Raw genomic sequence first — 44,807 nt, 5'->3', positions numbered from 1 at the left:
GGGCCAGGCGTGGCGCGCGCTTTTCCATCTCGGAGACCCAAGCCTTCAACGGCTGTTCAGCCTGGGCACGGTTGGGGGCATTGAACATCTCTCGTATGCGTGCAGCCACTTCCGCCTGCATCGCTTTGCGGGGCACATAGGCCTGGGCGTTTTGCTGCCGGTGGCACTGGCATCGCTGCCACGGGACCCCGCCGAAAACCGCCTGTCGCGCAGCCCGCAGCCCGGCATGGTCATCGCCGACAATCCACTGCACGCCCCGCACCCCCCGCGCGCCACCAGGCACTGCAAGAACTGCCGCCAGTGGACTTCCTGCTCGCCCAAGGCTACCTCCACGCCCAACACCCGCCGGTGGCCATCCGCCCACACCTTTCCCTACCGCCACCAACACGGCCGCATCCCGGATCTGCCCATCCACGCGCACATGCTCATAGGGAGCCTCCAAACAGAGATAGCGACAAGGCTGTTCACCCAAGGGCCGTCCCCGCCAGGCCTGCAGAGTTTCGTCCAGGTCTTGGGCCGCCCGGCTCACCATGGTCGAGGAAACTTCGAACCCCAAGACCTCTTCGACCAAAGCCGCGACTTTGCGGGTGGACACCCCATGGACATCCATCTCGGCCAGGATAAGCCACGCCGCACGCTCGCTCGCCTCCCTTTGGTTCGCACGGAGGGGTAGAAAGCACCCTTGCGTACCTGGGGTACCCGCAAGGCCAGGGCCCCCCAACCGCGTCTTGAGGGTCTTGGGCTTGAAGCCATTGGCTTGATCGCGGTGCTCCGGTGTGCGTTGGTAAGGTTCGGCTTGAAGATAGGCCTGGCCCTCGGCCAGCATGAGCAGGTTGAGCAACCGCTCCATGAGCAGACGCAAACCATCTTAGGCTTCGGTAAACAGCAACGTCAATAACGGGTCGGGACTGAGAGACACCTTTCCCTTCCCCACCGGCGCCTTGACCAAGTCGTAAGCAAGGGGCAAAGTATAACACCAGGGGGACATACCCCCTCCCTTTGCTTGCTCAGTGGATAGAGCGTCGGCCTCCGGAGCCGAAGACCCGCGTTCGAGTCGCGGTGGGGGCATCCCCAACGCCCTGCCTTTCCCGGCCAGGGCGCGCTTTTTAACCGGCAAAGCGCCACAAGCCCTGCGCCTTCGCCCACGCCACGGCCTGGCGAAACTCTTCCGGGGTGATCCGGCGGTTGATTTCCGCGTAACGCCCGGCACTCACCTCCCCGGCAGGATAGTATTGCGCCATCAAGTTCACACAGGTATCCGGGGAGATCTCCGAGGCCAGGAACCGCATGATGGCGCGGGTCTCCTCCAAAAGTCCGGGCATCACCAGGTGACGCACCAACAAACCCCGTTTGGCCAGGCCATGCTCGTCCAGTTGCAAATCCCCTACCTGGCGGTGCATCTCCCGCAACGCCTGGCGCGCCACCTGAGGGTAATCGGGCGCCTTGAGGTAACGGCGGGCGGCCTGCGTACTCCACACCTTGAAATCCGGCATGTAGATATCGACCACCCCATCCAGCAGCCGCAAACTCTCCAGGCCATCATAAGCCGAGGTGTTGTACACGATGGGCAGCCGCAGGCCCTGCTCGACAGCCAGAACCAAGGCCTCCAAAATCTGGGGGACGACATGCTCCGGGGTCACCAGGTTGAGGTTGTGTACTCCCTCCTCCTGAAGGGCAAGCATCAGCGCGGCCAGTTCCTCGGCGGTCACCTCGCGGCCCTGCCCCCGATGGCTGATCTCCTCGTTTTGGCAAAAGACGCAGCGCAAATTGCACCAGGCAAAGAAAAGGGTGCCGCTGCCTCGCCAGCCGCGCAGGCAATCCTCCTCCCCAAAATGAGGGAAGGCACTGCTCACCACAGCGCGCCGCCCGGTGCGGCAAACGCCCCGTTCGTCGGCTAGGCGGTTCACGCCACAGGCGCGGGGGCACAAGCGGCAGGCGGCCAATGCTTCCTGCGCCCGGGCAGCCCGTCGCTGAAGTTCGCCGCTTCGATACAAGCGCAAGTAGGCCGGTTCAAACGCCTGCGATGGGAGAAGGAAAGGGGTGCGTTCCATGACCGCGGCGGTACGGTTCTAAACCCTCATTCAAGCAGGCCCTCCAAGAGGTGCACCGTCATCTCCCCGCGTTCCAGGTCGATGCGCAACACCACTTCGTCAATGGCCGGGAGCAGGATCTCCGCTCCGCCTTCTTCAGGCTCGACGATATACACATCGTTGGCCCCGGTTTCCAGAATCTCCACCAGGCGCCCCAGGGCCACGCCCTCATCGGTGACCACCCGCAGACCCAACAACTGGTGGAGATACACCTCCCCCTCATCCGCCGGAGGGGCCTCCTCGGCGGGCACGGCGACCAGCATGTTGCGCAACGCCTCCACCTGATTGCGGTCTTCATACCCCTCAAAGGCCACCAGGAGCAAATCCCGATGGGGGCGCACCGAGCGGATGGTCAGCGGCACCCGCCGGGGGCCGACATACACCACGGCGCCTGCCCGGAAACGCTCGGGGAAGTCCGTAAGCACTTCCATCACCATCTCCCCCCGGATGCCGTGGGGGCGACGCAGTTTTCCCACCGCCAAATACAAAGGCTCGCCCTGGGGCGAGCCTGCGTTAGACGGTAAACGATACGAACGAGCCACGCGTTGCGTTCTCCGAAGACTCATTGGGGCTCCACCACCTCTAAGCGAACCCGTTTGCCACTGCGCGCTGCGGCGATCTCCAGCAAAGTGCGCATGGCGTTGGCCACCCGACCTTTCTTCCCGATCACGCGGCCCATGTCCTCCTGCGCCACCTGCAACTCCAGGACCAGCAGGTTGCCGCGCTGGACCTTGCGCACCGAGACCTCGGTGGGGTCATCCACCAGCGAACGGGCGATGTATTCCACCAACTCTTTCACAGGATTCTCCTTGCTCGACGCCCCATCACCCCACCTGAGTGGTCTTGGGGTTGGCCTGGAACTTGGCCTGGGCCGCAGCGGCTTCCTCGAGCAACTTCTCTACCGGCTCGCCCCGCTTGAAACGCTCATAGCGCTCATGGAAGCCGATCATCCGGAAAATCTTTTCCACCGACTCCGAGGGCTGGGCGCCCTTGCTCAGCCAGTCGTACACCCGGTCTTCCTTCAGCACCACGGTCGGCGGATTGGTGCGAGGGTTGTAATGCCCCAAAATCTCCAGGAACTTCCCATCGCGCTTGGCGCCCTGCGGGGCTGCCACAATCCGATAACTCGGCTGATTTCGCGCACCTACGCGGCGTAAACGAATACGGACCATAAGGTTTTCCTCTCCTTCCAAGGGTTCAACCAATTCTCGCTGGCCTGCGGGGGAGAGGGAGACGGGGAAGGAACCGTCGGCCGCCCGCAGGTTGCGGTATTCACGGCGGTCTATTTTACCTTAAAGCCCCCTAACTTGCAAAGGGAAACCGCCGCCCTCGGTGTTAGAACAGGCCCGGAAAGCCTCGGAGCCCCGTCTTCTTGAGATGCTTCATCAAGCGACGCATCTCCCGATATTGCTTCATCAAACGGTTCACTTCCTCTACCGTGGTGCCGGAACCGCGAGCGATGCGGCGCCTCCGGCTGGCGTTGAGGATGTCGGGGTGTCGGCGCTCCTCAGGGGTCATGGAGTTCAGGATGGCTTCCACCCGCTTCAATTGGCGTTCGGCTTCCTGGGGCGAAATCTGGCGCGCGGCCTTTCCCCACTGGCCGGGGAGCATCTCCAGAATCTGCCCCAGGGAGCCCAGACGACGCAACTGACGCAACTGAACGGCAAAATCCTCCAGGGTGAACTCGCCCGAAAGCATCCGTTCGGCCTGGCGGGCCGCCTCTTCGGCGTCCAGGGCCTGCTCGGCGCGCTCGATCAGCCCCAGCACATCGCCCATCCCCAGGATGCGCGAGGCCAGACGCGCGGGATCGTACACCTCCAAATCCTCAACCCGCTCCCCGGTGCCCAACAGTTTGATGGGCACGCCGGTGACCGAACGGATGGAAATGGCTGCGCCGCCCCGGGCATCGCCATCCATCTTGGTGAGCACCAGCCCGGTGAGGGGCACGGCGTCGCGAAAACTTTCGGCCACCCGTACCGCCTCCTGGCCCACCATGGCGTCGACCACCAACAACACCTCGCTGGGCTGAACCCGCTCGGCCATGGCGCGGATTTCGTCCATCAGCGCCTCATCCAACTGGGAGCGGCCCGCCGTGTCCACGATGACGGTATCAAAGCCCCCCTGAGCGGCCTTTTCCCGGGCGCGGGCGGCCAACTCCGGCGGCGGCGTCCCCCCTTCATGGTACACAGGGACATCCAACTGTTGGCCCAGGGTCTGCAACTGCTGCACGGCCGCCGGGCGGTAGGGGTCGGCCGCCACCAGCAACACCCGCTGCCCCTGCTGCTTCAAGCGCAAAGCCAGTTTGGCCGCCGTGGTGGTCTTGCCTGAGCCCTGCAACCCTACCAGCATCACCACCCGGGGGCGAGGGCCTTTGAGGTTCAACGGGGCGGCATCTCCCAGCGTGGCGATGAGTTCTTCGTTGACGATTTTGACCACCTGCTGGGCGGGGTTCAACGCCCGGCTCACCTCACGCCCGATGGCCCGTTCGCGCACCCGAGCGAGGAAATCCTTGACCACCTTGTAATGCACATCGGCTTCCAGCAGCGCCAGGCGCACCTCGCGCAAAGCCGCATCCACATCCTGCTCGGAGAGTTTCCCCCGGCGGCGCAAATTCTGAAAAACCGTGTTCAACCGTTCGGTCAAAGTGTCAAACATGTCATCCCTCAACGCACAAAGTGGCCTGCTTCGACCCTTCGATTGTAGCCTGAGGCAAGGAAGGGGTCAAGGTTCCTCTGCCATCGACCTTACAACCTTTCCAACTTGACAGTTAACTGTGGTTGTGCTACATTTGAGCCAGCCCTGCTGCTGCACATGTTCCCACGCATGCTTCACCTAAGGAGGGAAGCCTTGGCCAAATCCCGCACTCAACAACTGGTTGACCGCCTGCGTGAATTACAGGCTTCTTCGCCCGACATTGAAGCCTCGGCCGTGGTGAGCGTTGACGGCCTCACCATTGCCTCGGCCCTGCCCCAGGGCATCGAAGAAGACCGCGTGTCCGCGATGTCGGCCGCCATGCTGAGCCTGGGCGAACGCATCGCCTCGGAACTCGGACGGGGCGCGCTGGAGCAGGTTTTCATCAAAGGCCAGAACGGCTATGTCGTGCTGATGGCCATCGGAGAAGAGGCCGTGCTCACCGCTTTGGCCCGCGACCAGGCCAAGTTGGGCCTGATTTTCCTCGACATGCGCCGAGCAGCCGAAGATATCGCCAAATTCATCTAAAAGGGCAGGGAACCATGGACCCCATCCCCAAAAGCGGTTTGTACTACCCCAACAAAATCGCCCGGATCACTCTGGAGGCTCTGGAAGAGGTGATGGGCCCTAACGGCCTCAAGGCCATCCTCAACCTGGCCCATCTTTCCCATCTCATCGATGATCTTCCACCGGACAACTTAGAGAAAGCCTTTGACTTCGCCGACTTCTCGGCCCTCAACCTGGCGCTGGAAGAGATGTACGGCCCGCGCGGAGGCCGGGCATTGGCCCTGCGAGCAGGGCGAGCGGCTTTCTCTGAAGGTCTGCGCAATTTCGGCGCGCTAGCTGGCGTGGGGGATCTAGCCTTCAAAGTACTACCTCTCCAAGCCAAATTGCGCATCGGCCTCTCGGCCATGGCCAAAATCTTCAGCCAGTTCAGCGACCAAATATCCACAGTGGAAGAGCAAGAACACGTGTACGTGTACACCATCCACCGCTGCCCGGTCTGCTGGGGACGCCATGGCACCTCCGATAAGCCGGTATGCTTCATGGCCGTGGGCCTGCTCCAGGAAGGTCTGAAATGGGTCTCCGGTGGAAGCGAATTCCGCGTGGATGAATCCAAGTGCATTGCCAAAGGCGATGATGTCTGCGAATTCATCATTCACAAAGAACCTCTCAGTTAACCCTTCCGAAGGCGTAGGCCCATGGACATCCCAGCAAAGACCCCAGCCAAACTGCTGATCATCGAAGACGACCTGGATGTGGCTGATATGCTGATGGCCTACTTCCAGGTGCAGGGCTACGAGGTGCAGACGGCGAACTGGGGTGAAGACGGCATCCGGCTGTGCCAGATAGCCCATCCAGACTTAGTCATCCTGGACATTCGCCTGCCGGACATTGACGGCTTCGAGGTCGCCAGGCGCCTGCGCCAAAACATCCACACAGCCCGCATCCCCATCATCTTTCTCACCGAGAAACGCGAACGCGCCGACCGCCTGCACGGGCTGGAACTGGGGGCCGACGACTACATCACCAAGCCCTTCGACCTGCAGGAACTCCGTTTGCGGGTGCGCAATGCGTTGCGCCGCGCCCGCATGGGCCCCCTGGCCAACCCGGTGACCAACCTCCCCGAGGGGCCGGTGGTGGATGAGCGCCTGCAGATGACCCTGGAAAGCGATCAGCCCTGGGCGCTCATCGGCGTCGCGCTGCGCCACCTGGATGTCTTCCGCGACCGCTATGGCTTCATCGCCGCCGACGATGTGCTCCGCGCCATCACCTTGATGCTCCAAAACGCGGTGCGGGATATGGGGAACAAAGACGACTTCCTCGGCCATCTCTCGGCCACCGATTTCATCATCATCTCCACCCCAGACCGTCTCCCTAATCTGGAAACGCGCATCCGTGAGCGGCTGACGCAATCCATTGACTACTTCTACCCCCTGCAAGACCGTGAGGCGGGCAACTTCGGCCCCCACAAACTCAGCGCCCGCATCACCACCCTGGACCCCACTCAAGGCCCCTTCTCCTCCCTCGAAGCCCTCAAGGCCGCCCTGGGCGGTACCCCCCAAAAAGGTTCAACAGCTTGAGTCTGGTCATCGTGCTTCCGACCTACAACGAAGCGGAGAACCTCCCCCGGTTGGTCTCCGCTTTGTTCGCTTTAGACCTGCCGCTGCGCGTGCTGGTGGTGGACGACAACAGCCCCGACGGCACCGGCGAGATCGCCGAAGCCCTCAAAGCCCGGCATCTGGGACGCCTCGAGGTTCTCCATCGCACCCGCAAAGGCGGGCTGGGGCCGGCCTATCTGGCCGGCTTTCGCCGCGCGCTGGACTGGGGCGCCGAAGCCGTGGGCGAAATGGACGCCGACTTTTCCCATCCTCCGGAGCGCCTGCCGGTGATGTGGCACACCCTGCAAGAGGGTTACGATTTGGTCATCGGTTCCCGGTATGTACCGGGAGGCGGTGTGGACGAACGCTGGCCCTTCTGGCGCAAAGCCCTTTCGGCCTTTGGCAATTTTTATGCCCGTACCATCCTTAACCTGCCCATCCGCGATGTCACCGGCGGATATCGCCTGTATCGCCGCCAGGCCCTGGAGCGTCTCCCCTTAGCGCGCGTCCGCTCGACAGGGTATGTGTTCCAGGTAGAACTGGCCTACCTGGCCCATCTGCTGGGCCTGCGGGTGGCCGAGGTGCCCATTTACTTTGCCGACCGCCGCTGGGGGGAATCCAAAATGACGCTGCGCATCCAAATCGAGGCCGCCTTCCGGGTGTGGCAACTGAGGCGAGCCTACCGCGATCTCCGTCGCCCTACCCCTTAGCCTTGCCCTCCCCCACCAGCCGTTGCACAAACAAAGCCGTCAGGCGCTGCCATTCCTCCATGTTCAGGCTCTCCGCCCGACGGGTAGGCTCGATGGCCGCCTGACGAAGCACTGCCTCGACCTCCTGCTTCGTCAGGCCCAGCCCCGCGCTGAGGGCATTGCGCAGGTTCTTCCGCCGTTGGGCGAACCCCGCCCGGGCCACGCGAAAGAACACGGGCAACTGCGCCTCGGGCACGCGCGGCTCGGGATACATCTCCACCCGCACCACCGCCGATTCCACCTCGGGCAAGGGGTAAAACGCTCCGCGAGGGACGCGCGCCACCACGCGCGGTTCTCCGAACACCTGGACACTCACGCTGAGCAGGCTCATCTGCCCGGGCGTGGCCGTGATCCGCGCCGCCACCTCACGCTGCACGGTGAGCACCATGCGCCGGGGCCGTCGGCGCGCGGTGAGCAGGTGGCGCACCACCGCCCCGGTGATGTAATAGGGCAGATTGGCTACCACCAGGTACGGCTCATCCCCCATCAGCGCCGCCGGGTCCTGGGCCAGGATGTCGCCGAAGATCACCTCCACATGGGGGTAGGGATGCAGCACCCGCTCCAACACCAGGCGGAAACGCGGGTCCACCTCCACCGCCACCAGCCGACGGCAATGCGGCGCCAAGGCCACGGTCAAACTGCCCACACCCGGCCCCACTTCCAGCACCTGAGCCCGGGGGGACAGGTCCGCCGCCTCCACAATGCGGCCCAACGCCACAGGGTCCACCAGAAAATGCTGCCCCAGGCGCTTGTCCGGCGTCAGGCCGTACTGACGCAACAACTGGGGGACATTCAAGGCAGAATCCATAGGATGTTCTCCGGTGGAGGGGGCGGGGCGAGAAAATACACCATAACCCACTGGTGCCAGGACACATAATTGTCGTCATCGTACCCCAGGTCGATCCAGGGGCGCCCCGGAATCCCGCCGCCGATGTCGCCAATGACGCCCACTCCGTAACCCGGAACATACACCTGCATACCGTTCATCGCATAGAACCAGGAACGCACCACAGCCACGATGCCCTTGTGCAGCACGCGGCCGCTGGCCGTGATGTCATTGCAATACCCGGTTCCCAGGCGGCAGGGGGAGTACGAAGTGGCATAGACCCGCACCGCCCGCCAGTAGCGGATGGGCCCGGCAGGGGTATCCAAAGTGCGAATGACGATTTTCGTGCCGTAGCCGATGATGCGGTCTTGCGGAGGCCGGGCCACCCAGGTCGCCTCGACCTGCCGGGCAACCTCTTTGCCGTTTTCGTAGCGCACCCGCACCCGCCGCACCTCGATCCCCAACGCCCCCTCCTGCACCACCTTCATGTGGTCAATTTCCAGGTCGGGCACCGCCTCGTAGCGCACCTCATAGGCCAGGGGGCGCTGTTCTAAGAGCACCTCCTCCCGAACCTGCACCACCTCCACATTCGGTTCCTCTTCGGCCAGCGGGGCGTCGGGCAGCGGGTTGCTCAAATCCAGCCCGGTCAACGCCATGCCGCCTTCGGCGAGGGCCTGGCCCACCGTGGCCGCGGCGCTCCACAGTTGCGCCTCGCCCTGGGGCGTGCGCACCGTCACCGCCCGCGAGGGCCGGTAACGCACCGCCGAGGCCCAGGCGTGAGGGGTGATCGTGGAGGGGAAGAACACGGCGTTCACCCGCCAGCGCCAGCCGGCCTCCCAGGCCGCCTGGCCCACCGTGGCGGCGGTGGTGAACACCTCCCGCGGGCCGTTGGGCGTGTAAAGGCGCATCGGCTCCGCCCGCACCACCTGCAGCACGGCGCAATCCTGGGGCGCAAAGGGGTCCACCAGGCGACCGTCGCAGCGCACCCGGTCGCCGGAGAACAGCGGCGCGCCGCCCGCCGCCACCACATCCGCCGGGAAGGGGGAGCGCTGCGGCGCCAGACGCGCCTGCCCATCGGCCCAGACCCGCACCCAGGCCGTGGGCTCCGCCTCGGCTGGGGGCGCCGGCGGCGGAAGCCAACTCCACAGCAGCAACAGCCCTCCTCCCACCAGGGCCCACAACAACCCGAGGTAGGGCAACCCTTTTCGCCAGCGTTCGCCCATATCCTCCACCCGGCAGAGCAGCCAGGGGGCACCTTAGCGCACCAGGGTCACCACAAAGGAGAGGATGATCAGCAAGCCGATCACCCCGAAGATGATCTGCTGCCGGCGCATGGCCCGCTCGCGGGCCGTCATGCGGGGCTTGGTCTGCTTTTGCGGGTTACGCTTCTTGGCTTTCTTCTTGGCCATGCCGTCCTCCTAACGAAAAAGTTGAGATAAGACATCTTGCAGTTCTTCCAGCGTCACCGGCTTCGTCAAATACCCATTGGCACCCAACTGCAACAGGCGCGCCTGTTCGGTTTCAGCGAATTCGGAAGTCAACATGACCACAGGGATGTTCTGCCAGCGCTGACGACTGCGGATGAATTCCAGCAGGTCATCGCCGCCCACCTCGGGCATGTTGAGATCGAGCAGGACCAGATCCGGGCGTTCCCCGGCCAACAAGGCTTTAGCTGCGCTGCGGGCATCGAAAAAGGCGCGAGGCGCGTAGCCCAACAAGCGCAGCATCAACCCCATAGCCTCGCACATCTCACGGTCGTCGTCGACCACCCAAGCCGTCGCCATGATGCTCACTCCAAAGCCTGCTTGATCTGGCGGGCCAACGCCTGGGAAATACCCCGCACCTGGGCCAACTCCTCAACGGAGGCTTGACGGATGGCTTCCAGGGAGCCGAAACGGGCCAGCAACGCCTGCCGCCGTTTAGGCCCCACGCCGGGTACCTCCTCCAACAACGAACGCAGGTTTTGCCGCTGCCGCCGGGCACGATGCCCGGCCACGGCGAAGCGATGGGCCTCATCCCGCACCCGCTGGAGCAGAAAGAGGCCCGCGTGATCGCGCGGCAACTTCAACGGCGCAGGACGAGCGGGGAGGAACACTTCCTCTTCGCGCTTGGCTAAGGATACCACAGCCACACGCTCCTGCAAACCAAAACGTTCCAGCACCTGCACCGCGCGCGCCAACTGGCCTTTGCCACCGTCGATGAGCAACAAATCGGGCAACCGGCCAAAAGCAGGGTCGGGGTTTGCCCCCGGCGCCCCTGCCCTGGCCTGGGCGCCCTGCCAGCGGCGGAAGCGCCGGGTGAGCACCTCTTCCATGCTGGCGAAATCGTCGGGGTGACCCACCACCGAGCGGATATTGAACCGCCGGTACAACCGCTTGTTGGGCACGCCCTGTTCAAACACCACCATGCTGCCCACGATGGCCGTGCCCTGCAGGTTGGAGATATCGTAGCCCTCGATGCGATTGGGCGGGCGCTCCAGGTCCAGAGCCTCCTGCAGGGCCGCCAGGGCCTCGGTCTGGCGGTGCTTTTCCGCCTCCCAGCGGGCCCGGAGCACGCGCAGAGTCTCGGCGGCGTTCTGAGCGGCCAACGCCACCAGGGCCTGCTGCTCCTCGTCCTGGGGGACCACGATTTCCACCCGCTCGCCGCGCCCCCGCTGCCGCAGCCATTGGGTGATCAGGCGCGCCTCCTCCACCTCGTGCGGCAACAGCACCTGGCGCGGCAGGGCAGCATGGGACTCGTAAAACTGTTTGAGGAAGTCGGCCAACACCTCTTCATCCGGAACCCCCTCCGTGTTCTCCAGCACGAAGTGTTCATGGCCGATCAACTTGCCGCCGCGGATGAAAAACACCTGCACCACCGCTTCGCCATCGTCCCGCGCCAGGGCCAGCACATCGGAGTCCAGCATCTTTTGCGAGACCACCCGCTGTTTCTGGACCACCTCCCGGATAGCGCGGATTTGATCCCGGAGCCGGGCCGCCCGCTCAAAACCCAGCACGGCTGCGGCCTCCCGCATCTCGGTTTCCAGACGCCGGATCACCGGCTCGGTGCGCCCTTCCAGAAACTGACACAAATGCTCGATCATCTGGCGGTAATCTTCCTGGGAGATGGCCCCGATACAGGGGGCAGCGCACAGCCCCAGGTCGTAATACAGACACGCCCGCTCATCTTGGCCGGTAATGGTGCGGTTGCAGGTGAGGTAGGGGAAAATGCGCCGCAGCACATCCAGAGTTTGATGCACCGCCCATACCGAGGTGTACGGGCCGTAATAACGGGAGCCATCTTTGACCGGCTGCCGGGTGACGCTCACCTTGGGGAAGGGGTCGGCCCAGTGCACCTTGATGTAGGGGTACCGCTTGTCGTCCTTGAGGCGCACATTGTAACGCGGCCGATGCCGCTTGATGAGTTGCATTTCCAGGATGAGGGCTTCCAACTCACTGCCGACCACAATCCACTCTAGGTCGGCGATGCGTTGCACCAGCCGCCGGGTTTTCGGGTGCTGTTGGGCCGAAGCATGGAAATAGGAACGCACCCGGTTGCGTAGGTTGACCGCCTTGCCCACGTAAATCACTTCCCCCTGCTCGTCTTTGAACAGATAGCAACCGGGTCGTTCAGGGAGCGCGTTCAGCAGTTGCTGAAGGTGCGTTGGCAGGGAATCCTTCGTGCGCGCCATAGCGGGGTAATTGTATCAAATCCTGCCTCCCCCGGAGCGGCCCTCATCTTCGCCCCAGCCACCGTCGGCCCACCAGCAACGCCAGCAACACCCCCAACAGCACGCCTTCCATCACGCGCCACGGCGAAACCGGCGCCGCCCTTGCAGGGGATCGCCCGCCGACCGGTTCGGGCGTGGGCGTGGGCATCGGTGTTGGCGTGTTGGGCCTTGTTTTGGCACCCTGCGGCGCCTCGGAGGCGGTGGCCTGGCCCTCGGCCGCAGCCATGCCCAGAGCCTGTTCCTCCCTGGGGGCCGGGGCCAGGGCTTCCACCGAAGGCGTCGGAGCGGGGGCCATTTCTGGCGGCGCGGCGGCCATCTTCAGCGTTCGCCCCAATCCCCAATCGGCTAGCACCACCAACGCCAGCAACAGCGCCGTCAGCGCCGTGGCCCAACGCCACCAGCCCGCCCACCACGGCGTGGGCGCCACCATCTCGGGACGCAGAGTGAAATTGCGCGGCACCCGCGGCGGCGGCAGATGACGCAGGGCAGCCCGCAAGGCCCGCAGTTCGGCCAGGGCCTGGCGCAACGCGGGGTCGTCCGCCAGGCGGGCCTCCAGCCGCGCCCGCTCACGGGGCAACAATTGCCCGTCCAGATAAGCCGACAAGGCTTCCCAATCTTTGGGGGAAGGTTCAGGCATGATGCTCATCGTCCTTTGGACGGTACAGGGCGGGCAAAAGTTCCGCAAAGGCGCCCAAACAGTCCCGCATCGCCCGACGCGCCCGGGCCAGACGGCTTTTCACCGTGCCTAACGGGACATCCAGACTGGCCGCGGCCTGGGCATAGTCCAGACCGTGCACATCCACCAGCAGCAACACAGTGCGCAACTTGGGCGGCAAACGACGAATGCAAGTCTCCAGCGCCTGTTGCACCTCACGGCGTTGGAGCATGGTTTCGGGCGAGGAGGCCGGGTTAGGGTCGGTCATCCAGGGCAAGGCGTCGGCTTCCGTTTCCTCGTCGGTGCCTTCCAGCGGCACTTGAGGCCGCCGCCCCCGCCGGCGTAACTCGTCATAGCAGGCGTTGGTGGCGATGCGCAGCAACCAGCCTCGAAATGACCCGCCGCGAAAGCCTTTCAGGTGTCGCCAGGCCGAGAGAAAGGCCTCCTGGGTCGCGTCGGCGGCCGCCTCCGGATCGCCCAACATCCGGTAGGCCAAAGCGTACACCTCCTCCTGGTATGCCAGCACCAGGCGGTTGAAGGCCTCCAGGTCACCCCGGCGGGCCGCCGTCAACAGGTCGGGTTCGTTGGGCAAGCGCATCTCCTCTATTATACGGCGAAAGCCCCGGCAAACGGGTATAATCAAAACCAGGAGGAACCATGGTGAGGATCAGGCGCGTCCGTGGGGTGGTGCTGTTCCTTTGGGTTCTGCTTGCGGCCATGGGGTGTATCCCGCAACCGACCCCCAAGGAATCTGCACTGCCCCCGGTGGTCATACTCCACCTGCAGGGAGCCGTGACCCCGGCTATGGCGCAATACCTGGACCGCGGGTTGCAGGAAGCCCAACGGCTGCAAGCCCAGGTCGTCATTCTGGAACTCGACACCCCCGGCGGCAGCGTGGAGACCATGCAGCACATAATCCAGGCCATCCGCAACAGCCCCATCCCCGTGGTGGTGTATGTGGCGCCACGCGGCGCTATGGCCGCCAGCGCCGGGACGCTGATCACCCTGGCCGGGCACCTGGCCGCCATGGCCCCCGAAACCACCATCGGCGCGGCCGCTCCTGTGGGGCTGCAGGGCGAAGATCTGGGCGACGCCCTGGCCCACAAGACGAAACAGGTTTTGCAGGCCCAGGCCCGCAGTCTGGCCCGGCGCCGCGGCGAGCGGGCCGTGCGCCTGGCCGAAGCAACCATCGCCCAGGCACGCGCCGTGTACGCCCGGGAAGCGCTGGACGCCGGGCTCATCGATGTCATCGCCCCCACCTTAGACGACCTGCTGCGCGAACTGGACGGGCGCACGGTGGAAACCACCGCCGGCACCGTGACCCTGCACACGGCCCAGGCCCCTTTGCGCCGCATCAATCCCACCCTGCTGGAAGACCTGCTGGCCTTGCTCACCAACCCCAACATCGTCTTTCTACTCCTGGCCATCGGTTTCCAAGCGCTCCTCATTGAACTCTCGCATCCCGGCGGTTGGGTGCCGGGGTTCGTGGGTGTCGTCAGCCTGACCCTGGCCGCCTACGGGCTGGGCGTGCTGGATGTGAACTGGTTTGGCCTGGTGCTCCTGCTGACCGCCTTTGTGCTCTTTGTGCTGGATGTGAAGGCGACCACCCATGGGGCCCTGACCGTGGCCGGCCTGCTCACTTTCGTCTTCGGCGCGCTGCTGCTGTTCCACGCGCCCATCCTCCCGGGCAGCCCTCCACCCACGCCGGGCATCCCTCCCCTCTCGCTGCCCCTGGTCATCGGTACTGCGCTTTTCTTCGCCGCGCTGAGCGTCGCAGTGGTCACCTTAGCGTTGCGGGCGCAAAAGCGGCCTGTGCGCACCGGTGAGGAGCAGGTAGAGAGGCTGATTGGCAAGGTGGGCTACACCCGCACCCCCATCCAGTCGGGCGGGCGCGGCACCGTGCAGGTGGGCGGCGAATTGTGGACGGCGGAACTGGTGCCCGACGCGCCGCCCTTGCCCTCCGGTGCGCCGGTTGAAGTGGTGCGCGTGGAAAAGATGCACCTTATCGTGCAGCCGGCAAGGCAAAGAGAATAAGCGTGTTCCATCCCAATATCCGCGTTTATCCGCTCCAACCATGTTCATCCGCGTCCTTATCGCCCCGGCGGTTGAAACCGCGGGCCACGGTTTGTGAAGTTCCGCCTGTGCGGACTTCCAAATCGCCATGGAGCGGCCTGACAGGCAAGGCTTGCAGGGAAAAGCAAGCGGAACAGCACACCCTGCCGCTCCGAACCACAGACGGGCATAAAACTGCCCGCATCCCTTTTTGCATTGGAGTCACCTGAATGCCCCTTTCCCCTTCCCCCCGCTGGCACATTGCCCCTCCGCCTCCTCCTGAAGCCGAGGAGGCGTTGCATCGCTTCCCGCCGGTGCTGCGTACGCTGCTTTACAACCGCGGCCACACCACCTACACCACCGCCCGCGCCTTCCTGGAGGCCGCCCCGCCCCCTGGCAGCGAAGACCCTTTCGCCATGCGGGGCATGGAAGCCGCCGTGGAGCGCCTGAGCCACGCCATCCGTCACAACGAGCCCATCGCGGTGTACGGCGATTACGATGTGGATGGGGTGACGGCCACCGCCCTGCTGGTGGAAGCGCTGCAGGCCCTGGGCGCTCAGGTGCAGCCCTACATCCCTAACCGTTTCGATGAGGGCTACGGCCTGAACAACGAGGCCCTGAGCGCCCTCCACGATGCCGGCGTCCGAGTGGTGGTGACAGTGGACTGCGGCATTCGTTCGCTGGACGAAGTGGCCCACGCCCGCGGCCTGGGGATGGACCTCATCGTGACCGACCACCATGTGCCGGGCGGCGAACTTCCCCTGGCCACGGCGGTGATCAACCCCAAGCAGCCGGGCGACGCGTACCCCGAAAAAGACCTGGCCGGGGTGGGGCTGGCCTACAAACTGGCCCAAGCCCTGGTCCGCCGCCTGCGCCCCCAGGCGGCGGAGGCCGTGCAGAAGCACCTGGACCTGGTGGCCTTAGGCACCGTGGCCGACCTGGCCCCCCTGGTGAGCGAAAACCGTCACCTGGTGCGTAGCGGGCTGCACCGCCTGCGGCAAGCGCAGCGACAGGGGATTTACTCGCTCATCCGCGTGGCCGGCCTGCAGCCCCAGCGGCTCACCGCCGCCCACATTGGCTTTATGTTGGGGCCACGGCTCAACGCCGCCGGGCGCTTAGAATCGGCCCTGGCGGCGTTGAACCTGCTACTGGCCCGCAGCCCGGCCGAGGCCGGTCCCCTGGCCCTGCAACTGGACCGCCAGAACCGTGAACGGCAACGGCTGACCAAAGAGGTGGAGCAGGCGGCGGAGCGGCTGGCCCTCGGCGAGGGCGACGAAGTCCCTTGGCTGCTCTTCGCCGCCCATCCCGGGTTCAACCCCGGCGTGGTGGGGCTGGCTGCTTCACGCCTGGTGGAGCGCTACTACCGGCCGGCCATCGTGGCGCAACAGGGCCCGGAGTTCACCCGAGGGTCGTGCCGCAGCATCCCCGAATTTCACATCACCCAGGCGCTGGAACAGTGCGCCGACCTGCTGACCCACTACGGCGGCCACGCTGCGGCGGCAGGATTCACCGTGCTCAACGAACACTTGCCCGAATTCGTCGCCCGGATGCAAGCCATCGCCGCCGAGCAACTGGGCGCGTTGGACCTGCGGCCCACGCTGAAGGCCGACGCCGAGGTGCGGCTGAGCGACCTGACGCCCGAATTGCTCAGCCATCTGCGCTGGCTGGAGCCCACAGGCTTCGGCAACCCGCGCCCCCGCTTTGTCGTCCGGGGAGCACGGGTGCTCAGCGCCCGCGCCGTGGGCAGCGACGGCAACCACCTCAAACTCATCCTCAGCGACGGCACCACCCGCCACGAGGCCATCGCCTTCCGTCAGGGGCACTGGTTGGACCATTTGCCCCCCGAGGTGGACATTCTTTTCACTTTTGAATGGAACGAATACAACGGCCGGCGAACCCCCCAGTTGAACATCAAGGACATTCGACCCAGCGAATAAACGAAGAGGCAGGCCATTGAGAGGCCTGCCTTTTTTTGTTTAATCCACGAAGCGGTACTTGAACAGCGTCCACAACGCAATAAAGCCATCTCTGGCCTTGATTTTCTTGCCCTCGGTGTAATCCCGTGGATTGAAGGCAATGGGCACCTCGAAGATGCGATACCCCCGTTTGAGCACCTTAGCCGTAAACTCCGGCTCGAACTCGAACCCGCGCGCGTGCAAGGGCATGTCTTCAATCACCTCGCGCTTGAACACCTTGTAACCGGTTTCCATATCAGAAAGGATGGTATTGAAGAGCAGGTTGGTGATCAGGGTGAGGATTTTGTTGGCCACCATGTTCCAGAATAGAATGGGACGCCGGGGTGCGCCCAGGAACCGGGAGCCGTACACCACATCGGCCTTGCCCTCAAAAATCGGCTGCAGCAGGAAGGGGTAATGGCGCGGGTCGTACTCCAAATCGGCGTCCTGGATAATGAAAATGTCGCCGGTGGCATGCTGGAAAGCGGTGCGCAGGGCCGCGCCCTTGCCCTGGTTGCGCTCGTGGTAAACGATTTGCAGCCCGGGGATGCTGCCCTCCAGTTGGGCCAGGATCTCGCGCGTGCGGTCGGTGGAGCCGTCGTCCACCACGACGATTTCGTCAGGAACCCCGGTGGCCGCCACTTCGCGCAGGATTTCGGCTACGGTCTCCTCTTCGTTGTAAACGGGGATCAACACCGATATGCGTCCGTTTTTCTCCATCAATGACCTCACACCTGAAAAATAACGGCGTCAGCGGGGCCACGCCGTGGAACGCAGGGATTATACCAAAGCCTCACCCGCCCAGGGGGCCAGTTGCCTGCCAAGCCGCGCCAGCGCCTCCTCACTCGCCGCAGCCAGCAGAGGAAAGGCCCGGCTGGCGTAATCCTCGCCGGGATGCAGGGGGAAGGGCTCCCCGGCCCGGGCTTCGCCCCAGGGCCGCCACAGGCCCCCTGCCTCGCGCACGATGAGCCACACGGCGGCCAGATCCCACACCTTGGGCGAAGCATGCAACGCGGCCACCGTTTGCCCGGCAGCCACGCTGAGAAAGTCGTAGGTGGCGCAACCGGAGATACGCGCCTTCCAGGGGGGCAGCACGCGCACACGCCGCGCCGTGCGCGAACACAGTGCCACCAAGGCCCCACCGCCGGGCTGGGTCGTCCGTTGCACCGTGATGCGGCGCTTCCCCATCCAGGCGCCGCCGCGGGTGGCCGTAACCGTCAGGCCCAGGGTGGGGTAGTGCAGCACCCCGGCCACGGGCCAGCCTTCCACCACATAGGCCACGCTCACCCCCCAAATCGGCCAGCCCACGGCAAAGTTCGTGGTGCCGTCCAGGGGATCCACCACCCAACCGGCGGGCGCAGCGGCGGGCCAGCGGGTGGCGCCCTCCTCGCTGAGCACGGGCAAACCGGGAAAAGCCGCCCGCAATCCCTCCACCAGCCGGCGATCGGCCTCGCGGTCCGCCTCGGTGACCAGGGTGGTGTCGGCCTTTTGGCGGGCGGTGCGCTCCCCGGCGACGAAGCGCGCCAGCAAGACACGCCCCACCTCCTCGGTCAGCGGGCGGGCCACAGCCAGGGCCTTTTCAGGCGTGGGATGGGGGAGCGTCATCCTTCCACATCCGGTAAGAAGGGAAGGGCGAGCAGGGCGAGCAGCGAGGCCCCGGCGCTCAGGACAAAGGCCCAGCGCAACCCCATCAGGTCGGCCAGCGCCCCGATGGTGGTCACGGAAAGGGGACGCATGAGAAAACTCAGCCCCAAATACGCGCCGTTGGCCGTGGCGCGGTGCCGGGGGGCGTGATCCTGCACCAGGGCCAGCATCACTGGCTGCACCGAAAGGGCCGCAAAACCCACCACCGGCAGCCAAGCCAGGCGCAGCATGCCTGGGGTGAACAGAAAGCCGAGCAAAGCCCCCGTGGCCACGCCCACGGCCCCCACGATGGCGAGAGGGCGACCCACCCGGTCACTCCACGGCCCCACGATCAAGGCTCCCGCCACGCCGGGCAATTCGTAAAGCAAGGCATAACCTACGCCGCCCATCACCTTGGAAAACCCCGTCTGGCTCAGATAGGTGGGCAGGAAGGTTTGCATGGAGCCCAGCAGCAGGCTGCGTCCAATCACCAGCACGATGAGCGGCAAAGCCAGGCGACGCAACACAGGCCACAACTCGCTCACCGGGCGGCTGGGCATGTTCACAGGCAAACGGCGCACCTGCCAAAAAAGGAGCAACGACGCCCCCCACCCCAGAACCAGCAAGCGCGGCAATCCTTCCAGCCCCCACAGCCCGACGGCCCACACGGCCAGCAAGGGGCCCACCACCCGGCCCATCTCGCCGCCCGCCATGAAGAAACTCATCCCCCGGCCAGCCTGCCTGGGCGCCAGGTGGGCCACCAACGCCGGCGCAGGCGCATGGAAGGCGGCCACGCTGAACCCCGTGACCAACAACAACGCCGCCAGGGCCACGTAGTTGGGCATCACCCCCAGCAACACCATGCCTGTGGCCGTCACAGCCGGGGCCAGGGAGACAAAATAACGCAGCGCCAGGCGATCGCTCAGGTAGCCGATGAAGGGGTTGAGCGCCGAAGGAGCCTGAATGAACGCCGTCAGGCTCCCCGCCTGGGCGTAACTCAGGTCAAACTTTTCAATGAGCCAGGGCAACAAAGGGCCCAGAAAGGCCGAAAAGGTGTCGTGGATGAAGTGACCAAAGGACACAACGAACACTTTGAAGAAAGGGAAAATCCCTACCCCAGAGGCCGTCTTGACGGCTGGCTTCATAGAGCACCTCGATGTGCGTGACTTCGTGTATTCGTACTTCGTGGGTCGTCTTCGAGGATACCCACCTCACCCCCCTGCGCCGCTCCCCCCTCTCCTCCCCTTAGGAAGGGAAGGAGAGGGGGGTACAGGGGGAGTGGTGGGGCTCGCTATCCCGGCCAGAACCCAGGGGACAGGCCATCCCAGGGGATCAGTCCGCGCCCACCAGGTCGGCGTAATCCTCCTCCAACGCCGCCTCGGCCTGGACGCCTAGGGTGGTCAACAATTCGGCCACCAGTTGCGCCTTCTTCTCGGCGTCGCGGCGGGCCCAGGTGCGGGCCTTGATCTCGATGAAATCACCCAGCGGAGGTTGAAGGAGGTGGTCCAGGTTGATGTAGAACTCCGTGTCGCGGAAGGCTACCTTCCAGCGCAGGCGGTCCTTCTCCACGGTAAACTCGCGCACCGGCTTGAAGTACTCCCGATAGAAGCGCAGACTGTGGGTGGCCTGGGCCAGGTAGCGGCTGCGATTGAGCACCACGGCGTGGGGGAAGGTGCGCTCGTGGGCCGGGCCGATGAGGGTGAGGCGATAACGCACCCGCTCCACCGAGCCATCGGGAGCGATGAACTCGTCCTCGCGGTAGCGCAACCGCCCTTCGGCCGGGTCGGCGAACTCGAAGTAGGTGTCGTACTGGCGGTAGTGGCGACTGTAGAGGATGCGTAGGTCGGGATGCTCCAAAATGGCGTGCCGCACGGCCTCCCGATCGGCCACGCGCACCTTGACCTGCACTTCGAAACTCTCCTCTTCGGTGGCGCTTTCGATGGCCACCAGTTTGGAAAGCACCGACTGCTCGCGGCGGATGAGGAAGGCGTCGATACGGCGGGCGTACTCGGCCGCCTGGGCCAACAGGTCCTCCTCATTCACGGTGAGCAGTTGGCGCTCGCGCATCAGCCAGCGCCCGTTGACCATCACATCGGTGACATCAGTGGATTTGGCGGCGTAGATGAGTTGGGCGTAAGGCGCGTTGGGGTCGTGGCGGAAGTGAGGGCTGTTGTGCACCGGAGAGATATCCACCAAAATCAGGTCGGCCCGCTTGCCCGGCTCCAAGGAGCCCACCAGGTGATCGATGTGCAGGGCTTCAGCGCCCATGCGGGTGGCCATGAGCAGGGCCGTGGAAGCCGGCAGGGCCGTGGGGTCCCCCGTGGCGCCTTTGGCCAGAAGGGCGGCCAGGCGCACTTCCTCGAACATGTCCAGGTCGTTGTTGCTGGCCGTGCCGTCGGTGCCGATGCCCACCTTGACGCCCACCTCGAGCATCTTGGCTACCGGCGCAATACCCGAGGCCAGTTTGAGATTGGAGGTAGGGTTGTGCGCCACCCCGGCCGCGTTGTGCTCCAGCGTGTGCATCTCGCCCTCGTCGATGTGCACACAGTGCGCCGCGATCACCTTGGCCTCAAAAAGGCCCTGCTTCTTCACATAGGGGATCACCGGCATGCCCGTGGCCTGGCGCATCTCCTCGACCTCCTGGGCGGTCTCGGAAAGGTGGATGTGCAGGGGTACATCATAGCGCACAGCCAGATCCGTGCAGGCTTTGAGGATTTCCGGCGTGGTGGTGTAAGGGGCGTGAGGCGCCACCGCGGGGACGATGAGCGGGTGGCCCTTCCACTGGCGGATGAAGGCCTCGGCCCGTTCGAGGCCCTCCTCATAAGAGGCCGCATCCGGGGTGGGGAATTTGAGCACCGTCTGAGCGGCCACGGCTCGCAACCCGGCTTCGGCCGTGGCGCGGGCCACTTCTTCTTCAAAGTAGTACATGTCGGCGAAAGCCGTCACGCCGGAGCGGATGAGTTCAGCAGCAGCCAGCAAAGTGCCCAGGCGCACGAACTCCGGTGAGACGAACTCCCGTTCCACCGGCATCATGTAGCCCAACAGCCAGACATCCAGGCGCAGGTCGTCGGCCAGCCCCCGCAGCAGGGTCATCGGCACATGGGTGTGGGCGTTCACCAGGCCGGGGAGCAAGGCTTTGCCCCCACAGTCCAGGGTGTGCCGGGCCTGATAGGCAGCCGTGATCTCCGCCTCCGGGCCCATGGCCACAATGGTCTCGCCCTGCACGGCGACCGCGCCGGGTTCGTAGATGCGCATCTCAGTGTCCATGGTGAGGACCAGCGCGTTGGTCAACAACCAGTCTACCGATGATTTCATCGACAACCTCCTTCTTCTCAGCATGCCCCCTGACAAGTCGAATGGTCTTCCAAAAAGGCGAAAAGTCGGCCTCGCGTTGCCACCCTGATGGCGTGGTCATCAGGGTACCGGTGCTCTGCTGGTTGGTTGATTATACTGCATTCGTTCCCACCAGGGGGAAAACGAGGGAGGTGAAAAATGCAACATGCGGTATCCTTTTTCTATACAGTTGCCAACTCCCGCGTTTCTGGTACAATTTTCTTTAGAATGAAGACAAAGAAAAAACTGTTCCACACCGAGAGCGAGGTTCCCATGCGAACAGCCGAAACCATCCAAGCCATCGAGAAGCGCCTTCTGGAAACCCTGCAAGCCAGTGGGCTGCGCCTTACCGCGCAGCGACGGGTCATTTGTCGCTATCTGGCCACCAAAGAGACCCATCCCACGGCGCAACAGATTTACGAGGACCTGAAACCCTCTTTCCCTTCGCTTTCCCTGGCCACAGTCTACAACACCCTGGAGGCGTTGGTCGAACTGGGCGCGGTCCACGCCTTAGGCGACGCAGGCGACAACACCATGCACTACGACGCCGACATCGATCCCCATCTCAACCTGGCCTGCGTGCGATGCCACCGCATCGTCGATCTGCCTTTGGCGCAACTTTCCGCTCTGGAGGAGGAAGCCCAGCGCCTGACGGGGTACCGCATGTTGGGGGCCCGCATCATGTATTACGGTCTGTGCCCCGACTGCCAGCGGGAAACGGACACTCCCCATCCTGAGCCCATGACCTCACAGGCTCAGGAAACCCAAAACTAACCCACGTCCTCCTTCCCTCATCGCGAAAATCGGCCAACCTCAAGGCTTCAGCGACCCTTGAGGGCTGTTTCGCACGCCTCGTGGAACCCACCCCATTTTTCTCGAAAACCCGGTTGACGAACCTGAGCACATCGGGAGTGAAAGATGACGACCAAAACCCTGGAGAAAACGCCCGTCGCCCCACCACATCTGCGGTGTACCGATGTCCTTAGCGATGCCCTGCGCGGGCACGCAGGCATCCAGGAAGCCAAGTTAGACCTCCAGCAAGGCCGGCTGAAGATCGTCTACGACCCGCGGGTGATGGATCGGGGTCAGGCTCTGAGCGTGGTGCGCCGCGCCGGGGAAAAAGCCTGGGCCCAGGTGCAACGCTGCGCCCTGGCCAACACGCCGGCCTGCGCCGACTGCGCGGCCGACCTGGGCAAGGAACTCACCGCCCATTTTCAGGCCCTGGCCCAAGGGGCCTTCCAACCTGCGGCCACCTATCAGGACGGACAAATTGAAGTCCACATCGGTCCGCAAACCGACAGCGCCCGTGCCACGGCCGAGGTCACGATTGCCCCCTCTGCAGGGACCGAGGAACGCCTCCCCATCTGGGAGCGCTGGGGGCTGACGGGCATCCGCGCCCAGGCCATGTTCACCACAATCACCCTGATCACCCTTCTGCTGGCCGCCTTCGGCGCGCGGATCGGCCTGCCTGCCCGGAGCATCACCGCCCTGTACGTCGTGGCCTATGGCGCAGGGGGGTTGTTAGGCACCATCGAGGGCGTGGGCGCCCTCCGTCGCGGCGAATTCAATGTGGACCTGCTGATGATCCTGGCCGCTTTGGGGGCCGCCTTCATCGGGCAGCCCACCGAAGGCGCCATCCTGCTCTTCCTGTTTTCCCTTTCCAACACCTTGCAGGAATACGCCCTGGGGCGCAACCGCCAGGCCATCGAAAAACTACTCGAACTCCGCCCGCCCATCGCGCTGGTCAAAGAGGGCGCGGATTGGGTCGAGCGCCCCGTGGAAGCCCTGCGCCTGGAAGACATCGTCCTGGTGCGTCCTGGGGAACGCTTCCCCATCGACGGCGAGGTGGTGAGCGGTGAGACCGAAGTCGATCAATCGCCCATCACTGGCGAATCCGTGCCTGTGCCCAAGCGCCCTGGCGACCCCGTGTTCGCCGGCACGGTGAACACCACCGGTGCCGTGGAGGTGCGTGTCACCCACCTGGCCCAGGACACCACTCTGGCCAAAATCGTGCAACTGGTCGAAAAGGCTCAGGAAGCCAAGGCGCGCACCCAGCGCATGCTGGACGACTTCGAGCAGGTCTATGCCAAACTGGTGCTCTTGGGGGCCGTGCTCCTGGTGGTCGTGCCGGTGTTGGGCTTCCACACTCCCTTCGACCGCACTTTCTACCGGGCGATGACCTGGCTGGTGGTGGCCTCCCCGTGCGCCCTGGTCATCTCCACCCCGGCCAGCATCCTTTCGGCCATTGCCAACGGCGCGCGCCACGGCGTGCTCTTCAAAGGTGGGGCCTACCTGGAGCAGACGGCCCTGATCAAAGTGGTGGCCTTTGACAAAACCGGCACCCTGACCGAGGGGGAGCCCAAGGTGACTGGCCTGTACCCCTACGATGACGTTCGTGAAGACGCCTTCCTCCGCCAGGTGGCCGCCGTGGAAGCCCGCTCCGAACACCCCATCGCCCGCGCCATCGTTCACGAGGCACAGCAGCGCGGTCTGGAAGTGCCCGCGGCCGAGGACTTCCGCGCCCTGGTGGGCCAGGGGGTCGAGGGGTGGGTCGATGGGCACCTCCTCTGGATCGGCAACGAACGCCTGTTCGCCGAGCGCGATGTGGTGCTGCCCACCGCCCTGCGCGAACGGCTGCATCAACTGGAAGAGCAGGGCCAGACCGCCATGTTGGCTTACGACGCCACTGCCCAGACCTGGCTGGGTGTGGTGGCCGTGGCCGACACCATCCGCGCCGACGCGCCCCAGGTGGTGGTCCGGCTCAAGAAACTGGGCATTGAGCGGGTGGTCATGCTCACCGGGGACAACGAGCGGGTGGCCCAGGCCATCGCCCGCCAGGTCGACGTGGACGAAGCCTACGCCCGTCTGTTGCCCAAAGACAAGGTCACGGTGTTGGAGAGCCTCCGCCGGCGCTACGGCCCCACGGCCATGGTGGGCGACGGCGTGAACGACGCCCCGGCCCTGGCCACGGCCGATGTGGGCATCGCCATGGGGGGTGCCGGCACCGATGTGGCCTTAGAGACCGCCGATGTGGTGCTCATGGCCGACAACCTGAGCCACCTGCCCTACGCCATCGGCCTGGCCCGCCGCGCCCGGCGTGTGGTGTGGCAGAACCTTACCTTCTCGCTGGCCGTCATCGTGCTCCTGGTGGCCCTGGCCTTTGGCGCCGACCTGCCCCTGCCCCTGGGGGTTGTCGGCCACGAAGGCAGCACCGTGCTCGTGGTGCTCAACGGCCTGCGTTTGCTGGCCTACCGCGGCTAAGCCATGGGGCGGCCCGGCAGGGTCGCCCCCCTATAACATCCCCCTCAATGCAGCGACGAACCGTTCTACTTCCTCCTCGGTGTTGTAGTAGTGCACCGAGGCCCGCACCACCTCCCTAAGCGCCAATTCCCGAAAGAGTACCAGGCTCCCTGAGCCTCGGGATACCGAGACATGAATCCCCTGCCTTCGGAGCCGATCCCGGACCTCGGCGGCCGAACGCGCCCCGGGGACAAAGGTCACGATCCCGCTTTTCTGCGCGCCCACATCGGTCACCCGGACCCCCGGTACCTGCCGGAGCCGCTGGCGCAACATCTCACCTAGAGTGAACACCCACTCCCGGATGGCTTCCAATCCCCAGCGCATGGCATACGCCATGGCGGCTTCCAGGGCGACCTTGCCCGCCAGGTTCTGCTCCCAGGCCTCGCACCGCCGGGCGTCCGGACGGACCTGATACGTGGAGGGGGAGGTCAGGGTGGCCGCGTGCAAGTCGAGCATTGGGGGCTCTATGTGCGCCAGCAAATCCCGGCGCACATAGAGCAGTCCCGTACCTCGCGGCCCGCGCCGATATTTACGCCCCGTGGTGACCAGCATATCGCAGCCAATGGCCTGCACATCCACGGGGAGTTGGCCCACACTCTGGGTGGCGTCGAGCAAGAAGGGGATCCCATGGGCACGGGCGATCCGTCCCACCTCGTGCACCGGATTGACCAGCCCGTTGCCTGTGGGGATATGGGCCACGGCGATGAGACGGGTGCGCTCGTCGAGCAAGTCGTCCAGGGCGGCCACATCCACCTGCCCTGAGCCGTCGTTAGGGGCGAACACCACCTCCACCCCGTAACGCCGCGCCTGCTGCAAATAGGCAATCACCTGGCTTCCGTACTCGGCCAGACAGGTGACGATGCGCTCGCCGGGACGAAAGGCGAAAGCGTAAAACACCATCTGGAAAGCCCGCGTGGCGCTCTCGGCGAAGGCGATTTCATCGGGCGAGGCGTTGAGCAGGCGGGCAGCGGTGGTATAGAACCGCTCCAGGTCCTCGGCCCGGGCATCGGCGGCCTCGTAGCCCCCCAGGCGAGCCTCCAAATCCAGATAATCGTGGAGCGCTTCCAACACCGGCTGCGGCATGAGCGCCGCGCCAGCGTTGTTGAAGTGCACCACATGGGCGCAGCCGGGTGTCTCGGCACGGGCCTGAGCAACATCTATGGCCATGGGGATCCTGAACGAATGAGGATTGGCCAGGGCGGCTCAGGCGACCTCGGCGAGCAGGCGGTCCAGAAAAGCGTGCTCCTCCTCGAGGTGTCGCACTTCGCCGTCCAGCCAAGCGGCCCGCAGGCGACGCAAAATGCGCTTGTACACCGGCCCCGGAGGCAGGCCCAGGCGGCGCAAATCGTCGCCGGTAACGGTGGGGCACACATGCCGCCATTCCGCGGCAAAACGGGCCAACTTCTCGTGAAGGGGGTCCTCCTCCGGACAGGCCAGATAGAGAGCGTAGGAGGAGGTCAGCGGGTAGGTCTCACAGGTCATGGTGACCTTGCTGGGCCGCCCTGCACGCAGGGCCTCCCGTTGCGCCCACAGGGTGGCGGCGCCCACGGCAATGTCCAGCAAGCGTTTGGGGGCCAGGAGCCGCCTGAGGATGGCTTCCACTTCTTTGGGAGGCAGCACCATCAGCCAGAGGGTATACCCCAGCACGATGGGCAGGGGCATCCTGCGTGGTCGGGGCAGATCCCCCCAACTGTCCTCCGGGGGTGTGTGACGGCGCGCGAAGCGTCGGGCGGCCCCAGCATCCCAAAACAGGCGGGGGTGGATGGCCGAGAGCAGGCCCAATTGCCGCAGACGGTCCAGCATGGCCTCGGCCCGCTCCTCGCGAAACATGGCCTCCAATTCGTGGCGCACTCGGTCGCCGGAGACCCGGTCGAGCAAATCGCGGGCTTCCTGCAACAACTGGAGCGTGCGCGGCTCGATGGTAAAGCCAAAACGTTGCTCAAACCGCACGGCGCGCAACATGCGCGTGGGGTCGTCCACAAACGAGAGGGAGTGAAGCACGCGGATGACGCCCTTCCGCAGGTCGTCCAGGCCGCCCCAGTAGTCGTGCACCTCGCCGTAGTGCCGCCCGTCTAGGCGAATGGCCAAGGTGTTGATGGTGAAGTCGCGGCGGTGCAAATCCAACTTGATGGAACCCTTGGCCACGGTGGGCAAGGCCGTGGGGTGGGCGTAGAACTCGGTCCGGGCGGTGACCAGATCCAGGGCCGCGGGCAGGTCAGCAGGGTCCAGAGAGGTGGGCCGAACTCCCGCGGGCAGGTATTCCTCCAGGGCCTGGGCCAAATCCTCCCGGATGTCCTCCAGATGCCACTTGGCCGTCCCAAAGCGACGATGGGTGGTCAACCGTCCCCCGAAGCGCTTCTGCAGGGCGCGGCCCAGCGCGATGGCGTTGCCCTCCACCACCAGGTCGAAATCAGGGCTGGGGCGCTCCAGGAGCAAATCGCGGACAAAGCCCCCCACGATGTAAAGGGCGAAATGCTGCGCTTCTGCCAGCGCGGCCACAGCGCGCAACAGGGCCAGGCGGGCAGGCGGCAGGCTGGCTTCCAGACGAGCGGCCAGGTTGAGGCGCCCCGGCAGACGGGGGCGCGGCGCCAGGGTCTTGATGAGGTCGGTACGGGTAACGATGCCGATGATGCGCCCCGTCTCGTCCACCACGGGCACCTGCCCCCAGCCGGTGTCGGTCATGATTTGCTGGAGGGTTTCGATGGAATCTTCGGGCCGCACGGTCACGCTGCCGGCCTCCATCAAGCGGCGGGCAGGGAGGTTGAGGCCATGGGCCAAAGCACGGTCCACGGCGCGGCGGGTGAGCAAACCGGTCACCTTGCCATCCTGCACCACGGGGTAGCCCTCGTAGCCAAAGGTCTGCATGAGGTGGGCGGCTTCTCTGGCCGGGGTATCGGGGGCGAGCACCTGAGGCCCCCGGGACATGATCTGCCCCACGGTGAGGCCCGGGCGTACATAGCGCGGGATGACCTCCCAAAGTTGCCGGCGCACAGCCTCCAGGTCACGGGACTTGACCAGGGCTGCCGCCGCGCGAGGGTGCCCGCCTCCGCCGAAATGACGCGCCACGCTGCCCACATCCACCCGTTCCGAAGTCGCCCGCCCCACCAACTGGATGCCCCCGGGCACCGTGACCAGGATGAACAACGCATCGGTTTCCAGGGTATCCCGCAGTTTGTGCGCCACAGAGGCCACTTCGTCGGTCAGGCCCTCCACCCGGGCGTGAGCCACAGCAACGGTGGCCCCTTGAAGGCGGCGTGCTTCGGTGTTGGCCAGCAGAATGTCGTAGAGCATACGCTGCTGCGGCGTCAGAGGCGGGAAAAGATAGTCGGCCAACAACTGCAAATCGGCGCCCCGTTCCAACAGGTAAGCCGCGGCGCGCACATCGCGCGGCGTGGTACTGGGATAGGTCAAAGACCCGGTGTCCTCGTAAATCCCCAACAACAACAGGGTGGCCTGCAGGGGCGTCAGGGCAACATCGCGCTCCTGGAGAGGGGCGAGGAGCAAAGTGACGGTCGCCCCGACCGGCTCCAGGTAGACCTGCCAGTGGGGTTTGAGGCGTGCTTTGGCCGCATGGTGGTCAATGACCCGCACCGGCACCTCGGGGGACATGTTGCGCAGGCTGGGCAGGGTCTGCGTATCCACCAGCAGCACCGCTTCGACCGGTTCGTCAGGCAGATCCTCGGCCGGATGTAGCGGCAATTCGGCCCCATAGAGGGTGAGAAAAGCCCGCACATTGCGGTTCACCCGTGGCGGAAGCACGGGAATGTACCGCTCATCCCCCAAGTGGGCGGCCAGCAAAGAGGCGATGGCGTCGAAATCGGCGTTGTCGTGGGTGAGGATCACGCGCATGAGACTCCAATCCGCTCAGGGTTGGGATTCGCGTAGCAGGGCCAGGGCGCCCAGGAGACCGGCGTCATCGCCCAGGCGGGCGGTGGTCATGGTGAGGCCATCCAGGTAAGCCGGCGTCATCACCGAGGCGTGAAGCGCCTCGCGTAGCGGGCGGAGGAACACCTCCCCGGCGCGAACGACGCCCCCGCCCAAAATGACGATGGTGGGGTTGAAAATGTGCAGATAGTCGGCGATGGCACGGCCCAGGAAATGCGCCGCGCGGGACAGCACGGCCTGGGCCAGGGCATCCCCCTGGTGAGCGGCCTCGGCCACCAGGGCAGCGGTGAGCGGGCGAGGCGCCCTGGCCAGCCGCGAAGGCACACCGCGGGCCAACTCCTCCTCGGCAGCACGGGCGATGGCCGTGCCGGAGGACACCGCCTCCAAATGCCCTCGTTGACCGCAGCCACAAAGCGGGCCATCGGGTAGCACCGTGATGTGGCCCAACTCGCCCGCCAATCCGGCAGCCCCCCGTAGCAGGCGATCCTCTACGATGACCCCGCCACCGATGCCCGTGCTGACGGTGAAGTAAAGCAGGTGGTGATGCCCCACGCCCGCTCCGTAGCGCCATTCGCCCAGGGCCGCCGCGTTGGCGTCGTTGTCCAGCACCACCGGCACGGCAAACCGCTCTTGCAGGAAACGCACCAGAGGGAAGTCGCGCCATTGCGGGATGTTGGGGGTGGCCAGGATCACCCCCCGGTAAGGGTCCAACGGCCCGGGCGAAGCCACGCCGATGCCCTGCACCGTGCCCTGGGAAGGCCACAGATCGCGCAGCAACGCCGCCAGGCGCTCATGGGGAGGCTGCTCCCCCTGCGTGGGGATATCGCCTCGCGCGACTTGTTGCCTGCGGCCGGCAGGGTACAAAGCCGCACGGATGTGCGTGCCGCCGATATCGACGGCCAGGTCATAGCACGCAAAAGAGCGGGTCATGGTCATAGGTATAGTATACCTGGTGTTCGAGACAAACGAACAGGGCTTCGTTGCCATTGACAAGACCAAGACCTCGCGGTATGCTTAGGGCGCTCCGGGTGGGTCCGGCGCGGCGAAGCCCTCCGAACCGGGTCAGGTCCGAGAGGAAGCAGCCCTAAGGAGGTGTCTTCGGGTGCCGCCGGGTTGCCTGCCCGGAGCGTTCTTTTTTCTCCGGTACGGTAGCACAAAAGAGCCCCCTTGTTGGGTTAAGGGGGCTCTTTTCTCCCAACTCAGCGTATCAGCAGGTTGCCTTGAGGCTCATTCTACCGGAGACATGTACGCTAAGGGGATTAATGTCCACTATCATGACGGTGACATCACTAGACAAGCCACTGCAAGACGCGCTTTAACCTGCAAAGGATACGATTCAACGCTGGGGGTAACGCCAGATCACAAAACGGTAAGGCTCTTCAGGATTGTACCGTATGATCGTGCGGTCGGGGAACGCCTGAGCCACGCGGAGGTCCGGCCCGGCCCCCCGGCTCCAGGCGAAGATCCAGGGCGTCGTCAGCCAGGGGTCCTCCAGCACCAACAAGTTGCCGTAAGGCATCCAATGCTCCGTGTCCACAATCACCAGGGCAGGGGTCAAACGCTGGGCCTCGGCGGAGAGAAAAGGCGCCAATCGCGACCGCCGAATGGTGTAGAGGCCACGCATCCCTCCCAGGCGCAGAGGCAGGTAAAAAGCCACGTTGAGCCCCACCAGCAAAGCCAGCAAAGCGGTCACGGCCAAAGGCCGCCAGCCCCGCCTTCGGGGCCAGGGGCGACGCTTTACCGGCCATCCCGCCGCGCTAAACACCCCCAAAGCGGTCAACAAAGTCAAACTGTACAACCCCTCAAAATAGTAACGCGGGCCGAACAGCCACGCCCCCACCCAATAAGCCAGATAAACCAGCACCAAACTGCCAAACACGGCCAGCACAGGCCAACTCTGGCGGTTCTTCCGTGCCATCCACAAACCAAGGGGGAGGAAAAGCCAGGAATACCATCCCCAACCGAACAGGTCTGCGCTTCCCGCCCGCAGGCTAAACCGGGTGTTCACCCAAGCCTGATGCAAGGTGTGCCCATGGCGCCCCACATCGGGCCCAAAGCCCACTTTGTCATATGGCCACCAGAGCGTGTAAGGGTTCGTCCAGGGGCTCCCCGTGAGCACTGTCTGCCACCACAAATGTCCCCCCACCCCTAACAGGGCCACCATCCCCACGGCCAGCACCCAGCGCCGGACCCTGCCCGGGCCACGCAGCATCCCTACGCTGCCCCACAACCCAAAAGGAAGCGCCACTCCCACGGCGGTCCAGGGGCGGGTGAGGATGAGAGCCGCCAGGGCTCCTCCCGCGGTGAGCGCCGTCAACCAAGATGGCGGCCCCTTCTCCCGGCGCGGCGCCATTCCATCCAGCCAGGCTAAGGCAAAGGCCGCACTGAGCACCAGGCCCAAAGGATGCGAGAGCAGGGAACCCACATTCAGCCAAAAGAAGGGGGAGGTCAGCGTCAGTGCAGCGGCCAACAACCCCACCTCAGGCGACCACAACCGCTCCCCCAGGCGAAAAGTCAACCAGACGGCCAGGCCCGCCAGCAACGCGTTCACCCAAGCCGGATGCCCCCAACGCACCCCGAAGGAAAGCATCACCGGCCAGCCCAAAGGGTACTTGCCAAAACGCCACCCCTGGTGGTCGATGACAAACGGCACCAGGAAACTTTTCGGTTCAGGGGGAGAGGGAATGCGCACCTGCCTTTGCGCCACCACCTGCGCTTCCCACAGGTAGGCGAACTCATCCTCCAGATGGGGAATGTCTTCAAAAATATGCGTCGCCACCCAGAGGCTGCCCACCACGGCCATCAACACCATCCCCAACGCCAGGGTGGACGCGCCTTGCCGGCACCACCACGCACCCATCCAGCGCCACGCCGCCTTCGCGCCAGCCCCCATGGCTCAAGCCCCGATGCGCCGCAAGGCCTCCAGCGCCGCCCGGTGTAACACCCCGTTGGTCGCCACAACGCCCCGATTGTCGGTCAGGCTGCGTCCGGTACGGAAGTTGAGGGGGCGACCATCCAAATCGGTCACCTGACCGCCGGCCTCCTGAATGATCAACGACCCCGCGGCCTGGTCCCAGATTTTCTCCTTGTAATCCGGCTTCTGGGGGGAAAGCAACCGCACATAAATTTCCCCTTCCCCGGCGGCCAGCAACACATACTTGGCCTGGCTATCCAGGCACACGGGCTCCACCGTGACGCCCAATGCCTCGGCCAGCGCCTGCACCTGATCGGCGTTGGTATGCCCCGATTCGAAGGAGCGCAAAATCCGCGCCTGCGAAGGGTCGCCCTGCCGCGAAACCTGCAAAGGCTCCCAAACCAGGGTACCCTTCATGTCGGACCACCAGGCGCCCAGTCCATACACGGCCAAAGCCAGGGTGCCCGGCCCGCTGGAATGCATCATGCGCGCCTCCTGCAAATGGGGGCAGGCCAGCACTCCGATTTCTACCCGCCCGCGATACACCAAGGCCAGGGCGACCGCATACTGATCGCCTCGGAGAAACCCCTTGGTGCCGTCGATAGGGTCCAGGGTCCAGAAGCGCTCCCCGGGGTCACCGCGGCCCCGGTCGATCCAGTCCAGCACCTGCGCCCCCGAGGCCAGCGGGAAGTGTTGCCGCACATAGCGGGTCACTAAGGTGCGCAACGGTTCGCCCTGCGGCGTCCGCAAGGTCGCCGCATCTTCTTCGGCCACCAGCACATCGTTGGGAAAGGCCCGTTCCAACAACGCCGCGACCACCGCCTGAGAGGCAAAATCGGCCACGGTCACCGGCGAACGATCGCCTTTGTCCAGCGCTCGCGCGGCCAGGTCCTTCTGTACCCGCTGCACCACGCTGGCTGCCAGTTGAGCCGCCTGAACGGCAAACCGGACCTCAGGGGCATCGAACGAAAGGATCATGCGCTTTTTCTCCTTGAAGCCTGGGAAGATGAGACGGCTACTCCAGTCAGGTCATACGCCATCGCACCGGTCACCCGCACGGGTAGCCGCTGGCCGGCGGGGTAACACCCCTCCACCAACACCAGACCGTCGATTTCCGGCGCATCCCGGTACGAACGCCCGATGGAGAGATTGGCTTCCTCGTCAAACCCCTCGATAAGCACATCCAACACGCGACCGACAAACGCCTGATTCTTCTCCAACGAGATGCCCTGCTGCAGAGCCATCAGGCGCTCCCAACGCGCCTGCTTGACCTCCGGCGGGATGGGGTCGCCCAAAGGCTCGCTGGCCGTGCCCGGCTCAAAAGAAAACTGGAAAGCGCCCACACGGTCAAAACGCATCTCCGCAATGAAATCCAGCAGCGTCTGAAACTCCTCTTCGGTCTCGCCGGGATAGCCCACGATAAAGGTGGTCCGCAAGGCCAGGTCGGGCATAGCTCGTCGCATCTTCTCCAGGGTACGGTACACCCATTCAATGTTGGCCGGGCGGCGCATACGGCGCAGCGTGGCCGGATGGGCGTGCTGCAAGGGCATGTCCAGATACGGCAAAATCTGGGGATACGTGGCCATCACCTCAATCAGGCGGTCGGTGACATAACCCGGATAGGCATACATCACCCGGATCCAGGGGATGTCGGGGACCTCCCGCAGTAGCGCCTCCAGCAGCACGGCCAGGCCGTCTTTCAGCCCCAAATCATGCCCGTAATCCGTGGTGTCCTGGGCGATAAGGATGAGTTCCTCCACGCCCTGGTCCTGCACATAACGCGCATCGTCCAGAATGGCCTCCAAAGGGCGACTGACCAGGGTGCCCTTGATCAGAGGAATGGCGCAAAAAGCGCAGGGGCGGCGGCAGCCGTCGGCGATTTTCAGATAGGCCGTCCCCCCCTGAATCGAGACCCGATGGGTGCCGTGGTCATCCTGGCTCACCGTGGGCACAGGAGGGAGATGGTAAAGCGGCTCAGGATGAGACCCCCGGCGCAACCGTCGGAGCACCTCCAGAATGTCCATCCAGCGGCGCGCCCCCAGGATGCCGTCCACACCAGGCACCTGACGGGCCACCTGCTCACCATAGCGTTGCGTGAGGCATCCGGCCGCGATGAGCACCTGCCCCGGTCGCTTCTGAGCGGCCATTTCGCGCAACACGGACAGCGACTCCTCCCTGGCCGGGGCGATGAAGCCGCAGGTGTTCACGATGATGACCTCGGCTTCTTCGGGATGCGCCACCGGCCGATAGCCTTCCGTTTGCAGCAACTGAGCCATGGATTCAGAATCCACCGTGTTTTTCGAACAACCCAGCGAAATCAGGTGAAAGGTTCTCGTTAACATGCCCATCCTTTGCGTGGTTTGTGGCCCAATCCCCCCATCAAGGGGCCTGGGGCGTGGGGGTCGGCGTCGGGGTGGGCGTGGGGGTAGGGGTCACCGGAGGGGTAGCCGTGGGGGTGGACGTTGGCGAAGGGGTTGGCGTCTGCACCCCGTTCAGGGTGTAGATGCGGGTCACGGCCTCGCCGAAACGGCCCAAAAGGCCCAGGTTTTGTTGATTGAAATAGACCTGCAGAGCGGCGCCGTTGCCGGTGGTCAATTCTACCCGCGCCTCCCCACCGAAGAAATAGGTACTCCCCGGCACGACGCGGCCTGCCAGGCGCTCCTCGCCGTCCACCACCACCCGCAGATAGGTCCGCTGGCGCACCACGAGATAGACCTGAATGGGCGCCTTGGAGGCGTTGGCCGCCTGCTGGGCCTCCGGCTGACCGGTGGCCTGCCCCTCGCCGGGCAACAGGCCCGGAGCGGCTGGAGTGGGCGTGGCGGTGAAAGGCGCCAGCGTGGGCGTAGGGCTGGGCGTGGGGAAGAGCACCTCCAACACCGAGGGCGGCGTTGGCGCCGGCGCGGCGGTAGCCCGCGCGCGGAAGACCTGCCAGCCCCCCCARAGCACAAAAAGCACCGTCAACACCACCAGCGCYAGCCCCAAAGTGCGCTCCGGCAGGCGCAYGCGYGGCCAGRAGKTCACCGGGGRRGGCAAAGTCCGRCGTGGGGCGGYCTGCTGCCRGGCRCGGTAGCGRGCCTGGATGGCGTCGGCAAAGCGCAGCAACAACCGRTCAGCGTCCAGTTGCAAGAAGCGYGCATAGTGCTGCAACATYCCCCGTGCCTGCACGGGCGAAGGCAGGTCGTCGAAGCGGCCCYCTTCCATRGCCTCCAGGTTGYGGCGGCGCACATGRGTATGGCGTTCCGCCTCGCCCAAGGARATGCCCARACGCTCCCGCTGCTCGCGCAGGGCGCGCCCCAGTTCGGCAAAAATGGGCTKTGCCGGGTCGTCGGCCTGCGTTTCCTCYCCAGGGGCCGGSTGGGGGATGGCCTCCTCCGACAAAGCAGGKGGGGCTGGCGGCCCGTCGGCCTCCTCCRTGGCCGATGAGGGCGACGGCGCGCCCTCCGGYGTCAGACGGCTCCCTTCCGATGGCTCCTCCTGCCAGACTTTCAGGTCCACCCCCAGAAAAGCCGCATAGAGGCGCARAAAACCCCGCCCYTGGGCYGGAGAAGGCAAATCTTCCCACYGGCCTTCTTCCAGAGCGCGGAGGTAGTGAGGTTTGATGTGCAACGCATCGCTCACCTGCTCCAGAGACAGGGAGCGGGCTTGACGCGCACGGCGCAAGGCTTGACCAATTTCTGTTTCCATTACCGGGGCACCTTTGTCGCAAAAGCAGGGGGAGCGAGCCTATTCTACACCAGAGCGCGCCGAAAAGCAAAAACTCAGGCGCAGTCCAGAGAAGGCTGCGCCTGAGAGCGAAGCACTATGCACGTCAGGGGGAGAAGCCAGCGAAGGCTCAGCCTTCGGTGCCTTCCCCGGCAGCGGGGGGCGCTTCCTCTTCCGCCTTTTCGGCCTCTTCCGCCGCCCGCTCGGCCGCCTCAGCCTCGGCCGCCGCAGCCAGCAGTTCTTCGTCGGTGGGCGGCGCCTCCCCTTCGCGGTATACCACCACCCGCACCTCGGGCACCAGATCCAGCGTCAACCGCACCGGCACCTGGTAGACGCCCAAAAAGCGAATGGGCTGCATCTCAACCTGGCGGCGGCTGATGGCCTCATCCTCACCCAACGCCAACTGCTCGTTGATGCTGTCCGCCACCATTTGCGTCGAAACCGAGCCGTACAACTTGCCCTGCTCGCTGGCGCGCACAGGGAAGTAGAGCGTCAGGCCCTGGATGCGCTCGGCCAAGCCCGAGAGTTCCCGGTTCAACTTGGCCCGCTCCGCATCGGCCTTGCGCTTGATGGAGGCAGCCCGCTGTAACGCTTCGGGGGTGGCCAGAATCGCCAGCCCCTGGGGGATCAAGTAGTTGCGCCCATAACCGTTGGCGACTTTCTTGACCTCACCAGCCCGTCCTAACTTCGGCACATCCTTCAATAACACAACCTTCATCGCAAGCCCTTTCTCCTCAACGGGATCTGTACAGCGTCCAAGCTATACAGGCCCGGGCGAAGGGTACAACGCACCGGGCAGGCCGATTGTAACAGAAAGCCCCGTCAGCGTCAACAAAATGTTTCACGCTTCATCTCCACTTCAGCGTCAGCGGGCAGAGAGAAGGGTATAATATCGTTGACATGCGATGGCGAAAGGCGATGCTCCAGACCAACCTCTGGTTGGCTTTTTTATTCCTCGCGGGAGCAGGGATACTCCCGGCGTGCAACTTCCCCATACCCACGCCACTGCCCCTCCCCACTCCCTTCACCTTCCCCACGCCTAACAACCCCGCCACCGGCGGCGGAGGAGAGCCCGTGGAAGGTCCCGTCAATTCCCTCACCCCAACCGCGCTGACCACCCCCATCACCGCCACCCCTCTTTCGGCCACGCCCGATGTGGTCAACAATCCCCCTATCCTTTACTTCACCCAGGCCGGGGATACGCTGCCGGTGATTGCGGCGCACTTCGGCGTCTCGCCGGAAGAGATCCAATCCTCTCAACCTTTGAGCGCCCAGGGGCTGCTCAGCCCCAATCTACTCCTGGTCATTCCCCGCAAGTTGCACAACACCACCGCCAGCATCCGCCTGATGCCCGATAGCGAAGTCGTGTACTCCCCTTCGGCCATCGGGTTCGATGTGGCCGCCTTCGCCGCTTCCTATCCGGGGTACCTCAACGCCCACGAAGAATACCTCCAAAGCACCGGCCAGACCCGCGGGGTGGACATCGTGGCCCGCATCGCCCAGGACAACTCCATCAACCCCCGCCTGTTGCTGGCCTTGCTGGAGTACCAGGGGCATTGGCTCACCCAATCGGCTGAGGAACTTTCCCCCAAAGCTAGAGACTATCCTTTGGGGTATCGGGACGCCCAACGCAAGGGGCTCTTCCGCCAACTGGCCTGGGCCGTCAATCAACTTTCCATCGGCTACTACGGCTGGCGCGAAGGCTGGCTTACCGAAATCGTGTTTGCCGACGGCGTCACGGCCCGTCTGGCCCCGGACCTCAACGCGGGCACCGTGGCCCTGCAGTACTTCTTTGCCCAACTGTACCCCTCCACGGAATGGCTGCGGGTGATGGACCCAGAACAAGGGTTCATGGCCCTGTATCGTGACCTGTTTGGCGACCCCTGGGCCCGGGCGCGCCAAGTGGAGCCGCTCTATCCCCCAGATCTGACACAGCCCCCCCTCACCCTCCCCTTTGCCCCCGGCCAACCCTGGGCCTTCACCGGCGGCCCCCACGGTGCATGGGAGCACGACGGCGCCCGGGCCGCCCTCGATTTTGCCCCCACCTCGGCCACCGACTGCCGCGTCTCTTATGCCTGGGTGCTCGCCTCGGCCCCCGGGCTGGTGGTGCGCTCGGCCCAGGGCGTGGTCATGCTGGATCTGGACGGCGACGGTCACGAGCAAACAGGCTGGAACCTGCTCTACCTCCACATCGCCGACCAGGGCCGCGTGCCCGTCGGCACCTGGGTCGAGGCCGGCGACCGCCTGGGCCACCCTTCCTGTGAGGGCGGCGTAGCCACCGGCACCCACATCCATTTCGCCCGCAAGTACAACGGGGAATGGATCGCCGCCGACGGTCCGCTCCCCTTCGTGCTCAGCGGCTGGGTGGCCCACGCCGGGGTGCGCCCCTATCAAGGCACCCTGACCAAAGACGGGCAAACCGTGGTCGCCTCGCCTTACGGCGTACCCAAGAGCCTCATCGTCCGAGGAGAAGATGAGTAAAATCCACCGAATCTTTGGGGCGCTGGCCCTCCTCGCCCTGTCTCTCCTGATCGCCTGCACGACGACCGTCGCCGTGGCTCCGCCCCCTACGCCGGGGGCCGGGGCAGGGGGAGCCGTTTCCCCTTCCGAGGCCGGGCCTTCACCCACCCCACTCCCCACGCGCACCCAGTTCGCCCCCGGCACCCTGGTGATCTATCACGCCCAGACCGGTGACACGCTGCCCGCCATCGCCGCCCATTTCAACACCACCGAGGCCGAAATCCGCGCCGCCAATCCCGACCTGCCCAGGCGAATCACCACCTTTCCCCCTGGTTACCGGCTTCAAGTCCCCATCTACTACAAGCCTTTCTGGAGCACGCCTTTCCATATCCTCCCCGATCCATTGTTCGTCAATGGCCCGGCGGAGGACGACTTCGATCTGGAGGCATTTGTCGCCCGTCACGGGGGCTGGCTCAAAAACCACGAGGAATACGCCGCCGGTGCCACCCGCAGCGGGGCGGACATCATAGCCTATATCGCCCGCTATTACAGCATCAGCCCTCGGCTGCTTCTGGCGCTTCTGGAATACCAGGCGGGAGCCCTCAGTCAGCCCACCCTGCCCGAGGAAAAGGCGCGCTATCCGCTGGGCTACGCCGACCCCGCCCATCGGGGCCTGTTCCTGCAACTTTCCTATGCGGCCAATCTGCTCAACGATGGGTATTACCGCTGGCGCATGGGCCTGCTGAATCTCTATGAATTGCGCGACGGCACCGAGGCCCGCCCCGACCCTTGGCTCAACGCCGCCACGGCCGCCTTGCAGGCCTACTTCGCCCAGATGCTACCCGCCGACGCCTGGCGTGAGGCCATCTCCCCCCAGGGGTTCTACCGCACTTATGTGGCCCTGTTCGGCGACCCCTGGCAAAACCCGCCGCCCCCGCACATCCCCGGCGGGTTGGAACAACCCCCTTTGCGCCTCCCCTTCCCCGATGGGCACATCTGGTCGTTCACCGGCGGGCCGCATACCGCCTGGGGCACCTTACAGCCCTTCGCTGCGCTGGACTTCGCCCCACGGAGCGGCGTAGGAGGGTGTTTCCCCAGCAACGACTGGGCCGTGGCCGTGGCCGACGGCCTGGTGGTGCGCTCGGAAAACGCCACCGTGGTGCTCGACCTGGACATGGACGGCAATGAGCACACCGGATGGACAATCTTCTATTTCCATCTGGCCACCCAGGACCGTGTTCCCATGGGCGCTTTGCTCAAAGCCGGAGACCCCGTGGGGCATCCCTCCTGCGAGGGTGGCCGCAGCACCGGAACCCATATCCATATTGCTCGCAAGTACAACGGCGAGTGGATTCCGGCCTTCGGCCCCCTGGCCTTCAACCTGGAAGGCTGGGTGGCCCGGGCCATCGACGATGTGGCCTATCACGGGCTGCTGCAACGGGGTAGCCGCATCGTCCGGGCCTGCGAATGCGGGAGCCCCGAAACGCAAATCCAGGCCGGAAGCGGCAGGTAACCCCGGGAGAGCACCCTTTTTCGGGCGCAGGAACGCTTCTCATGTCCAACAAATCACCCCCAAGGGATCGGGAACCCCTGGGGGTTTTGTCACTGTTCTGGCGATGGGGGACGCTCAGGGGCCGGTTCCTTTGAGCATGCTCAATTGATAAAGCCCGGCCTGGAAATTGGGGTTCAGCCGAACGGCCTCTTCCAGGTCGTCGATGGCGCCCGCCTTGTCCCCCAGGGCGGCTTTGGCCATAGCCCGCCAGTAATAACTCTCTTCCAGGATAGGCTCGCTCATGGCCGCTAAGATGGTGGTGGCCAGATTGATCACATCCTGGTAGCGACCGCTGTAGTAGTACGCCCAATAGGGGCCAGTTTGATACCAGAGCATCCGCCAGGGGCGCTCATCCTGGGGGAGTTGCGCATAGATGGCAAAGGCCATATCGTAGGCATAGGCGGCATCCACATACTCCCGCAGGCGCACATGCGAGGTGGCCACATTGAACCAGGCGAAGAAAAGCGCCTGACCGGTAAGCCTTTGCGTCTCTTCCTGAGCCACGGCCAGGGCACGGCGATTGGCCCAGGCCTCGTCGGCCCAGGGGCCGAGCAAGGCCTGGACTTCATCCTCGCGGTCTTTGGGATAGGGGAGCAGGAACAGGTAATTAAACGCCCGCCAATCCTCGCGCAGCCGGTCGTAGGGCACAGGGTAATCGGGGCCACGGAAGGAGTCGTAGGCAGTGAACTGCCCTTTGGCGTCATCGTAGCCCACCAGCAACTCGTAGTGTCCCATCCAGCCCTCAAAGCCATGGCCGTAAAAGCCCTTCTCCACCATGATGGGGAAGCCGTTGGCCAGGAAACGCTTGAGCAGGTTCAAGTCCCCCCCCATGCGCCACACGAAGTTGTATGGCGTGTGCCCGGTGACAAAGTTTTCCATCTCGTAGGGCGAGACGTTTTTGTCCCGCGGGTTGGGCTTGGTACCTGGGCCACGGTGGTTTGCCAGCCCTTCCAGCCCCAGTACGAAAGGGCCATACTCAGCGTAGCCGGGCCGCAGTTATTCCATTCCTGATATTCGTGCCGCGCGCCCTTGAGGTAAACCCGGGCAGGGAGAGGGGTGGGGGTAACGGTGGGGGTAAACGTAGGCGCCAAGGTGACCGTCGGGCCCGGAGGGGACGGTGTGGGCGTCGGGGTGCTCCTCTCCGCCTGGGCGGTGGCTGTGTAGGCGCGCAGGGTGGCTTCCACGATGCGCGCCACCTGATCCTGGGGCACGAACACCACCTGCTGAGGCGGCGCGAAGGCGTATTTGACCCGGGCCCACAGGATGCTCAGGTAAGGGGTCAAGAAAGGTCGTAGCGCCCAAAAGCCCCCGACCGCGACCAACGCCGCCACAAGCAACACACCCCACCCGCGCCGAGAGGATACGGATTTGCGCACAAAGCGAGCCATGCGGATAATTATACTCCTTTCGGCAAAGGGGGCTTCCCGGTTGGCACTGGGCACGCCGCAAGCGCAAAAAAGCCCGACGGAGGCTGCTCCCCGTCGGGCAAGAGGGTCTTTTCCGTCCTCACGGCGCTACCTGTCCCGCCGACGCTCCCGCCACATGAGCGTGACACCGTAGGATCCCACGAACAGGCCGACGACGGACGCCAGATAGGCCAAAAAGTTCAAGAGAAAGGTCGAGGGCAACCACCCGATGACCATGGCAAAGGGCAGCGCCACGCCGGCGGCCAACAGAAGCACGGCCACTCGAACCAACGCCTGCCAGCGCCACAAAGACACCATGCCTACGCCTCGTCCCGATACAACCAGCAATGCACCTCGTGCCGCGGCGCCACGGTGTACTCCGGCGGCACCTCGACCTCACAGATCCCCTGGATGGCCTTGCTACAACGTGGATGGAAACGGCAACCCGGCGGCGGCGTGATGAGCGAGGGCGGCTCGCCGGGGGGCACATCGCGCAACTTCTTCGCGTTTTCCGCCAGGGGATCGGAAATGGCGTTGAGCAAAGCCCAGGTATAGGGGTGCCGGGGATCGCGGAGGATATCCTGCACCGGAGCCTTCTCGATGAGTTTCCCGGCATACATCACAAAAATGCGCTGCGAGAAATAGCGCACGGTGGAGAGGTCGTGGGTGATGTAAATCACCGAAAGATGGCGCTCTTTCTGCACATCATCCAACAACTTGAGGATTTCCACCCGCACCGACGCATCCAACATGGAGACCGGTTCATCGGCGATGAGCATCTTCGGATTGCGGATAAGCGCGCGAGCGATCACGATGCGCTGTTGTTGGCCGCCGCTCAACATATGCGGATATTTGTTGAGAAAGTCCTCCGGCGGCGTAACTTTTACCTCTTCCAACACCTTGATCACGCGCTCCAAACGCTCATCACGATCCTTGACGCCGGCCAGGATGAGCGGCTCTTCCAGGATGCGACGGATGGTCATAAAGGGAGGGAGAGCGCCATAAGGATCCTGCTGCACATACCCTACTTCCATGCGATACTGGCGCATCGCTTCCCGGCCCCCGGCCCAGATATCCCGGCCTTCAAAGAGAATCTGGCCCTCATGGGGGCGCACCAAGCCCAAGATGGCTCTCATCAAACTCGACTTACCGCAGCCGCTCTCACCCACCACGGCAATGGCTTCCCCCCGATCCAGGTCAAAGGAGACATCGTCCACAGCCTTCACATAACCGGCGTGGAGAAAGCCAAAGCGCTTCAACTCATACCAGATGCGCAGATTGCGAATGGAAAGCAAAGGGCCAGCCTGAGCCTCTGTGCTCGGCCGAGTTGCCAGTTGTACCTGTTGCTCGCTCATACCGTTTCTCCCTCGGGCTGAGGTTGCTCCAATTCAGAACCGGGCAAATACGCCACGCCATCGGCCTCTTTTTCGTACAACCAACATTTGACCGACCGCTCCCCAACGCGGAAGGTGGGCGGCTCCAGTTTGCACTTGTCAAAGGCCAAGGGACAACGGTCGGCAAAACGGCACCCTCGGGGCGGATTCAGCAAACTGGGTGGATGGCCCGGGATAAACTGCAACTCCTCATCGCCATAAAGTTTCGGTACCGCGGCCATCAACATCCGCGCGTAGGGATGCAACGGCTCGGCGAAAAACTCCTCCGCGCTGGAATATTCGACGGCGTGACCGGCATACATCACCAGCACATCGTCGGCCAATTCGCTGGCCGTGGCCACATCATGGGTGATCAGCAGAAAACTGGTGCCCTTTTCCCACTTGATCTTCTTGAGCACATTGTAGATGTTGGCTTGGGTGAGCACATCCAACGCCGAAGTAGGCTCGTCCAGGATGATCAATGTGGGGTCCGTGATCAGCGCCATGGCGATGACCACCCGCTGCCGCATCCCACCACTCAACTCGAAGGGGTAACGCTCGATAAACCCATCGGGCACCCCCACGAAGTCAAACACCTCGTGAAGTCGCTTGATGGCCTGTTGCTCATCCACATCCGGGTAGTGCAAACGCAGCGGTTCCAAAACCTGGTCCTTGAGTTTAATCACCGGATTCAGGGCGTTCATGGCCGCCTGCGGCACCAGGGAAACCTCAACCCAACGCACCTGCTCCCGAAATTGCTCTTCACTCAGCCCCATGGTCTCGATGCCGTTGATGTACACCTTGCCCGTATAACGTCCCACATTGCGTGGGAGCAAACGGGCCACGGCACGGCCCATGGAAGTTTTGCCGCACCCCGATTCGCCAATCACCACGACCGCGCGATTTCGGCGCAACGAGAAACTCACATGGTCCACCGCCTGCACCACGCCATGGGTCAGTTTGAAATACAGGACCAGGTCATCCACAACCAAGGCGTGCTCTTTATCGATTGCCTTCGCAGAAGCCATATCAACTCTCCTTGGCCTAAATCCTCACTCTTGCCGTAAGCGGGGGTTGAAAATCCGGTCCAGGGCAAAGCCTAACAGGGAAAAGCCCAACCCAGTGACAATCAACAACACCGAGGGCTCCAGAATCCAATAGTACAGCCCTTTGTACAGCGCCGCATTGGCCTGGGCATCCTGAATGATCTTCCCCCAGGTGGGCAACACAGGGTCACCAATGCCCAATACGGCCAGCGAAGCCTCCAGGAAGACGAAACTGGGGATGGCGCTGACGAAACCGGGGATCAACATGGGCAAGATACGCGGAATCAGGTAAAGGAAGATGATCCGCCCATCGCCAGCGCCGTAGGCGCGCGCCGCCTCGATGTAAGGCGATTCGCGCAACTGCAGGAACATGGCGCGGTAGGATTTGATCCCGCTGCCGAAAATGCTCAGCGCAATGGTGACCAACATGATGGTCAGCAGACTGCGCGAGATAAAGATGCCCACCATGAGCAGGATGGGGAGGAAGGGGAGCACCAGGTTAATCTCGGTGATTCGCTGGATGGTCTCGTCCACCACGCCGCCGTACCACACGCCCACGGCCGCAATGATCATGGTCGCCAAACCGATCACCAGGGAGGAGATCAACCCAAAAGCAATGGCCACCGGCGTTCCCCAAAGCAGCCCCACCATCAAATCACGCCGGAGATGATCAGTGCCCGCCAACCCGTAGACCTTTCCATAGACAATCAATTCGGCCTGAACATCCGTCTCCGGGTCAAAGGTGGTCACCGTGACATGGACGGTGTACTTTCCCCTTAGAGGCGGTAAGGTCTTGATATCGACCTGGGTTTCTCGGTCCTTCGGAAGAGCGGCAGGATCCACAAACAGCCCCACCTCCACGGGCAATTCCCGCTTCAACATGCGCTTGAGCCGCCGGGAAAGGTCTTTCTCCTGGGTAAAACGAAAGCTATACCTGTGACTAATCGCAAAGTTTCCCAAGCGCACCGTACGGCCATCAGGCATCGTCCACTCGCCGGTGGCAAAAGGTTGCTTGCCGTTTCCCGTGACATAAAAATACATGACCAGATCACTGGGGAAATCATCCGCCTGATAATCAAAAGTAAAAGTCAGGTCGATTTGCTTGCCCTTCCCCAACGGCTTCTCGCTCCGCTCGATATCCGGTCCTCCCTTGCGGGAATCCAGCACAATGGTGGTGGGAAGTTTGCGAGAACGGAAGTAGTTGATCCACGCCGGGGGAGCCGTCTTGGGGTTGTGGTACCAGGTCTCTCCAGTGCCCCGCCACAACTCAATGGCTTCGGAATAGGGAATCTTGATCACCGCATAGAGCGAGAGAATCAACAAAGCGACAATGACCAAAACACCGACAATCGCCGAGGGATAGTACTTCACTTCACGGAAAAAG

At 64.2% G+C, this 44,807-nt stretch carries 40 protein-coding genes and 1 other RNA gene; 11 read left to right on the top strand and 30 right to left on the bottom strand.

Features of this window, described 5'->3' with window-relative positions; translation table 11 throughout:
- The 6 genes from G4O04_02455 to ffh all read right to left on the bottom strand — a co-directional run.
- Positions 1 to 862 (bottom strand): IS256 family transposase (locus G4O04_02455; GenBank protein ID HEY57398.1); only part of this gene is annotated, 862 nt, incomplete at its 3' end.
- A 244-nt stretch (positions 863 to 1,106) separates the two neighbouring features.
- Positions 1,107 to 2,051: a radical SAM protein gene (locus tag G4O04_02450; protein HEY57397.1), complete on the bottom strand. Its 945-nt coding sequence runs from the start codon at positions 2,049 to 2,051 to the stop codon at positions 1,107 to 1,109.
- Between the two features lie 26 nt (positions 2,052 to 2,077).
- Positions 2,078 to 2,656 carry a 16S rRNA processing protein RimM gene (gene rimM, locus G4O04_02445; GenBank protein HEY57396.1) on the bottom strand — a complete coding sequence of 193 codons (579 nt, stop codon included), beginning with the start codon at positions 2,654 to 2,656 and terminating at the stop codon, positions 2,078 to 2,080.
- A complete protein-coding gene (locus G4O04_02440) occupies positions 2,653 to 2,889 on the bottom strand; it encodes a KH domain-containing protein (GenBank protein ID HEY57395.1) in 237 nt (78 codons plus the stop codon). The genes rimM and G4O04_02440 overlap by 4 nt, the downstream gene beginning before the upstream one ends.
- 25 nt (positions 2,890 to 2,914) lie before the next feature.
- The gene (rpsP, locus tag G4O04_02435; protein HEY57394.1) at positions 2,915 to 3,262 is read right to left on the bottom strand and encodes a 30S ribosomal protein S16; all 348 of its coding nucleotides are present in this window, start codon (positions 3,260 to 3,262) and stop codon (positions 2,915 to 2,917) included.
- 163 nt (positions 3,263 to 3,425) lie between these two features.
- Entirely contained in the window at positions 3,426 to 4,745 is a 1,320-nt protein-coding gene (gene ffh, locus G4O04_02430) for a signal recognition particle protein (GenBank protein ID HEY57393.1), read from the bottom strand.
- Between the two features lie 168 nt (positions 4,746 to 4,913).
- Between ffh and G4O04_02425 the strand changes: the two genes are divergently transcribed.
- From G4O04_02425 to G4O04_02410, 4 genes are read left to right on the top strand one after another with little or no spacing between them, the layout of a single operon-like run.
- Complete coding sequence (locus tag G4O04_02425) at positions 4,914 to 5,309, top strand: hypothetical protein (protein ID HEY57392.1); 396 nt, start codon at positions 4,914 to 4,916, stop codon at positions 5,307 to 5,309.
- A gap of 14 nt (positions 5,310 to 5,323) precedes the next feature.
- Complete coding sequence (locus G4O04_02420) at positions 5,324 to 5,962, top strand: 4-vinyl reductase (GenBank protein HEY57391.1); 639 nt, start codon at positions 5,324 to 5,326, stop codon at positions 5,960 to 5,962.
- A 21-nt stretch (positions 5,963 to 5,983) separates the two neighbouring features.
- The gene (locus G4O04_02415) at positions 5,984 to 6,865 is read left to right on the top strand and encodes a response regulator (protein HEY57390.1); all 882 of its coding nucleotides are present in this window, start codon (positions 5,984 to 5,986) and stop codon (positions 6,863 to 6,865) included.
- Entirely contained in the window at positions 6,862 to 7,593 is a 732-nt protein-coding gene (locus G4O04_02410; GenBank protein ID HEY57389.1) for a polyprenol monophosphomannose synthase, read from the top strand. Before G4O04_02415 ends, G4O04_02410 begins: the two co-directional genes overlap by 4 nt.
- Here the strand turns inward: G4O04_02410 and rsmA are convergent.
- Genes rsmA through G4O04_02375 form a run of 7 tightly spaced genes read right to left on the bottom strand, consistent with a single transcriptional unit; the run spans position 7,583 to position 13,420 of the window.
- The gene (gene rsmA, locus G4O04_02405; GenBank protein ID HEY57388.1) at positions 7,583 to 8,440 is read right to left on the bottom strand and encodes a ribosomal RNA small subunit methyltransferase A; all 858 of its coding nucleotides are present in this window, start codon (positions 8,438 to 8,440) and stop codon (positions 7,583 to 7,585) included. The genes G4O04_02410 and rsmA overlap by 11 nt on opposite strands.
- On the bottom strand, positions 8,425 to 9,681 hold the full coding sequence (locus tag G4O04_02400) for a hypothetical protein (protein ID HEY57387.1): 1,257 nt from the start codon (positions 9,679 to 9,681) through the stop codon (positions 8,425 to 8,427). The genes rsmA and G4O04_02400 overlap by 16 nt, the downstream gene beginning before the upstream one ends.
- Before the next feature lie 33 nt (positions 9,682 to 9,714).
- On the bottom strand, positions 9,715 to 9,867 hold the full coding sequence (locus G4O04_02395) for a hypothetical protein (GenBank protein HEY57386.1): 153 nt from the start codon (positions 9,865 to 9,867) through the stop codon (positions 9,715 to 9,717).
- A gap of 9 nt (positions 9,868 to 9,876) precedes the next feature.
- Complete coding sequence (locus G4O04_02390; protein ID HEY57385.1) at positions 9,877 to 10,242, bottom strand: response regulator; 366 nt, start codon at positions 10,240 to 10,242, stop codon at positions 9,877 to 9,879.
- 5 nt (positions 10,243 to 10,247) lie between these two features.
- Positions 10,248 to 12,128, bottom strand: coding sequence for an excinuclease ABC subunit UvrC (uvrC, locus tag G4O04_02385; protein HEY57384.1), 1,881 nt, complete (start codon positions 12,126 to 12,128; stop codon positions 10,248 to 10,250).
- Positions 12,129 to 12,171: 43 nt separating this feature from the next.
- The gene (locus tag G4O04_02380) at positions 12,172 to 12,804 is read right to left on the bottom strand and encodes a hypothetical protein (protein ID HEY57383.1); all 633 of its coding nucleotides are present in this window, start codon (positions 12,802 to 12,804) and stop codon (positions 12,172 to 12,174) included.
- Positions 12,797 to 13,420, bottom strand: a complete 624-nt coding sequence (locus tag G4O04_02375) for a sigma-70 family RNA polymerase sigma factor (protein ID HEY57382.1) — start codon at positions 13,418 to 13,420, stop codon at positions 12,797 to 12,799. Before G4O04_02375 ends, G4O04_02380 begins: the two co-directional genes overlap by 8 nt.
- Positions 13,421 to 13,479: 59 nt before the next feature.
- On the opposite strand from G4O04_02375, the gene G4O04_02370 reads away from it, so the two are divergent.
- Positions 13,480 to 14,856: a nodulation protein NfeD gene (locus G4O04_02370; GenBank protein ID HEY57381.1), complete on the top strand. Its 1,377-nt coding sequence runs from the start codon at positions 13,480 to 13,482 to the stop codon at positions 14,854 to 14,856.
- Positions 14,857 to 15,104: 248 nt separating this feature from the next.
- On the top strand, positions 15,105 to 16,811 hold the full coding sequence (recJ, locus tag G4O04_02365; protein HEY57380.1) for a single-stranded-DNA-specific exonuclease RecJ: 1,707 nt from the start codon (positions 15,105 to 15,107) through the stop codon (positions 16,809 to 16,811).
- Positions 16,812 to 16,850: 39 nt separating this feature from the next.
- Here the strand turns inward: recJ and G4O04_02360 are convergent, their stop codons facing one another.
- From G4O04_02360 to G4O04_02345, 4 genes are all read right to left on the bottom strand, one after another.
- On the bottom strand, positions 16,851 to 17,549 hold the full coding sequence (locus G4O04_02360; protein HEY57379.1) for a glycosyltransferase family 2 protein: 699 nt from the start codon (positions 17,547 to 17,549) through the stop codon (positions 16,851 to 16,853).
- A gap of 60 nt (positions 17,550 to 17,609) precedes the next feature.
- Positions 17,610 to 18,434: an inositol phosphatase gene (locus G4O04_02355; protein HEY57378.1), complete on the bottom strand. Its 825-nt coding sequence runs from the start codon at positions 18,432 to 18,434 to the stop codon at positions 17,610 to 17,612.
- Entirely contained in the window at positions 18,431 to 19,597 is a 1,167-nt protein-coding gene (locus G4O04_02350; GenBank protein ID HEY57377.1) for an MFS transporter, read from the bottom strand. The genes G4O04_02355 and G4O04_02350 overlap by 4 nt, the downstream gene beginning before the upstream one ends.
- A 187-nt stretch (positions 19,598 to 19,784) precedes the next feature.
- The gene (locus tag G4O04_02345) at positions 19,785 to 21,767 is read right to left on the bottom strand and encodes an amidohydrolase family protein (protein ID HEY57376.1); all 1,983 of its coding nucleotides are present in this window, start codon (positions 21,765 to 21,767) and stop codon (positions 19,785 to 19,787) included.
- A 291-nt stretch (positions 21,768 to 22,058) separates the two neighbouring features.
- Here G4O04_02345 and G4O04_02340 point away from each other — a divergent pair, with 291 nt between their 5' ends.
- Entirely contained in the window at positions 22,059 to 22,559 is a 501-nt protein-coding gene (locus G4O04_02340; protein ID HEY57375.1) for a transcriptional repressor, read from the top strand.
- A 630-nt stretch (positions 22,560 to 23,189) separates the two neighbouring features.
- Positions 23,190 to 25,046: a cadmium-translocating P-type ATPase gene (cadA, locus tag G4O04_02335; GenBank protein ID HEY57374.1), complete on the top strand. Its 1,857-nt coding sequence runs from the start codon at positions 23,190 to 23,192 to the stop codon at positions 25,044 to 25,046.
- Positions 25,047 to 25,076: 30 nt separating this feature from the next.
- Here the strand turns inward: cadA and G4O04_02330 are convergent, their stop codons facing one another.
- Genes G4O04_02330 through G4O04_02320 form a run of 3 tightly spaced genes read right to left on the bottom strand, consistent with a single transcriptional unit; the run spans position 25,077 to position 29,900 of the window.
- Positions 25,077 to 26,252: an aminotransferase class V-fold PLP-dependent enzyme gene (locus G4O04_02330; protein HEY57373.1), complete on the bottom strand. Its 1,176-nt coding sequence runs from the start codon at positions 26,250 to 26,252 to the stop codon at positions 25,077 to 25,079.
- A gap of 36 nt (positions 26,253 to 26,288) precedes the next feature.
- Positions 26,289 to 28,934 carry a CBS domain-containing protein gene (locus tag G4O04_02325; GenBank protein HEY57372.1) on the bottom strand — a complete coding sequence of 882 codons (2,646 nt, stop codon included), beginning with the start codon at positions 28,932 to 28,934 and terminating at the stop codon, positions 26,289 to 26,291.
- A gap of 15 nt (positions 28,935 to 28,949) precedes the next feature.
- Positions 28,950 to 29,900 carry an ROK family protein gene (locus G4O04_02320; protein ID HEY57371.1) on the bottom strand — a complete coding sequence of 317 codons (951 nt, stop codon included), beginning with the start codon at positions 29,898 to 29,900 and terminating at the stop codon, positions 28,950 to 28,952.
- A 96-nt stretch (positions 29,901 to 29,996) separates the two neighbouring features.
- Here G4O04_02320 and ffs point away from each other — a divergent pair.
- Positions 29,997 to 30,096: signal recognition particle sRNA small type (gene ffs, locus G4O04_02315), an RNA gene on the top strand.
- A gap of 210 nt (positions 30,097 to 30,306) precedes the next feature.
- On the opposite strand, the gene G4O04_02310 is transcribed toward ffs, so the two are convergent.
- The 5 genes from G4O04_02310 to G4O04_02290 all read right to left on the bottom strand — a co-directional run bounded on the left by G4O04_02310 (position 30,307) and on the right by G4O04_02290 (position 36,304).
- On the bottom strand, positions 30,307 to 31,830 hold the full coding sequence (locus G4O04_02310) for a hypothetical protein (protein ID HEY57370.1): 1,524 nt from the start codon (positions 31,828 to 31,830) through the stop codon (positions 30,307 to 30,309).
- A 36-nt stretch (positions 31,831 to 31,866) separates the two neighbouring features.
- Positions 31,867 to 32,862, bottom strand: a complete 996-nt coding sequence (locus G4O04_02305; GenBank protein HEY57369.1) for a 3'(2'),5'-bisphosphate nucleotidase — start codon at positions 32,860 to 32,862, stop codon at positions 31,867 to 31,869.
- The gene (gene rimO, locus G4O04_02300) at positions 32,859 to 34,226 is read right to left on the bottom strand and encodes a 30S ribosomal protein S12 methylthiotransferase RimO (GenBank protein HEY57368.1); all 1,368 of its coding nucleotides are present in this window, start codon (positions 34,224 to 34,226) and stop codon (positions 32,859 to 32,861) included. The genes G4O04_02305 and rimO overlap by 4 nt, the downstream gene beginning before the upstream one ends.
- 37 nt (positions 34,227 to 34,263) lie before the next feature.
- Positions 34,264 to 35,568, bottom strand: a complete 1,305-nt coding sequence (locus tag G4O04_02295) for a helix-turn-helix domain-containing protein (protein HEY57367.1) — start codon at positions 35,566 to 35,568, stop codon at positions 34,264 to 34,266.
- A gap of 148 nt (positions 35,569 to 35,716) precedes the next feature.
- Positions 35,717 to 36,304: a 50S ribosomal protein L9 gene (locus tag G4O04_02290; GenBank protein HEY57366.1), complete on the bottom strand. Its 588-nt coding sequence runs from the start codon at positions 36,302 to 36,304 to the stop codon at positions 35,717 to 35,719.
- Between the two features lie 356 nt (positions 36,305 to 36,660).
- Here G4O04_02290 and G4O04_02285 point away from each other — a divergent pair, with 356 nt between their 5' ends.
- Both G4O04_02285 and G4O04_02280 read left to right on the top strand, forming a co-directional pair.
- Entirely contained in the window at positions 36,661 to 38,067 is a 1,407-nt protein-coding gene (locus G4O04_02285) for a hypothetical protein (protein ID HEY57365.1), read from the top strand.
- Entirely contained in the window at positions 38,060 to 39,559 is a 1,500-nt protein-coding gene (locus G4O04_02280; protein ID HEY57364.1) for a LysM peptidoglycan-binding domain-containing protein, read from the top strand. Before G4O04_02285 ends, G4O04_02280 begins: the two co-directional genes overlap by 8 nt.
- 114 nt (positions 39,560 to 39,673) lie before the next feature.
- Here G4O04_02280 and G4O04_02275 read toward each other — a convergent pair whose 3' ends face one another.
- From G4O04_02275 to G4O04_02255, 5 genes are all read right to left on the bottom strand, one after another.
- Positions 39,674 to 40,477, bottom strand: a complete 804-nt coding sequence (locus G4O04_02275; GenBank protein ID HEY57363.1) for a tetratricopeptide repeat protein — start codon at positions 40,475 to 40,477, stop codon at positions 39,674 to 39,676.
- 635 nt (positions 40,478 to 41,112) lie between these two features.
- Positions 41,113 to 41,322 (bottom strand): hypothetical protein, encoded by a 210-nt coding sequence (locus tag G4O04_02270; GenBank protein ID HEY57362.1) that lies wholly within the window; start codon positions 41,320 to 41,322, stop codon positions 41,113 to 41,115.
- A 2-nt stretch (positions 41,323 to 41,324) separates the two neighbouring features.
- Positions 41,325 to 42,359: an ABC transporter ATP-binding protein gene (locus G4O04_02265; GenBank protein HEY57361.1), complete on the bottom strand. Its 1,035-nt coding sequence runs from the start codon at positions 42,357 to 42,359 to the stop codon at positions 41,325 to 41,327.
- Positions 42,356 to 43,405, bottom strand: coding sequence for an ABC transporter ATP-binding protein (locus G4O04_02260; protein ID HEY57360.1), 1,050 nt, complete (start codon positions 43,403 to 43,405; stop codon positions 42,356 to 42,358). The genes G4O04_02265 and G4O04_02260 overlap by 4 nt, the downstream gene beginning before the upstream one ends.
- A gap of 24 nt (positions 43,406 to 43,429) precedes the next feature.
- Positions 43,430 to 44,722, bottom strand: coding sequence for an ABC transporter permease (locus G4O04_02255; protein ID HEY57359.1), 1,293 nt, complete (start codon positions 44,720 to 44,722; stop codon positions 43,430 to 43,432).
- Positions 44,723 to 44,807 lie beyond the last annotated feature (85 nt).

This window comes from Anaerolineae bacterium (assembly GCA_011176535.1).
In the GTDB taxonomy this organism is placed as follows: Bacteria; Chloroflexota; Anaerolineae; order Anaerolineales; family DRMV01; genus DUEP01.
The sequence above is the reverse complement of the archived record's forward strand: the minus strand, read 5'-3'. Positions and strand labels throughout refer to the sequence as shown.

Bases quoted from the DNA above. Each gene is read 5' to 3' on its own strand.
- G4O04_02345 (HEY57376.1), bottom strand. From the start codon at position 21,767: ATGAAATCATCGGTAGACTGGTTGTTGACCAACGCGCTGGTCCTCACC.
- G4O04_02350 (HEY57377.1), bottom strand. From the start codon at position 19,597: ATGAAGCCAGCCGTCAAGACGGCCTCTGGGGTAGGGATTTTCCCTTTC.
- rsmA (HEY57388.1), bottom strand. From the start codon at position 8,440: ATGGATTCTGCCTTGAATGTCCCCCAGTTGTTGCGTCAGTACGGCCTG.
- G4O04_02360 (HEY57379.1), bottom strand. From the start codon at position 17,549: ATGGAGAAAAACGGACGCATATCGGTGTTGATCCCCGTTTACAACGAA.
- G4O04_02325 (HEY57372.1), bottom strand. From the start codon at position 28,934: ATGCGCGTGATCCTCACCCACGACAACGCCGATTTCGACGCCATCGCC.
- G4O04_02415 (HEY57390.1), top strand. From the start codon at position 5,984: ATGGACATCCCAGCAAAGACCCCAGCCAAACTGCTGATCATCGAAGAC.
- G4O04_02370 (HEY57381.1), top strand. From the start codon at position 13,480: ATGGTGAGGATCAGGCGCGTCCGTGGGGTGGTGCTGTTCCTTTGGGTT.
- rpsP (HEY57394.1), bottom strand. From the start codon at position 3,262: ATGGTCCGTATTCGTTTACGCCGCGTAGGTGCGCGAAATCAGCCGAGT.
- G4O04_02380 (HEY57383.1), bottom strand. From the start codon at position 12,804: ATGCCTGAACCTTCCCCCAAAGATTGGGAAGCCTTGTCGGCTTATCTG.
- G4O04_02420 (HEY57391.1), top strand. From the start codon at position 5,324: ATGGACCCCATCCCCAAAAGCGGTTTGTACTACCCCAACAAAATCGCC.
- G4O04_02270 (HEY57362.1), bottom strand. From the start codon at position 41,322: ATGGTGTCTTTGTGGCGCTGGCAGGCGTTGGTTCGAGTGGCCGTGCTT.
- G4O04_02395 (HEY57386.1), bottom strand. From the start codon at position 9,867: ATGGCCAAGAAGAAAGCCAAGAAGCGTAACCCGCAAAAGCAGACCAAG.
- rimM (HEY57396.1), bottom strand. From the start codon at position 2,656: ATGAGTCTTCGGAGAACGCAACGCGTGGCTCGTTCGTATCGTTTACCG.
- G4O04_02425 (HEY57392.1), top strand. From the start codon at position 4,914: ATGCTTCACCTAAGGAGGGAAGCCTTGGCCAAATCCCGCACTCAACAA.
- cadA (HEY57374.1), top strand. From the start codon at position 23,190: ATGTTCACCACAATCACCCTGATCACCCTTCTGCTGGCCGCCTTCGGC.
- G4O04_02260 (HEY57360.1), bottom strand. From the start codon at position 43,405: ATGGCTTCTGCGAAGGCAATCGATAAAGAGCACGCCTTGGTTGTGGAT.
- recJ (HEY57380.1), top strand. From the start codon at position 15,105: ATGCCCCTTTCCCCTTCCCCCCGCTGGCACATTGCCCCTCCGCCTCCT.
- G4O04_02375 (HEY57382.1), bottom strand. From the start codon at position 13,420: ATGCGCTTGCCCAACGAACCCGACCTGTTGACGGCGGCCCGCCGGGGT.
- G4O04_02275 (HEY57363.1), bottom strand. From the start codon at position 40,477: ATGGAAAACTTTGTCACCGGGCACACGCCATACAACTTCGTGTGGCGC.
- uvrC (HEY57384.1), bottom strand. From the start codon at position 12,128: ATGGCGCGCACGAAGGATTCCCTGCCAACGCACCTTCAGCAACTGCTG.
- G4O04_02355 (HEY57378.1), bottom strand. From the start codon at position 18,434: ATGACGCTCCCCCATCCCACGCCTGAAAAGGCCCTGGCTGTGGCCCGC.
- G4O04_02290 (HEY57366.1), bottom strand. From the start codon at position 36,304: ATGAAGGTTGTGTTATTGAAGGATGTGCCGAAGTTAGGACGGGCTGGT.
- G4O04_02390 (HEY57385.1), bottom strand. From the start codon at position 10,242: ATGGCGACGGCTTGGGTGGTCGACGACGACCGTGAGATGTGCGAGGCT.
- G4O04_02450 (HEY57397.1), bottom strand. From the start codon at position 2,051: ATGGAACGCACCCCTTTCCTTCTCCCATCGCAGGCGTTTGAACCGGCC.
- rimO (HEY57368.1), bottom strand. From the start codon at position 34,226: ATGTTAACGAGAACCTTTCACCTGATTTCGCTGGGTTGTTCGAAAAAC.
- G4O04_02310 (HEY57370.1), bottom strand. From the start codon at position 31,830: ATGGGTGCGTGGTGGTGCCGGCAAGGCGCGTCCACCCTGGCGTTGGGG.
- G4O04_02330 (HEY57373.1), bottom strand. From the start codon at position 26,252: ATGGCCATAGATGTTGCTCAGGCCCGTGCCGAGACACCCGGCTGCGCC.
- G4O04_02280 (HEY57364.1), top strand. From the start codon at position 38,060: ATGAGTAAAATCCACCGAATCTTTGGGGCGCTGGCCCTCCTCGCCCTG.
- G4O04_02320 (HEY57371.1), bottom strand. From the start codon at position 29,900: ATGACCCGCTCTTTTGCGTGCTATGACCTGGCCGTCGATATCGGCGGC.
- ffh (HEY57393.1), bottom strand. From the start codon at position 4,745: ATGTTTGACACTTTGACCGAACGGTTGAACACGGTTTTTCAGAATTTG.
- G4O04_02265 (HEY57361.1), bottom strand. From the start codon at position 42,359: ATGAGCGAGCAACAGGTACAACTGGCAACTCGGCCGAGCACAGAGGCT.
- G4O04_02400 (HEY57387.1), bottom strand. From the start codon at position 9,681: ATGGGCGAACGCTGGCGAAAAGGGTTGCCCTACCTCGGGTTGTTGTGG.
- G4O04_02340 (HEY57375.1), top strand. From the start codon at position 22,059: ATGCGAACAGCCGAAACCATCCAAGCCATCGAGAAGCGCCTTCTGGAA.
- G4O04_02305 (HEY57369.1), bottom strand. From the start codon at position 32,862: ATGATCCTTTCGTTCGATGCCCCTGAGGTCCGGTTTGCCGTTCAGGCG.